The sequence below is a fragment of the Enterococcus sp. AZ091 genome (genome assembly GCF_051714805.1).
Taxonomy (GTDB): domain Bacteria; phylum Bacillota; class Bacilli; order Lactobacillales; family Enterococcaceae; genus Enterococcus_D; species Enterococcus_D gallinarum.
Map to the genome: position 1 here is coordinate 2,115,001 of NZ_JBIOSO010000001.1, position 57,671 is coordinate 2,172,671.

The window sequence follows — 57,671 nt, forward strand, 5'->3', positions numbered from 1 at the left end:
TCAAAGAGCGAACTGGAAATAATGGAAACAAATGAGTTGGCAACCGCCGCTGATGAACTAAAAACAGTTGAAATAGAATCGGATGAGCTTGAAGCAACGGCAATTGATCAGGAAGACTTGTACCAACAATCTGCTGAAGAAGGCCATAGCGAAAGGCTAATCATTGACTCTACAGAGTCTGCAGAGCTTGAAATACCTGAAGCACCTGAAGAACCTGGAGAACCTTATGATGAATACTATGAAACGAAAGAAAGCGATCACCAAAGAATTGAAAGCTTGATTGAACAAGCAGAAAATGAATTAGCAGATTTGCGCTTACGCAAAGCCATTATGGAAGCTGATTTTAATGAATTATGTCATCACTACCAAACATTGATCATTGGCAACCAGGATATTTCAATTATCGCTAAAAAGACGTTACTGGAATACTATGCTTATGAATTCTTGAAACCCTTGCGATCGATTGGATTGATGCCAACCGACAACTACGATGTTTGGAAAACAAAGCACTTCTTGGTGAAGTTTCAATTGAATGAGGAAAAAGCAATGGATTTATATTTTAAATTGAATCCGATCAATTCTCAATATGAATCACAGTACTTGCCGCTACTCACGATTTATTCTGACACACGAGAAGTGCGGGTCAACGACCATCAAATCTTATATCTATTGCGGCAATGGTATACAGATAAAATATTTACGGTCAATCAATTGTCACTGTTTAATTACGATATCAATTTACTCTTAACTCATTTTCGCGCATCTTCATTTATGGTTTCACCAAGTCTCATTGATAATACGCAAGAACTTGCAGTGGATTTAGAGACTGAGTTTCCGATCACAACAGACATTTTGGACCAAATCTTTATTACTACGATGGAAAATCAAGACTATGATTTTGTCAAAGCAGAGTATGAAGACTATGAGATCTTCTTAGATAAAAAACAACGCTTGACGATTCGGATGGCTGATGATCGGACCCATTTGTTTATTGATTCAGATCGAAGAAAACGTTCCTTGTTAGATTTCTTCACTTCTTACGAATTTTTAGTTCCATTAGTAGTACCTAGTTATTCGCATTAAACAAGCATAAGAGCTAAAATAATCATTAAGGTTATTTTAGCTTTTTTTAGGAGAGGAGAATGATGTAATGTTGAATCGTGCGATCGGATTTTATGAGGGAATGCCTTTAGATAACAGCAATGTTTTTCAAATGAAAGATTTGGACATGCCTTCAATAGGAGCAAATGATCTATTGATAAAAGTTGAAGCCGTATCGGTCAATCCCATTGATGCGAAGCGTCGCCAAACGACGACCAAATCTGGTCATTTCGTGATCCAAGGATATGATGCTTGCGGAATCATTGAAAAAGTTGGCGATCAGGTCACAAAATTTCAAGTGGGCGACCCAGTGATGTACAGTGGAACAACACAGCGAGACGGGGCGAACCAGAAATATCAAGCGGTGGATGCACGCTTAGTAGCGAAAGTCTCTTTAGAAAATTTAGCGGAATGGGCAGCATTGCCTTTAACAAGTATCACTGCCTGGGAACTTCTATTTGAGAAATTTGGGTTGATTCCTAAAGAAAAAGCCAATCAAGGAAAACTATTGATCATCAATGCAAGTGGTGGAGTGGGATCGATTGCCGCCCAGCTGGCACATTGGTCCGGGCTTGAAGTATATGGCACTGCCAGCCCCACAAATCATGAATGGCTAGATAAAAATGGGGTAGCGCACCCACTCGATTACCATTACCCGCTACAAGATCAGGTTGAAGCCACCTTTGACTATATTGCTGTCTTTTATGACATTTCCGATTACATCGATCAATTTGCTCAATTGATCCGCCCATTTGGTAAAATCGGAATGATCGTTAATACGCGCGGTCCATTAGATCTTAACCCATTTAAAAATATCGGAGTGGACTTTTACTGGGAATATATGTTTGCAAAAACCGATTATCAAGTGGATTTGGCTAGTCAAGGAGCGATCTTAAAAAAAATTGTTGATCTAGTCAATGAACAAAAAATCCATTCTACGATCACCACCTGTTTTGAAACAGGCCTGACGATCGAAAATTTGATTGAAGCAACCGCATTAGTAGAAAAAGGCAGTCCAGGGAAGGTAGTCATCTCCGGAGGATTCCATGAGTGAGGAACAAGAATTTTGGGATGATTTTGCGGCAGAATATGCAGAGATCCAGCAAGAATCACAATTAACGATTGCTGAGGATCTAGCAACATTTTTAAAGACAAACGGAATTTTGCCAATAAGCTCTTTTGTTGATTTAGCTGCGGGAAGTGGCCGCTATATTCCAGCGATTTTACCTGATACAAAGCGTTATCTGGCCATTGATTTTTCAGTGGAAATGTTGAAAGCAGCTAGACGTTATGTAAAAGATCCTCAACAAAAAGTAGACTTTCGACTGCAAACACAAGCAGAGTTTCTTGCTGATAAGACCACCTATCCCTTGATATTTACTGCAATGAATCCAGCGTTGACCGAGAAAGGTCAGCTGATTTCTCTGGTAGAAAAAAGTCGTCGCTTATTGATTTTGCGGATCGTTCGGACCAAAGAAAATATCTTTCAACCACTGGAACAGAACGATCACAAAGATGAAAAGCTACTTTCTGTCTATAAGAAATGGCTTCTGGAAGAACAAATCAGTTTTTCTACTCATCTTTTTTCTTATGCTTATGAAGAAATCATTGATCGGGAATTTTTTTACCGCTATTTTCAACAGGATATTCCACAGTCAGAATTGCTGCAGCTAAGCCGTTCCCTTTTTAGAGAAAAGAAAAAAGCAATTAGTAAGACGGAGATCGATTATGAACTCCTAATCGTTTGAAGGCAAGCAGTTGTCCTGTATATTCAGGGACAGCTGCTTGCCTACTAGTGTCTATTAGCCTATCCCTAAATAGAGATAGCCGATTGAACCGATTATGAATAAGTAAAGGATATTCACCATATAGAACTTGTGTTGGAATCTTTTTTGTTCTTGAGGGAGAGCTTGCTTGATCAATTTGTAACCAATCAAATTCGCTAACGAAGCAATCAATGTGCCCAAGCCACCCACATTTACCCCCAACAAAACAGCTTTCTTGTAGGTTGTAAAAGGAGCAATCAGAATCGCTGCTGGGACATTGGAAATCACCTGAGAAAGGGTGATGCTGCCTAAAAAGGCTTGTTGTTCTTTTTGGAAGAAGGGTTGGATCATTTCAATCAACTTGTCTTGTTCGTTGATATTTCCGATAATCACAAAGAAACAAACGAATGTGACTAAGAGACGGTAATCCACTGAACGAAAGAGCTCTTTTTGAAAAAAATAGACCACGAATGCTACGATCGATGCCGAGAGGACGAAAGGAACGACATGAAAGATTCCCAAAATCATCAGTGCCATTAAACCAAGATAAAGTACCGTGTATTTTTTCTCAAAAAAATGCGTGGTTTTTTTGATGATGAGAGGGGATGCTGGCAATAATTGAATGGATCCTACTAACAGAGTTAATGATAGGACAACCATCATACCTGTCGTTTGCAAAAAAGTAGTCAAAGGTAAATTATAAAAAGAAAACAAGAAGAGATTTTGCGGATTCCCAAAGGGAAATAAACTGCTGCCTAAATTAGCGGCTACAATCAGGTAAACTGCGCCGAGAAGAACGCTTTTTTGTTCCTGAATGCCTTTGGTGATCAGAAGATACATAGGTAGTAAAGTCAGGATCGCCACATCGTTCGTTAGTACCATCGAGCTGAAAAAACTTAATAAAACAATCGTTCGAATCAGTGCTCGGAGAGAATGACTCTTAGAGAGCAAACGTTGACCAATGAAATTCAACAAACCGGCTTTTTCAAGCCCATTAATAGTCAGCATGAGACCAAACAAGGTCAAAATCACTTGAAAATCAATAAAGTGGACATCAAAACGTCCAAATGAACTCGCAACAAGCGCCAAAAAGAAAGAAATCGTAAATAATAAATCGCTTTGGAAAAAGAAGAATATTTTTTTAACATGCGTGCTCCTTTCTTTCAAATTTTACCATGGACTCTTTTAGAGAAGCAAAGAAATATTCTCGGTTTTGACATATACTGTGAAATCCTATCGCTCAATATGGTTGACAAACGAAGCGTTTATTGGGAAATTAGAACTAGACTGAAAAAGGAGCAGAATCGATGAATTTGATGCAACTATTAGAAAAAAATCAGCAAGTCCATTTTCAGATACTGACCATCTTCTTTCAGCATGGTTCAGAAATTTCCTATAAAACTCTTGCAAATAAGTTATCCATTTCTTCACCGACGCTCCAAAAGGAGATTCAGCATTTGAGTGACAATCTTTCTGTTTTCCATGCAGAGGCATTGTTAGAAACAAAAGAGAATGATCGTTTGCATTTAACATTACCGCTTGATTTTTCTATTCAGCATTTTTTTTATGCGTATTTATCAGAAGCGGTGGATTTTCAAATTATTGAATATCTCTTTTTCCATCGCGAAGGATCGACAACGAAACTCATGTTGGATTTGACGCTTAGCGAGGCCTCGCTTTTTCGTCATTTCAAATCGATCAATCACTTGTTGGAGGAATTTAGTCTTCAATTGAAAAATAAGAAACTGATCGGCGATGAGTGCCAAATCCGCTTTTTCTTTTATTCGTTTTTTTCGCAGAGTTATCCGTTAGCAAAAATCAATGAAACCTTTAAGAGTCCAGCTATTCGAAACTTGATTCGGGTAATTGAACAGCAACTTGGCTTATCAATTGATCCACGGAATAATTGGAAATTAGTCTTATGGTTTGGTTTGATGGAAGCCCGTTTCGATTTTAGGAGTTCCCAGCAACATGAGTCATCGAAAGGCCTCTTAAAACAAGTAGAAAATGATCCTACTTTTCAAGTGCTACGAAATATTTTAGGACGTTATCTCAGCCGTTTTGCCATTTCGTGGAGTGACTACGAAGCAGTTTACCTCTATTTGTTTTTGATGATGGAAGGATTAGTAGTCATGAATCACCAGCAGGACACTGATTCGGAATTTATGCTTGATTTAGCCGCTGAGAGTCAAGTATTGATGAAAACTTTTGCGGATGAATCTCTTGATATACAAGTTCATTATCCAGAAATCAGTCGTTTTTTAGCAATCATCATTCTTAGAGCACGCTACTTGAAGGGCGCGTTGACTTCATTTGCCGATTTTCCTCCGCATTTTTTGCGGGGAACCATCACGGAAGTAGCGAATCAAGCAGTTGAAACATTGGCACAAGCCACTGGGCCTTTTTCTGAGGAGAAACAGAGAAAGCTCATCCATGATTTGTCGTTTGTTATTGAATGGTTGCAAGAGAAACAACAAAAAGAGCTGAAAATCGGTGTTCTGCTGTCTCAAAATCAATTACGTACGGATGTTTTGCGGCGGTTTTTGGCCAAACAGCTTTCTGGGTATCCTTACATGCAGGTGGAAACTGCACAAGCAACCGATTATGATCTACTGATTGTGGATCAACCGCAGATTGCCGAAAACTATCACTACAAAAAGCTCCTGGTCTTGACAGGTGTGATCGATCGTTTTGAAGAGCAACGGCTGCATCAAGTGATTGATGAAATTCGAAGGGAAAATCTTGAAAGTGAGTTGGAGAAGTTATGAGGATTGTCATTATTGGAGGCTCTCATGCTGGTATAGCAGCAGCCCGCCATTTAAAACAGATGGATGATAAAATTGAAGTGATCATCATTGAAAAATCCAATGTATTGGGCTATATCGCTAGCAGTTTGAACTTAGTATTAGAGGGATATATTGAGCGTCTAGAAGATTCCCGCACTGCTACTGCCAGTGAATTACTGTCAGAAGGGATCAATGTGATGCTCAATAGCCGCGTCGTAAAGATTGCAGCGGCAGAAAAAAACGTTTCTTTTGAAACATCAACGGCTAGTTGTGTCGAAAAAGACACGATCTCATATGATTATTTGATTTTAGCTATGGGGTCCAGTAATTTTCGGAATGCTTTTACGGAAGAAGTCAAAGAGCACATTACCACGTACAAAACGATTGCCCAGTCTCGAGCAGCTCTAAGCAAAGTACAGGAAGCCAAGAAAGTGGCCATTGTGGGTGCCGGTCTGATAGGTTTTGAATTAGCGGAATCATTAAGTGGACAGGATAAAGAGGTCTTCTTGATTGATCGGATGGATACTTTGCTTTTCCGCTACTTCGACCAAGAGATTTCTCAGATTTTGATCGAACGTTTTCCAGAAAATTTACAAATCTATCTGAACAGCAGCGTGGTCGCAGCAAAACAAACTGCGAACGGAGAGCTGGCGGGAATTGAACTTGCCAATGGCACTTTTTTGCCAGCGGATATCGTTGTCTATGCAGTCAATCCAAGACCGAATGTTGACTTGGTCGCTGACTTTCTGAAGTTGAACCCAGATGGGACGATCGACACCAATGAATTCTTGCAAACTTCCGATCCAAGCATTTATGCTGTCGGCGACTTAGTCTCGATCCCATTCAATCATTCAGACAGTTCAGTCTATGTACCGCTGGTGACCAATGCGTATAGAACCGGTATCGTCGCGGCAACAAATATTTTGTCTGCAAAAAAAATCCCTTTTCCCAAAATGCAGCGCACAGTGGTCAGCAAGCTCTTTGGATATTTTGTGAGCAGCTCTGGAATCAATGAAACGGAAGCACCTTATTATGGCTTTGACGTCGATTCTGTCACACGTACGTTCCATGCACGTACGTTTTTCGAAGTAGAAAATAATTTTGAAGTGACATTGAAACTGGTATTTGACAAGGAAACACGAGTAATCATGGGAGGGCAGATCATTACAAGCGATCGCGGCAGTTTGGAGATCATCAATACGGTCTCTACGTTGATCACATCTTACATGACTCTGGATCAATTGGCTACGATGGATTACTTTTTCAATCCAACGATATCTTTTCCGCTGCACTTTTTGAATCAATTGGCCATCGAAGGTCTCTTGAAATCTCATGTGAATTAAATGTGTTATATATTAAAAGTTTTTTTATTCGATAAACCTACGTTAAGAGTAGGTTTATCTTTTTTTTGCAAAAAGCCTTGTCATTAAAAGCGGAATCGCTTAAACTAACTAGAGAGAATGAGAATCGTTCTCATTAGAAAGGGTTAGTATATGAGAAAAATGAGTCTGGCCATTTTGCTTCTCTTGTTGATCACTGGGTCTTTATTTGTGGGCGCACATGACATGTCTCTAGCTGGTTTAATGGCAGGAGAAGAGAGTCATTGGATGATATTGCTGAAAGTACGCGTTCCTCGTACGATTAGTCTCTTGCTTGCAGGGGCTGTCATGAGCTTATGTGGAAAAATCATTCAGCATCTGATGCAAAATAAATTTGTTGCAGCAGACGTGATCGGTTTGACTGACAGTGCCCGCCTAGGGATCTTGATCGTCATGTTATGGCTGCCCAATGCATCTGGACTCCTGCGAACAACCGCTGCTTTCTTATTTTCTTATGCGGGGGTTTTGCTATTTTTATGGCTAAGTCGCTTGATCCCTAAGAAAGATCCGATGGTTTTGCCTTTAACGGGTGTGATGTTCGGGAATGTGATTGGCGCAGTCAGTTCCTTTCTTGCGTACCGCTTTCAACTTGTGCAAAATGTTTCTTCCTGGTTACAGGGGAACTTTGCTACCGTGATCGAGGGCAATTATGAATTGATTTATCTGACACTACCAGTTTTTGCTTTTTTGTATTTCCTTGCTTATGAAATAACGATTGCCGGGTTAGGAGAGACAGCTGCAAAAAATCTTGGCATCAACTACCACGTTTTACGCTTGCTCGTATTAGCACTGGTTGCTTTTGCCAGTAGTGTGGTCTTGCTTTTAGTAGGCAGTGTTCCATTCCTTGGTGTGATCATCCCTAATATCGTTGCTTTATTTGCAGGAGACCATGTTCGAAACAACCTTTTTCTGATCAGTTTTTCCGGCAGTGCCTTTTTGCTCTTGTGTGATTTGCTAGCAAGGATTTTAATAGCCCCATATGAATTGCCGGTCAGCGTTGTAGCAGGAACGATTGGCGGTATTAGCTTTCTAGTCTTATTGATGAGGAGAAAAATGGTATGAGAATTATCCGGCGTTATATGTTCTTGTTCATACTCATCGGGATAGCTGTTGGCGCATACCTTACCTACAATACATATGGCAATTGGTCCTTCGCACTGCAATTACGGGGAAAGCGAATAGTGGCCTTTGGCTTAGTAGCAATAGCTGTCTCGTTTAGCACGATCACTTTACAAACACTGACACAAAATCGGTATCTGACTCCCGGTATCTTAGGATTGGATCAATTATATGTGCTGATCCAGACGATACTATTTTTCTTCTTAGGAGGAATCCGCATGTTGAGTCAGGAAACACCTTTCGTTTTTTTGTTTTCGATTTTAGCTACCGGGACATTAAGCAGTGTCATCATTCAGACCTTTTATAAAAAAGCCAATAATCAATTGTTTCTATTACTGATGGCGGGAATGATCAGCGGTACTATGTTCACTAGTATCAGTTCATTTCTTCAAGTCATCATGGATCCCAATGAATATGATTTGTTGCAAGGGCGTCTATTTGCAAGTTTTAGCAATGTCAATAGTCAGCATTTATTACTGGCTGCTGGAATTATTTTAATTGGGCTGATTGGATTATCGCTATTGATTCCAGAATTGAATGTTATGGTCTTGGGTGTTCGAAATGCAAAAAGTTTAGGCCTATCGGTTTCAATGATCCAGAAGAGTTGTCTTTTCTTGCTGTCTTTATTATCGGGGACTGCTACTGCTTTAGTAGGACCATCCGTCTTTTTAGGATTTGTCGTGGCAACGATTGCCTATCAGTTATTTCCAACATATAAACATGGCACATTGTTTGTTGGATCAGCACTTTTAGGGTTTTTATTACTAGTCGGCGGCCAATTTTTTGTTGAGCAAGTCTTTCAATGGAACACAACGATCAATACAGTGATTCAATTTTTAGGCGGAATCTTCTTTTTAGGAAAACTAGTCAAAGAAAGGAAAGGACAATGATTGAAACAAAAGGAATCGAAAAGAGTTATCAAGACAAGCGCGTGTTGACTGATTTGTCCTTGCAGTTGCCGGAAAATCAATTGATTGCCTTTATTGGTCCAAATGGTGCCGGAAAAAGTACATTGCTTTCGATTATCAGCCGCATGTTGGAGCAGACTACTGGAGAAGTTTATTTCAAAGAAAAGGAGATTCGACAATGGCGTTCGAAAGAATTAGCTAAGAATCTCGCTTTTTTGCAACAGAGTAACGGTTTTACGGTTGATATGACCGTAGAAGAACTGGTGTCTTTTGGTCGGTTTCCCTATAATCGGGGACGACCAACGCCAGAAGATGAACAAATCATTTCAGAATCATTAGCACTTTTATCTTTAGAATCATTTCGGCAACGCTCGATCCATGCATTATCTGGTGGGCAGCTTCAACGGGTTTATTTGGCGATGATTCTTGCCCAAGATACCGAGTATATCCTTTTGGATGAACCGCTGAATAATTTGGATTTGAAACATGCCAATCAGTTGATGCACTTATTGGAGAAATTAGTCAAAGATCATGGGAAAACCGTATTGATCGTATTGCATGACATCAACTTTGCTGCCAGATATGCAGACCATATCGTAGCGATGAAAGAAGGAAGTCTGTTCAAAACAGGCACAGTTGCAGAAGTGATCCAAGAGCCTGTTTTAAAAGAACTTTATGACTTAGAAGTTAAGATAGTCGAAGTGGATGGACAGCGCTTTTGTTATTATTTTAATTAAGAGACCATAGGAGGAGTATATGAAAAAAATAGTATTTAGTTTGGCTGTATTGGTAATGATCACGGGGTTAGCAGGATGCGGCTCGCAAGAAAAAGGAGAGTCAACAAGTGCCTCAACGGCTGCAGCGGCGCCTGCCGAAATCGAAGTGACAGATAGTAATGGCAAAGTGACTGTACCATTTTCACCAAAAAAAGTCGTTGTTTTCGATAACAGTGCACTTGATACAATGGATGCTTTAGGCGTAGGAGATCGTGTTGTAGGAGCTGCTACGAGCAATATGCCTGACTATTTAAAGAGTTATGCTGCGGTTGATTCTGCAGGTGGTATCAAAGAACCTGACTTAGAAAAAATCAATCAGATCCAACCTGATTTGATCATTATCTCTGGCCGCCAAAGAGACTTTCAAAAAGATCTGGAAGCAATTGCACCAACGATTTTTCTAAGTGTAGACAACGAAAACACTTGGTCATCGATCGATAACAACATTCAAACTATTGCCCAAATCTTCGGAAAAGAAGAGGAAGCCAAGAAACAGTTGACTGCTCTGCAAACAAGAATCGCGAATCTTTCTGAAACTGCAGAAGCCAGCAAGGAAAAAGCATTAGTTGTCATGATGAATGAAGGTAGTCTTTCTGCCTTTGGTTTGGGATCAAGATATAGCATTGTTTATGATACATTTGGGTTTACGCCAGTCGATGATACATTAGAAGCATCGACTCATGGGCAGAATATTTCTTATGAATATTTACTGGAAAAAAATCCCGATATTATTTTTGTTATTGATCGTACAAAAGCAATCGGTGGGGATACAAGCCAGAGTACGTTGACTGAAAATGAATTGGTTCAGCAAACAACTGCTGGAAAAAACGGGAAAGTGATCGAATTAAATCCGCAAGTTTGGTATTTAGCAGGATCTGGGATCGAATCATTGGACATTATGTTGTCGGATGTTGAACCGGCTGCTGCAAAAGATTAAAGGCTTGTTATCGGATAAGGATGGCTTAAATGAGAAACAGTTGCGAATGTTGGATGTTCGCAACTGTTTTTGTATTGAAAACAATTTATTCAATTTAAACCAAATTTAGTTTTTTTCAGGTATGCTAGGTTCAAAGGGAAGGAGCGGATTCCGAAATGCACAAATATTTGCTGGCGGCTGCCTTAGGTTTAGTACTGTTAATAGGGGGATTGTTTCTTCGGGTAAACCTGATCCCGATCGCAGACTTTGAGCTATTGACTTTGGCAGAAAAAATTACATTACAAACAGAGGTGGGGCTCGCGCCAAAGTGGGGGACAGTCTTAATGGGCAGCGGATTAGCTATTTTGTTGCTGGTTTTCATTTCCTATTATTGGCCCTCCAAACCGGGGCACAAAAACTATTTGGTCGGTGCGGGTTTACTTGCGCTTTGGATAATCTGCGTAAAGATGATTTTTTTCCCGCCTCAAAAGGAATGGGTCGAAGGGACGGTCATGAAAGTCTATGAGGATGGGTATGCATGTTTTCAGACGAAGAAAAACGCGGAATCACGTTATTCATCAGATTTTGGTCTGTATTATTTCGAAAGCAGCGACAGTTGGCAGCTTCGAGAAGGACAGCAGATCAAAGTTTTAACAGAAGGTGGGAGTTTCATAAAATTTGATGAAGTGTTTTTACCGGTAATTGATGTTCAACCGTTAGCGGGTGTTTCTCGGTCTCAAGACTGATTTAAAAAAAGAATCACAGATTTACTTTACCTGTCGTAGTAATTGATTTATAATTATTACGACAGGTAAAGTAATTTTAAGGAGGGGATCGAGTGATATCCAGCGATGGAATTCGGGGATACAATGATGCAATCATCTTATCGATTCTTTCCAAAGATGATTCCTATGGATACGACATTTCAAAACAGATACGTGAAAAAACAGATTCGCTCTATATCATTAAGGAAACAACATTGTATTCTGCATTCACACGTTTGGAAAAACAGGGATTGATCCGCTCGTATCCTGGAGAAGTGACTCATGGAAAGAAACGCACCTATTATCAAATCAGTGAGGCAGGAAGAGAATTTTTAGAAGTAAAAAAACAAGAGTGGCAGCAAACAAAAATTGTTGTTGAGCGCTTTTTACAAGGAGGAGCAAAATGAAAACCATCCGGGATTATTTAGATAGTTTGTTTTTGAATGTACCCACCACGCCAGAAACAAAGAAAGCCAAAGAGGATTTGGCTGCGATCATGGAAGACCATTACCATGAATTGATTGAACAAGGAAAGAGCGAGCATGAAGCAATCGGGGCTGTGATCAGTGAATTTGGATCAATTGATGAGTTGCTTCAAGAACTGCAAGTAGCGCAGTCAGAAGATACTGCAGAAGAAGCCTGGTTAGATGCTATTACAATCGATGAAGCCTTTGATTTTTGGGGGAAGATTCGCCGTTTTGCCTTCTCACTTTCTTTAGGTATTGCGTTATGTATCGCTTCTCTTGGAATATTTCTCTTTTTTGCCAATGAAATCAATAGTGGCTTAGGACTATTAGTCATGTTCATGCTTGTTGCATTGGGCGTGGGCTTTATTATTACCTCCGGCTTGAACTATTCTGCATCAAAACGAAAATTAAACGATCGTCCATTTGATCAAGAAGTAAAACAAGAGGCGCGGAAGCAATTGGAAGATTATGAAAAGAGTTTTCGATTTGGTCTGGTGCTAGGGATTTCTGCATGTATTCTGTCGGTGACACCCTTTTTCTTGATGGAAGCTATTCTTTACATTCCCAGTGGTTTAGCTTTAGGACTGTTTTTTGCGGCAGTTGCATTAGGAGTATTCTTTATCGTCTATGTCAGTATCATCCGCACAGGATTTGCCAAAATGGCCGATGGCGTTTACTTTATTTCTAATGAAGATGAACCCGGACCACGGGCAGCGCAACACATTTATGGAGAATCCGCAGGAAAAGTTCGCTTTTTTAATACGGTTTATTGGCCAGTGATCGTGGTAGTTTACTTCCTCTGGTCATTTTCAACAGGAAGCTGGGCCTATTCATGGGTGATCTTCATCTTGGGTGGGGTTTTTCAAGATTTCTTTTTGCCTCATCAGAAAAATAAGCGCTAAGGAATTTCTTGAAATAGTTTTTGATAAACATCTGAAAGATCCGAGGTTCTGCTAGAGCAGAAGAGGAGTCCTTCAGGTGTTTTTCTTATCGTTTTGGACAAATAAAAACTTTTCACTTTGATGAACTTGACAAAGTGAAAAGTGACTTAAAGTTATTGAGAAAATATCCTTGTAAATGAGAATGAGTAACCTTGAGGATATAATTGTTAGAAAAGTGAATCTATTTATTTTCCCAGAAATCATTTTAAAATGAAAGTGAAACGCTCATTTATGAGGAGAAATTCATTTTGTTTAAAAAAATGCAAAGAGACTATTGCAATTTCACTGGCTTTAGACTAATAATTAAGAGAGATTATTCTCAAATAATAATTCTAATTGGAGGAATCGCTATGTCATTAATTGGAAAAGAAATTGAGTCATTTGAAGCACAAGCTTATCACAACGGAAAATTTATCGACGTTTCATCTGAAGATTTCAAAGGAAAATGGAATGTGGTTTGCTTTTACCCAGCAGATTTTTCATTTGTATGTCCAACGGAATTAGAAGATCTACAAGGTCAATATGCAGCATTGAAAGAACTAGGAACTGAAGTTTATTCTGTTTCGACAGATACTCACTATACCCACAAAGCATGGCATGATCACTCTGATGCAATCAGCAAGATCGAATACATTATGGTTGCTGACCCTTCTCACACGATCTCTCGTATTTTTGATGTACTGGATGAAGAAAGTGGCCTTTCGCAACGAGGTACTTTTATTATCGATCCTGATGGCGTTGTTCAAACGGTTGAAATCAATGCGGATGGAATTGGACGCGATGCTAGTGGATTGATCGACAAAATTCGTGCTGCCCAATACGTGCGGACACATCCAGGTGAAGTTTGCCCAGCTAAATGGAAAGAAGGAGAAGACACCTTAACACCAAGTCTTGATCTAGTTGGAAAAATATAGGAGGTTGACATGGCTTTAGATAATGGAATTAAAGAACAACTGAAACAGTATCTGGCAATGCTGGAATCTGAAATTGTTTTCGCAGCTAGTCTTGGTACTGATGACGCCTCACAAAAAGTTCGTGATTTCTTAGAAGAAATCGCAGAAATGTCCGAACGTATTACGATCGAAGAAGTAACTGCAGATCGGACACCCAGCTTTACAATTATGCAACCAGGTATCGACAGTGGCATTGCTTTTGCAGGTCTTCCACTCGGGCATGAATTTACTTCATTTATTTTAGCTTTATTGCAAGTTAGTGGCCGGGCGCCAAAGGTCGAACAAGCGATTCAAGACCGTATCAAACAAATCTCTCAGCCTTTGCATTTTGAGACATATGTTAGTCTGACGTGCCATAATTGTCCGGATGTCGTACAGGCGTTGAATATCATGGCTGTCTTGAATCCGAATATCAGTCATACGATGATCGAAGGTGGTATGTTCAAAGCGGAAGTAGATGCCAAAAAAATTATGGCCGTACCAACCGTCTTTTTGAACGGGGAAGAATTCGCTAGCGGTCGTCAGACGATCGAACAATTACTTGAACAAGCTGCTGGTCCGACTAGCAAAGACTCGTTTGCAGATAAAGACCTGTTTGACGTGTTGGTCGTAGGGGGCGGTCCAGCGGGTGCAAGTGCTGCTGTCTACGCTGCCCGTAAAGGGATCAATACAGGCATGGTGGTGGAAACTTTCGGTGGTCAAGTGATGGAAACATTAGGAATCGAAAACATGATCGGTACACCTTACACAGAAGGACCAAAATTAATGCGTCAAGTGGAAGAACATGTCAATGAGTATAATGTAGATGTCATGAAAGGACAACGTGCCAAAGATATCCGCAAAAATGAATTCGTGGAAGTGGAATTAGAGAATGGTGCTGTTTTGAAAACAAAGACAGCGATCCTTGCCACTGGTGCACGGTGGCGGAACATTAACGTTCCGGGAGAGCAAGAGTTTAAAAATAAAGGGGTCGCTTATTGCCCTCACTGCGATGGTCCGTTGTTTGCTGGTAAAGAAGTGGCAGTTATTGGTGGCGGTAATTCTGGTATTGAAGCAGCGATTGATTTGGCAGGTATGGCAAAACATGTCTATGTATTGGAGTTCTTGCCGGAATTAAAAGCAGACCTTGTTTTACAAAAACGACTAGCAACATTGGAAAACGTGACGGTCATCACCAATGCTGCAACCAAAGAAATTGCGGGTTCCGATCATGTGGAGCAGCTGACTTATGTGGATCGGCAGACAAATCGTGAAGCCACTTTAGCTGTGGAAGGCGTCTTTATTTTGATTGGCTTGATGCCGAATACAGAATGGCTGAAAGATCGAGTGGCTTTGAATGAACGCAATGAAATCATTGTCGACAAACATGGAACTACAGATCTTGCTGGAGTTTTTGCTGCCGGAGATTGTACAGACAGTGCCTACAAGCAAATTATTATTTCGATGGGTTCAGGAGCAACAGCAGCGTTAGGCGCATTTGATTATTTGATTCGCCAATAATCAAATGCGGACTGATCCTTTAAATAGGTACAAGGAATGACTGCAACGCCGTTTACCAATTTGATTCATTTTTGATCCATGATCATTGCAGCTGATGGCTGAACTTCAGTCAAATAGTTGCCAGTTGATTGGGTCTCGATGGATCGATGGCAAATGGCTGTTGCAGTTTTTTTGTCCTGAAAATAACGAGAAATCTCTAACTAAAAAAGGCAGCGATTCAATGAGCTGTGAGAAAACAGGGGAATTAGTCAATTGCTTAAAGATGTTTAAGAATAATTAAAGAAAAACACAAAATTGCGGAATTCAGTTGTCATCATGAGGAACAAAAGGTAACATTCAGGATGAATAAAAATAACGGATAACCTTGTTAGGTGAGGCTCCTATACAAACATAAGCTATTGCGCAGAAACGTCGAAAGACGCCAATGTGTAAAACAGGAATTGTCGGATTAAGGCTCTTCATAAAATAGCTAAGAAGAAATAAATACTACTAATTTGCTTCTTCTTTACGTTGTATAGTGCCAAAACTCGGACGATGAGATTGCTTGCGAAGTCGAACGTCTTGAGAGAAGTTTGGCTTTTTTTTCTTTTCTTGAGTATGTTTCAAAACGTAAATGGATAAAATAAATAACGTCTGAAATCACCTGCTCCAAGGGAAGGAGTGGACGATATGAGTAAAAAGAGAAAGATCGATTGGTTACTTATCACAGCTTATTTGCTGTTGAGTATCATCGGTCTTTTAATGATTTATAGTGCAAGTTCTTACCGGTTGATGACTGCTGGGGGTGCACCGGCCGCGTTGTTCCAGCGACAACTGATTTTTCTGCTGTTGAGTTGGGGAATGATTCTTTTGATTCAAAAAACCCGCGTCGAAATTTTGTTAAGCAAAAAGTTAGCGGTGGGACTATTGGCCTTTGGCATTGTCATGTTACTGTTGGCCTACCTGCCATTTTTCGGGGTATCAGTTAACGGTGCTCAGCGCTGGATTTCGATTTTTGGCATTCAGTTTCAGCCTTCAGAAATAACAAATGTCGGTATGATTCTTTATTTGGCAAACTATTTTAAGGACAAACGATCTTTCAATGAATTAAAAAAGCCGCTCTTTCTCTTATTTCTATGTTGTGGGCTGGTTCTAATGCAGCCTAAAGTTGCAGGAGTAATGATTTTACTATTTTTGGCTTTTGTTATGATCACGACTGTTCAAGTGCCAGTCAAAGTCACATTCCTGCTATTTACTGCACTGATTTCCAGTTTATTTCTTTTAGGAGGTGTCGTCCTCTTTTTAGGACAACACGGCTGGTTACCACAATTCTTCATGCATGTATACAACCGGATCCAACTTGTTGGAGATCCATTTTCTGACCCATATGGACAAGGTTTCCAAATGATTCATTCCTATTATGCATTATTCAATGGCGGATTAAGCGGGTTGGGTTTAGGCAATAGCATCACGAAAAAAGGGTTCTTACCCGTTGCGGAGACAGACTTCATTTTTTCGGTATTGGTAGAGGAGCTTGGCCTTTTGGTAGGGATTTTTGTAATTGGATTATTATTTCTAATTGTGTTGCGCCTGTTTATTCGTTCGGCAACAGCTATTGATTCACAAATAGGCTTGATTCTATTAGGAACTGCCACATTGTTGTTATTGCAAACAAGTATCAACATCGCAAGTATCTTAGGGTTAATGCCTATGACAGGGGTTCCTTTACCATTTATTAGTTATGGTGGCTCCAGTTACTTTATTCTTTCGTTTGCTTTTGGTATTTGCCTCAAATTGGAAAGAGGGAGGGAAGCAAATGAAGTACTTCAAACGACATGAAGTGAATTATGCACTGATTCTGCCGGTTTTCTTACTTTTTTTATTGAGTATTGCGGTTCAATATGGTGCCAGTGTGCTGGATGGCATTGATCCGGGACCGGTTGTTGTGCGGCAACTCTTTTTTTGCATCATTGCCGCAATCGCATTGTTTGCGGGCAGTTTACTTTCGACGACTTTTTTATTGCGGTTCTCTGGCATCTTTTATGTTCTTTCTCTAGGATTGATGACATTATTGTACTGGTTTTATGATCCCGTCATGTTTGAGTTGACCCATACAAAACGTTGGATCCGGATCGGCAGTTTCACATTGCAGCCTTCTGAGATTATGAAATTGGCTTTTGTATTGTTTATGGTGTATCTCACACTCTTATATGAAAAAAGACAGATTCAGCGAACAATCAAATCTGACTGTTTCTACATTCTAAAAATAGTGCTTTATAGTTTGCCGACTTTTCTATTGATGTATATGCAACGGGACTTTGGTACTAGTTTGGTTTTCATCGTAATGCTCGGCGCACTATTTGTTATTTCCGGTGTCCATTGGAAACTGTTGACAGTAATTTTTACGGTATTGGCTGTGGTTGGCGGACTGTTATTGCTATTAGTCTTTACTGATTGGGGGAATACGATGTTGTTTCGATTGCATTTTAAACCCTATCAATTGGATCGAGTCAAAGCTTGGGCAGATCCTTTTGCTTATCAAGACTCGATTGCTTACCAACAAGTACAAAGTATGTGGGCAATTGGTTCAGGTGGTCTCCTCGGGGCAAGTGACACGCACATTCCTGTCTACGTTCCTGTGCGTGAATCCGATATGATCTTTACAGTCATCGGAGAATCATTTGGATTTTTAGGCAGTTCATTAGTGATTTTTCTCTATTTTTATTTGATTTATCAGATCATTTTTGCAGCATTGCGGACAAATAATAAAGCCTCGGTCTATCTATCGATCACGTTTGTTTTTGGTTTGGTTTTTCAAATTTTTGAAAATATCGGGGCGGCGATTGGATTACTGCCTTTGACGGGTATTCCACTACCATTTCTGAGTCAAGGTGGGACCTCGCTGATTGCAGTTGGTCTCTCTTTAGGCATTATTTTTGGGCTGGAGAAGGCGTATGCCCCGAAAAAAACTTTCCCAATAAATTAAAGGAGTTTACTAAAATGTTCAATCGAACTCGTCGGATGACGGTCAGTCTTAGCTTTATTGCATTGTTTTTTTTATTGACGATCCTAGTCTTGCATCAGCCACACTGGTTTCAAAGGATGGACCGACTCTTTTGGAATTTGCCTCAGATGCGCACTGCTTTAGGAGACCAAATCATGTTGGGCATCGCTTCGACTGCTACGATCCTACCAATAACTGGTTTATTTCTGCTTTTGGGCATCTATTTATGGAAAAAGCAGCAACGAGTTTGGGCAATCTGGGGAATAGGAAATCTGATTGTGGTGAGTGGTATCGGTCAAGTGATGAAATGGCTGATTCAGCGGCCACGCCCAGTCCTAGAAGCTGGGATGGTTCGCGATTCATACAGCTTTCCCAGTGGCCATACCCTGCTAGCTGTTACACTGGTGACTACCTGTTTGCTTTTCACTCGATTTTTGTTTAAGAAAAAAGGTCTGTTGGCTATCCTCGGCGGCTCTTTCATTCTTTTAGTAATATTTTCCCGCTTTTATTTAGGCGTTCATTACCCAAGCGATACCCTCGCAAGTATCTGTTTAGCAAGTGGGATCACATTGATGACTTATGAATGGACTGAAAGGATTCTTACGAGTAAAAGTAACAATTTATCCGATAAATTCAAGCAAAGGAGAAGACCATGACGAATGGAAAGAAAGTGTGGCTGACGCTTTTGGTTAGTTTAACACTGCTTGTGACCGTTGGAACAGTCTATGCGCTGCGCATCGTTCTTCGTGCAGAACAAACGGTTCAAACCATGCACGCACCGATTAAAGGGCGAGAAGCAACAGTAATTGAAGAGGTAGAACCCCTAAGTCTGCTCCTTTTGGGTATCGCAAATGATTCAAAGCGAAAAACAGACTATCGTGCGAACACGATCATGATCGTGACATTGAATCCAAAAAATAAGCGGACATCCATTACAAGTATTCCTCGTGATGCTTATGTAGAGATTGTTGGTAAAGGTTTCAAAGATAAAATCAATCATGCCCACTCATTTGGGGGCGCCGAAATGATGATCGCTTCGATCGAAAAATTTTTACAGATCCCAATTCATCATTATTTCTCGATCAATATGGATGGCATGGCAGATCTTGTAGATGCGATTGGCGGAATCACAGTTTACAACGATTTTGAGTTTACGGCTGAGAAAATTCATTACCCAGAGGGGGAGCTTCAATTAGATGGTTGGGCAGCACTTCAGTATACTCGGATGCGTAAAGATGATCCAGAAGGGGATTATGGCCGGCAGAGACGACAACGACAAGTGACTGAGCTCCTTGCTAAAGAATTGCTGTCTCTGTCAAGTTTGTTCCAGTACCAAGAGCTCATGTCGATCGTTGGAGAAAACGGCCAAACGGATCTCACTTTTCAGCAGATCTCACGATTAATAACGAGTTACCAGACTGCCCTAACAACAGTTGATCTCTATCAAATACAGGGGACAGGATTTACGGGAGATGGCTTGCAAGGAGAAGCAGGGATTTCTTACCAAGCAATCTCTGATGAGGAACGACAGCTAGCGATCCAGCGATTACATTCTGAATTGGATATGCAAACACATAATGAACCGGCAGAATAGATGATGTTGACAATTCGATCATAGATATACTAAAATAAAGAAAATCGTTCAAAAAAAGAAAGAGGTCTCTTGATGAGTGTCTTAGGTATCTAACTAGCAAATTTAAACAAATAAACAATACTAAGTTTATTTGTTGTGCCTGCAGATACCGATCAAAATCGTTATTGATAAAAACAGGTGATGGGGAACTGTCACCTTTTTTGTACACTTTTTTTGAACGTGGAGGAGAGACGTTTCACGGGCACAAGAAAGGACCTCATATGAATATCCCACAAGAAACTGAATTTGACACAATTAAAACAACTGTTAGTCAACGAATCCTTAGTGATTATGGCAAGCAACGATTTGCCGAACAACAACCGGCCTCTTCTATTCATTCCGCTAGAAAAAGACTAGCGGAAACACAAGAAGCAATGGCCCTCTTAGGCTCTGGGCAACAAGTGCCATTCATGGGCCTGTCTGATATTTTGCATCATACGACAAAAATCGAAAAAGGCTTGATTTTAGAGCCGAGAGAATTGATCGATTATGGAGACTTTTTACGGTCTTTTCGATTGATCCGTCAGATGTTTGAAAAAAACCAGTGGCAGACACCGCGGCTTACTGGCTATGCGCAAGGATTAACGGACTTTTCAGACACCGCACAAACAATTTTTGACAAAATCCGAAATGGCCGGATTGACACCGATGCCAGTCGTGAACTTAGGAAAATCCGGGGACAAATGGCCAAGCATGAAGCAGAATTGAAAAAAGTCTTTTCAAAGTTTTTGCAAGATCCACGACTATTACAAGATGCACGAATCATTCAAAAAAATGATCGCTACACACTACCTGTGCGCTCCGAATTTCAACATCAGATCAAAGGGCAGATTATTGAACGCTCCAATAAACGGGCAACAGTTTTCATTGAACCAGAAGCAGCGATTCGCTTGAACGATCGCTTGATAATGGCCAAAGCAGAGGAGACTGCCGAGGAGTATCAAATTTTAGCTGGATTGACTGGACTGCTTGCAGAAAACTTAACAGAGATTTTTACCTGTCTGGATGTATTGGTTGAATTGGACATCATCTTTGCTCGAGCAAAATACTGTCGTGAAATTCATGGTGTTCCGCTAGAAATCAATGAAGCAGAAGTAATCGACTTACAGGAAGTTCGACACCCATTGTTAGGAGCAGCAGCAGTTCCTCTGTCATTACAACTTGGTTACGATGCTCGCTGTCTGGTGATCACAGGTCCCAATGCCGGTGGGAAGACAGTGGTGTTAAAAACTGTGGCACTGGTTTGTGTGATGGCGCACTATGGTCTCTTTCCTTCACATGCTGGGGGAAGTCAGGTTCCATTTTTGAAAAATCTGTGGATGGATATTGGGGATCAACAAAGTTTAGCGAACGCATTAAGTACCTTTTCGGGACATATGAACAACATTGCCCAAATCGTCAAGCATGCTTCACGGCAAAGCATTGTATTGCTGGATGAGATCGGCAGCGGAACAGAGCCAAATGAAGGAGCTGCTTTAGCGATTGCGATCATGGAAGCCATCTATCATTCAGGTGCGCTTTTGATCGCTACTACCCACTATGGGGAAATCAAACAGTTTGCTATTGATCATCAAGATTTCCATACGGCTGCAATGGCTTTTGATCCAGAAACATTGACACCTAAATATCGGCTGCTTTCTGATGCTGTGGGTACCAGTAATGCCTTTTGGATCGCAGAAAAGATGTCAGTCTCTAAAGAAATCGTTGCTAAAGCACAACGATACTTAGAAACGAAACAGTATCCAACGGAAAAAGCAGTATTTAAAGGCATCCAGAAAGAACGACAGCAAGTATCCGTGGCTACTTTAAAAAAAGGCGATCGCATCTCTTACACAGAGACAAATCAAACGGGCTTGTTTTATGCTTATTTAGAAAGCAATCAAGCACAGATTTTGCTGGATGAATCATTGGTTATCGTTCCCACTAGAAGAGTCAAGCTTCTGATGTCTAGAGAAGAATTATATCCAGCAGGGTATGACCTGGAGAGTCTGTTCCATTCATTTGCAGAACGGAAATTTAACCGAGATATCGACCGTGGATCGAAGAAAGCGCAAAAGAAATTAAGAAAACAAGCGAAGGAAAGGCAAGCATTTGCGAAAGGCGACGGCGCGCAAACGTAATTGATCGCAGGAAATAAGCTAGCGAAGATAACTTTCAGTAAAAATCAAGCTATTTTGCAACAATACACAAGTGTTTCCAATAATGGTAGAAATAGCGCTAGAATTGCAATAAATATATAGGATGCTCACAGCAAAGGTCCGAAAGAGGGGAAAGAGATGATAGAAACAACGCGTTTAATTTTAAGACATTGGCAGAATTCTGATGCCAAAGAGTTGTTTGAGTTGGCAAAAGATCCTGCTATCGGCCCAAGAGCCGGCTGGTCGCCGCATCAATCTGTGGCAGAAAGCGAAACAATTATTACGGATGTTTTTAACACGAATGAAACGACTTATGCTATTTGTCTGAAAGATGGCACGCCGATTGGCAGTATTGGTATTATGCCAATCAGCAAAGAATTTATGCTCCCGCCTGCAGTTGAAGTAGGCTACTGGATCGGGAAAGCTTACTGGGGACAAGGCTATACAGTGGAGGCGTTGACTGCAATCCTTGCTGATCAGTTTGCCAGGGAACCGAAGCTAACGGTTTGGGCAGGCTATTATGATGGTAATGAACAATCTTGGCGCGTCCAACAGAAATGCGGTTTTGTCTATCAGTTAACTCAAACAGTCGAGGTTCCTCTGTTAAATGAACAAAGAAAAGAACACTTTACTAGCCTCACGTATAACCAATGGCTAGCTGTCTCAGAGAACGGCCAAGGAACAGCAATTCAAAAGAAAGAAAACAATTCATCAACGATTCACTATAGCAAACACCTTCCAGAGGACCCACAACAAGTCCTTTCGTTGTATCAAGATGCTGGCTGGTCCTTGTATATTCGCGAACCAGAAGTCTTGTGGGCAGCACTTCAGCAATCCCACGTGATCACTGCTTGGCAGCAAGAGCGCTTAGTTGGTTTGGTGCGAGGAATAACGGATCAGCAAACGATTTTGTATATCCAAGATTTACTCGTATTGAAAGAATTCCAGCGGCAGGGAATCGGGCAAACGTTACTAAAAAAAATAGTAGGAGACTACCCGAAAATTCGTCAAAAAATTTTATTAACTGACGATACGAAAAAAACGCGGGCTTTCTACGAAGCTTGCGGGTTCCAAACAGTGGAGAAAAGTCATGCGGTCGCCTTTTTATATGCCGCTAACAAAGTTAGTGAAGGTCTATCTTCCTAACAAATAATAGGAAAAGAAGTAGGAAAGTAAACAGGGAAGTAAGTTGGTAAATAAGTAAGAAAAGAAGTAGGAAAAACTAGTGGCATAAGTCTTAACCAAGAAGACACACTCGATCACTAAAGAAGCCGTCCTCTGGATGTCGTCTTATAATGGCTGATCTTGACTGTTGTGATCGAAGGTTTATCAGACTGATGCCACTAGTTTTTTTGATCGTAGCAAGGACTTGTCTATAGCAAACCTCTTGTTTCATTTTTCTAGCGGGAACTTAGAAAACGTCAAATTTAATAACATTAATGAAATAATTTTATTGAAATTTTGTTTTTGTGACAAAAAAATCGGTTAAGACATAGTGAATATGCTAAACTAGTAATGATTGTTTAACAAAAAAACAGGAGGTTTTTCTTTGGAGCTATTAAAAAAGTCGAAATTATTTGCAGTACTTGTGTTTATTTGTTTGGTGGGACTAGGCATATGGATCTATTCAAATATTCTGTTTGTCTTCCGCCCACTAGAAGCCATTTTTGCTAGTGTCTTTTTACCCGTTTTGATTTCTGTATTTATTTTTTATATCTTTTTGCCTTTTTTCAATTTGATCAAAAAAAGGAGCAGCAATCAACATCTCGCTCTTTATGTCACATTGCTTCTGATCCTCTTTGCTGCTTATTTAATCATTCAGGTGATCGGTCCGGCACTGATTAACGAAATGGCACGTTTTATCAATCAGATTCCTTACATCATCAACAGAATCATTGACAATATCGATCATTCTTCTTTTGAGGAATTATTTGGTCCACTGTTAGATTCATTGGATATCAACCAAATCAGTAATCTCGCTGCTCAGTTTATCACTGGGGCTACGAATAGTCTGACAAGTTTGGTAGCAATCGTCTCTCATTCAGCGATTGTTTTGTTCACGATTCCGTTGCTATTGGTTTATATGTTTAAAGATGGACATAAGGTTCCTGATCTTTTGGTCTCGAAAGCACCAAAAAAATTTCGCTCTCTTATTCTACAGTTGTGTCAAGATTTTCATCAAGCTGCTTCAGCATATATTAGCGGAAAGCTACTTGTCTGTTTGTATGTTGGCGTCTTCAGCTATCTAATCTTTACATTTTTAGGCTTGCAAAATGCCTTGTTACTAGGATTAATCTGTGGTGTTCTAGATATCATTCCGTATTTTGGTCCTTTTATCGGCGCGGCACCAGCATTCTTGTTTGCTCTGAGTCAAGATATGAAAACAGCAGTCTTGTTAGTTATTGGCATTACGATCATTCAATTTGGCGAGTCGTATGTTGTTTCACCAATCGTCATGAATAAAGTGCTGCATATCCATCCTATCATTGCCGTCTTCTTATTATTGATCGCCGGGAATTTATTAGGATTTGTAGGAATGATCGTTGCGCTGCCGGTCTATTCGATCGTGATGGCCATGGCAGGAACTTTGACCCGCTATTATCAACAGCAAAAACATGTAAAGCAAGAAGGAAAAGAAAATGAAAATCGTTGAATATGCAGGGGACAAAGAAGATTTTGTACTAGCAAAAATAATACGGGCCTCTTTTGATGCAGATACCGCATGCCATTTGGGGGCAGACAAACGAGACGGTCCATCTGGCTATCATAATGGAGAATTATTGAAACGAGTGAAGCAAGATCCAGATCTCAGTCTTTACCTGCTGCAAGAAAATGGCATTATTGGTTTGATTGTGGCAAATCCTTGTAAACACCAGATTTGCTACTTTTGTCTCGACCCTGATTTTATTGGTAAAGGGGTTGGGACTCTTGCTTGGCAATTATTTGAAAAACGATTTCCCGTCGATTACTGGATACTAGAAACACCAGCATATTCCCTTAGAAACCAGCGCTTTTACGAAAAAAATGGCTTTAAAAAAATTGGTGAAAAATGGTATAGTAAAGACCTATCCTATATCTACCAAAAAAAATTTTGATAAAATCGCAAAGTGAGGGAAGGCTATCATGAAAGTCTTATGGAATGAAGAGATCGTTGATCGACAAGAGGTTCAAATCGATATCGAAGACCGCGGCTACCAGTATGGAGACGGAATCTACGAAGTTATTCGCATTTATCAAGGAAAAATGTTCATGGCCGAAGAGCACTTGCAGCGACTAGAGAACAGTGCCGCTAAAATAAAAATGACATTGCCTTATGAAACCACCATTCTCAAAGACAGATTACGTTCATTGATCGACATTGAGGGAATCACTGACGGAGAAGTGTATTTGCAAGTGACAAGAGGGGTTTTAAGTCCGCGAAATCATGTTTTTCCTCCTCAAGGGACGATAAAAAGTGTCCTTACTGCAAATGTTATTCCATTCCATCGTCCAGTGGACATGCAGCGTAATGGTCTTCAAGCCACATTAATCCCTGACCAGCGTTGGCTTCATTGTGACATCAAATCATTAAGCCTTTTGGGGAATCTGCTCTCTTTAGAGGAGGCTCGGTCCAATGGTTATGATGAAGCACTACTGCATCGAGAGGGCTTTTTTACGGAAGCCTCCGCTTCAAATTTATGGTTTGTTTCCAAAGGAACGGTGTATACGCATCCGGATGGCAATCTGGTTTTACCTGGGATCACAAAAATGAAAGTTTTAAGCTTGTGTCAGGAATTGAAACTACCAATTAAGGAAGAAGCCGTTGCGATTGATCGATTAGCAGAATTTGATGAGTGTTTTATTACCAATTCTGTCTGGGAAATCGTGCCAATTGTTGGTATCGATGGTCATCCGGTGGGAACTGGACAGCAAGGGGCTGTGACTGCTAAACTACAACAAGCGTATATTGAAGCAACCAAAAAGAACTGACTCCAAACAATACACCCACCTGAGATAGAAATCCCCCAAAGAGTTAGCTGACTAGCGACCTCTTTGGGGGATTTCACCATTTAGTAGATGTTAGTTGAAATAGGAATCAGAGACGTGCTAGCAGAACACTTAGATTTTTCAAGTTTCTGTTTCATTCAGCCACGTCGTTTACTGGGCTTAGCAATCAATTGTTGGGCGTTTCATGTTGTCAAAAATGGTCTTACCAGTCTTGGGGATTCCATAATTTACTGTCCAACTCGCCTTGCTTCAGTTGAATTCGTGTTTGTTGTTGTGTCAAAAGCGCTTCTAATTCTTGCAAGAAGGCTTTCTCATGATAATTGAGTGTCTCCGCGGTTTGTTCTTCAATCAAGGAGTGGATCCATGCCTCATTCATTCGTAAGCCTCCATTTCAGCAAGAGCTTCATCTAATTCAAGTAAGGTTTCCTGATTTTGGATAAGTTGATCGAGAAGAGGAGCGAGTTTTGGATTTTCAGCTGTCAATGCTTCTAGTCTTTGAATAAACCACTGTTGTTTGGCAGCAAATGAAAAGGGGGCTTCCATTGTCAGCAGCTGCTGGTAGTCGATCACAAATCGCCGTTTCTCTTTTTCTGTTTTATACATCAACTGATCGAGAACGAGAACCGGTAAGATGGTCATTTGGTATTTTTGTGCCATTAAAGTTAGAGGTCGCAAAATTTCAGAAAAACTGGCTCCTTCTTTTCCACCTAGTTGAAATTCTTTGGCTGCAACGCCTGTAGAAAGCGCAAAGCCGATTTCTTTATTTAATAAGTAGGGTTTGGCTGCCTCCCAAACCGTATCGATCCAACATTTCATTTTTGCAGGAACTTGGTACCAATAAAGGGGGAACTGGAAAATCAGACGATCGATCGTTTGCAATCGTTCTAACTCAATCTCTAAATCAAAATCCCCCGCAACTTTGTCAAGCATATGAACACTGACATTAGGCATCTTGGCACTTTCGCTAAAAAAACGTTGAGATAAAGAGTCGTCATAGGACGGGTGACTGGCAATAACTAATGTTCTAATCATAAAGAAAATCAATCCTTTCCCTATAGATGTAACATAATTCTGGCAAAAACGGAACTACTCTGCTTTTAAATTAGAAGGATAAATGTGAGAGAGGCTAAAGTCATTATTGGTTCAGTGAAATCTTTACTGACTTGAATCGTCCGTCTTTTTTTGCTATACTGTTTAGTGAATTGAATAGAAGACAGACAAAGGTTGAGCATTTCGATGCTTCAAGGATCACGTTCTCCAAGGGGTGAGGAGAACATTCTTGAAGGCGTGCCGATCTTTTTTTTGAAGGCATACTTCTTTACGAGGTATGCCTTTTTTGTGTCTATTTTTCAATTGTCTTGTTTACTTTGACAATAGGAGGGATATTTTGATGGAAGAGGCACTGAAACGCCTGCAAGAGGCAGAAGCCTATAATCAACAGCAGATGCAGCAATTGCAACGAGCGCTGTCTGATTACGAAGAAGAGAAGCAGGAGGAACTACAACAGCGTGTACTTGAATTGAGAGCAGCATGTCTGCGTGAACAGTCCGCACTTGAACAACAATTACAACAAACGTTGCAAAAAACGACGGAACAGATCGAAGCAGAGAAACAACAGTTTATTGCAGATCTCCAAGAAAATGTTCGTCGCTGTCAAGAACAAGTGGTCGATCAGATCGTTGAAGGAGTGATCCAAACTTATGGCAGTCACGAAACTAAGTAAGCTGACCTTGATCGCCCCCGAAAACCATCAAGAGCGGTTATTGAAAAAACTGCAAAGCTTACAGATGGTTGAGATTGAAGATGTCTTTGAAAATGCAGAAAATCAACCATGGCTCAAAGAATTTTTTGCTGATTATCAACAAGAGACAGCGACTAGCTACGCAGAGACGCTTCGCAGGATCCAAGAAGCAATCTTGTTCATTCGGCGACAAGGCGGAAGCGGCAAAATACGAGAGTGGCAACGCCAATCTTTACAACTGCCTGCATTTGAAGACTCCTTTCAAGAGCAAACTGTCTTGACGCTTGTCGAACAAATTGAAGAGTTGCAGTTGCAATGGCAAAAAAATCATGAAGCGATGCAAGCCGCTTCTCAATCAGAAACCTGGGGAATGGAATGGCAAAACCTGGATGTTTCTCTCGAAGAAAAAGAGTTGGCATTTGCCACTTTCTTTTGTGGCAGTGTTGAAAGTTCTCATTGGGAAGCCATATCAGCGACCCTCAAACAACTTGATGCTGTTTACCTGGAAATGATTTATTCGGATACAAAAAAGACAAATTTCAGTTGTCTTTACCCGAAGAAGCTTTCTGCAGAAGTTGAGAATGTTTTTCAGCGATATAGTGTAAAAAAAGAAAATACGGACAGTCTGAAAAAACCAAAAGTGCTGTTGCACGAGGCCCAGGCAAAACTGCGAGAGCTAGCGGATCAGCGAAAACAGCTGGCAAATCAGATTGGCACGTATAAAACTAAGATTGCTTGTTTGCAGCAAGCAGAAGAATATTTTTTGACAAAAGAACAACGAAAAATGGTACGAAAACGATTGGTCACTGGCAAACATCATACTGTTTTGAGAGGCTGGGTCGCGCAACAAGATCAACAGACTCTTGAAAAAGAGCTGGCAGATTCTTTTAACGGCGAAGTCTATTGCTCATTCAATGAACCTACCTTAGAAGAATTGACTGCGAATCAAGTTCCAGTCAAATTGCAAAACGCTTCGTTTATCAAACCATTTGAAATGTTGACGGAAATGTATAGTTTGCCTAAATATGATGAGATCGACCCAACGCCTTGGATGACACCTTTTTATTATGTCTTCTTTGGGATGATGGTTGCTGATTTGGGCTATGGCGGATTGATGGCACTGGTGACCACTATCGGCCTGCACTTTTTCCGTTTACCTAAAGGGACGAAACGGTTTATGAAGCTGTTTCAAACATTATCCGTTCCTACGATGATTTGGGGATTGATCTATGGCTCGTTTTTCGGAGCGACTTTGCCATTTCATTTGTTATCGCCAGCGAAAGACTTTATGGCTATTTTTGGATTATCCATGATTTTTGGAGGAATCCAATTGTTTACAGGTCTTTATTTGGCCGCGAAGGAAAATATTCGCAAGAAAGATTTTTTAGCAGCTGTCAATCAAGGCTTTTCTTGGCAAGGCTTGCTGGCGGGACTTTTGGTTGCTGCTGCCGGAAATTGGCTCTTTACCGCCCCAGCACTCGTCACATTAGGATTGATTATAGCAGGACTTAGCGGGCTGCTGATCGTGATTGTGCCGATCATTAAAGGAAAGTCCAAAGTTGGCGGTTTTTTCATGGGGATCTATGATCTCTATGGGGTAACAAGCTATATTGGCGATTTTGTCAGCTATAGTCGTTTGATGGCGTTAGGGATCTCTGGCGGCAGTATCGCCGCTGCCTTTAATTTATTAGTGGGCTATATGCCGCCGGTAGCACGATTTTCTGTTGGGATCATCCTGTTAGTGATCTTACAGGCGCTAAATATCTTTTTGTCATTACTAAGTGCTTACGTGCATGCAGCGCGTTTACAATATGTAGAATTTTTTGGCAAATTCTTTACAGGTGGCGGCCGGGCGTTCGACACCTTTAAGCCGAGTGAAAAATATGTCGATTTTGAAAAAGAAAATGGAGGAAAGAAAGATGATTGATTACTTGATTAATAACAACGGTGGAATGGTATTTGCGATTATAGGAATGGGAATCGCAACGATTTTTTCTGGAATTGGTTCAGCAAAGGGTGTTGGAATGACAGGGGAAGCAGCTGCGGCGTTGACAACGAATCAACCTGAGAAATTTGGGCAGGCACTGATTCTACAGTTACTGCCAGGAACCCAAGGTTTGTATGGTTTTGTGATTGCCTTTATGATCTACGGCAGTTTGGCAGCAGAGATGTCGACGGTGACCGGAATGGCCTATTTGATGGCTTCATTGCCGGTAGCTTTTACCGGATTGTTCTCTGGGATCGCACAAGGAAGAGTGGCCGCATCAGGGATTCAAATTTTAGCTAAAAAACCGGAACACTTTTTCAAAGGAGTTATGTTCTCAGTCATGGTGGAAATGTACGCGATCTTAGGCTTCGTTATTTCTTTCCTACTGTTAGGGTCCATTTAAAGGAGGCGACAAGCAATGGAGGCAATGGATGCCATCGACAAAATGATTGCTGAACTAGATCGGGAAGCAAAAGAAAAACGGCAAGCAATCGAAACGGACACTAAAACAAGGATCGATGCCGATTTTGCAGCTGCCTGGTCCCAAAAAGAACTAGAAATCAAGCGCCATTCAGCAGAAGCAAAAAAACAAATCGAAAAAAACTATCAGCAAGACATGAATCGGCGAATGAAAGCAGCTAAACAAGAAGGGATTAAACAAGCTCATAAAGAACTGGAGACATTATTCGCGGCAGCTTATCAAAAAATGAATGGATTGGCGCCTGATACAGTCCAACATCTGGCGGAAAATACATTAATGCAATTACCCGTTTCGGGAGAAGTAATCTTTCGTTGTGGACAGCAACAGTCAGCAAGTTTGACAAAAGATTGGTTGACTGCTGTCAATCAAAGGTTGCCTTATCTTGCAAGGATGGGCAAACCATTGGAGCAAGCAGGGTTTATAGTAGAAGACAATGGCGTTTTCTACAATTTCACCTACCAAGCTTTACTAGAAGAATACAAAAATGAAACGAGAGAACATTGGCTGAAAGTGATCCAAAAAGGAGGGTAAGCTATGGCGAGCTATCATCAATTGAATCCACTGATTCGGATCAAAGAGACAACCTTGCTTCAAATGCAAGATTGGCAGCAGCTGATTGCAGCAGAGTCTATGGATCAAGTAATGGCAATCTTGCAGCAAACGAATTATCAACGTTATCTGGGCGCTGATTTTTCCGAAAAATTTGAGGGGTATCTGGATCAAGAAATGCTGACAACCATACAAGAATTAGCAGAAAACGTTCCAGATCCTGATGTGCTTCGTTTGATCATGCTGCCGTATACCTTTCATAATTTGAAGGTATTGACCAAAGAAGATGTAACAGGGAGAGATTATAGCAATTTACTGATCGAAGATGGATTCTATACGATCGATGAACTAAGAAATGCCATCCAAACAGGATCTTCGGAAAGTATACCGTCTAAAGTCATTGAAACGATCCAAGCGGTAAGGGAATACTTAGAAGGTTCTGCTGTTTTGCAAGGGATCGATATTATTTACGATCGCCGCTTTTTACATGAGCAACGACGCCTAGCCGAAAAAATAAATATTCCAGCACTGACACATGCGGTGATCACAGGAATCGACCTTACGAATATCACGATTGCTGCACGTTGTTTGCTGCAAAAAAGATCAAAAAGTTTTATGGCGGCTGTTTTAGTCAGTGTGGGAAGTATTCCCAAAGAAGATTATCTCGCTTTTGCGGAAACCTCCTTCACTGACTATCTCGCCTTTTTGAAACAAACTGGCTATCAAGAAGCGCTACTGCCGCTATTACAAGAGACCACGATCGATTTTGCTGCATTGGCACTGGTGAAAGATGACTTAGTTACTCAGCAGTTCGTAGCTGCTGAAGCGTTGGGACCAATGCCATTACTCGCGTTTTTAAATGCCAAAACATTGGAGATTCAGAACTTGCGGCTGATTTTGGTAGGAAAGCGCAGTGGCTTCACAGAAGAAGAGCTGAGAGAGAGGATGAGGTACTATGGCAGCTAAGATTGGTGTGATCGGCAGCAAAGAATCCGTGTTACCTTTTCAGCTGTTTGGCTTTCAAGTGTGTTACGCAACCGCAAAAGCGGAAGTGACTCGTGCCTTTCAGTGCTTAGTGAAAGAAGAGTATGCGGTGATTTACGTAACAGAAAAATGTGCGGCATTGATTCCAGAAGAAATTGCCAAATACCAACAGCAAGTTTCACCAGCGATCATCTTGATCCCAGATTACGATGGATCCCAAGGGGTAGGGCTGAAAATGATCCAGGAAAATGTCGAAAAAGCCGTTGGGCAAAACATACTATAGAATGGAGCTGATGTTGTGGAAACAGGAACAATAATTAAAGTGTCAGGTCCGTTAGTTTTAGCAAAAGATATGGGCCATGCAAGTTTAGAAGATATTTGTTATGTCGGTGATCTGGGGGTTGTTGGAGAAATCATCGAGATGAGAGGAACGATCGCTTCGATCCAAGTTTATGAAGAAACGTCAGGTATCGGACCAGGAGAACCCGTCCGAACAACAGGAGAACCGCTGTCTGTTGAGTTAGCACCGGGAATTATGTCTCAAATGTTCGACGGGATTCAACGGCCATTAGAAACATTTATGGAGCTGACCCAAAGTAACTTTTTGAAACGAGGGGTCCAGCTGCCTGCATTGGATCATGAGAAAAAATGGACCTTTGAACCGACCATTGCGGTGGGAACGGAAGTTACTCCAGGAATGGTTATCGGGGTCGTCCAAGAGACGCCATTGCTCCTCCACAAAATTATGGTGCCTAATGGCGTTACAGGACGGGTCAAAGAAGTTTTTGCTGGTGATTTTACGATTGATGAAACGGTTTATATTCTTGAGACACCAAAAGGAGAACGCTCCTTTTCGATGTTGCAAAAGTGGCCCGTACGGCACAGTCGTCCAGTCAAACAGAAATTAAATCCGGTAGAGCCAATGATCACTGGGCAGCGAGTGATCGACACTTTCTTTCCAATCGCAAAAGGGGGAGCCTCTGCGGTCCCTGGCCCCTTCGGTGCGGGAAAAACAGTGGTCCAACATCAAATTGCTAAATGGGCAGATGTGGACTTAGTGGTCTATGTAGGCTGCGGAGAACGGGGCAATGAAATGACGGATGTCATGAATGAATTTCCGGAACTGATTGATCCACGAAGTGGCGAATCCTTGATGGCTCGTACTGTACTGATCGCGAACACTTCCAATATGCCGGTTGCCGCTCGGGAAGCTTCTATCTATACCGGAATCACGATTGCGGAGTATTTCAGAGACATGGGGTATTCTGTAGCGATTATGGCCGATTCCACATCTCGTTGGGCGGAAGCGTTGCGAGAAATGTCCGGTCGCTTGGAAGAGATGCCAGGTGATGAAGGCTATCCTGCCTATTTGGGCAGTCGCTTAGCCGAGTATTACGAACGATCCGGTAAAGTGATTTGTTTAGGCTCGGAACAAGAAGGGAGCATAACTGCCATTAGTGCAGTATCTCCATCTGGAGGGGACATCTCCGAACCTGTCACGCAAAACACCCTGCGAGTGGTGAAAGTTTTCTGGGGGCTGGATGCCACGTTAGCTCAAAAAAGGCACTTTCCCTCTATCGATTGGCTAAAAAGCTATTCCCTGTATGAGAATGAAATGGGCGCTTATCTGGATCGTCAGTTGCAAGTGGATTGGTCGAAAAATGTGACTACGGCTATGCGGATGCTGCAAAAAGAAGCTGAACTTTCTGAAATTGTGCGTCTAGTTGGGATTGATGCCTTATCGGATAAAGATCAACTACTGTTAGAGATCACGAAGTCATTGCGAGAAGATTTTTTACAACAAAATGCCTTTGATGCTGTTGATACTTTCACTTCTCGAGAAAAACAATTTGAAATGCTGCAGACCATTTTACTGTTTCATGACGAAGGTCAAAAAGCTTTAGAATTAGGCGCCTATTTGACAGAAATCTATCAGGGAACAGAACGTCTGCGAGATAAAATCGCTCGCATGAAATATCTTCCGGAAGATGATTTAGAAGGAATCCGCAAATTGGAAAGCGAGATAAAAGATACGATGAAAGAAATCTTGCAGAAAGGAGATCGTACGGATGATCAAAGAATATAAAACGATCGGGGAAGTTGTCGGTCCTTTGATGGCGGTCGATCGTGTCTCAGGAGTGAAATATGAAGAGCTGATCGAAGTACGTCTGCAAAATGGTGAAATTCGTCAAGGTCAAGTCTTAGAAATTCAAGAAGATAAAGCACTGGTGCAAATCTTTGAAGGTACTGGCGGAATCAATTTACGAGAATCCAGTGTGCGCTTCCTCGGACATCCGTTAGAGCTAGGTGTTTCTGAAGAAATGATTGGCCGGGTTTTTGATGGGTTAGGACGAGTCAAAGATGGTGGTTCAGAAATCATTGCTGAGAAACGAATGGACATCAATGGGGAAGTAATCAACCCGATGGCTCGAGATTACCCAGATGAATTTATTCAAACTGGCATCTCTTCTATCGATCACTTGAATACGCTTGTTCGCGGTCAAAAATTACCGATTTTTTCTGGTTCTGGTCTGCCGCATAAAGAATTAGCTTCTCAAATCGCTCGTCAAGCGCAAGTGCTCGACACAGAGGACGACTTTGCGGTTGTTTTTGCAGGTATCGGGATTACGTTTGAAGAAGCAGAATATTTCATGGAAGATTTTCGCCAAACCGGAGCGATTGATCGGTCTGTTGTCTTTATGAATTTGGCAAATGATCCGGCAATTGAGCGAATTGCTACGCCGCGAATGGCTCTCACAGCTGCCGAATATTTAGCTTATGAAAAAGGGATGCATGTCTTAGTTATCATGACGGATATGACCAACTACTGTGAAGCGTTGCGGGAAATATCAGCTGCCCGTCGTGAGGTACCTGGGCGCCGAGGCTATCCTGGTTACCTCTATACGAATCTTTCCACATTATACGAGCGAGCTGGCCGCTTACGGGGAGTGAAAGGGTCGGTGACCCAAATCCCTATATTGACGATGCCAGAAGATGACAAGACCCATCCTATTCCTGACTTGACTGGTTATATCACAGAAGGTCAAATCATTCTTTCAAGAGAGTTATACAAAAACGGCATCCAGCCGCCGATTGATGTCTTGCCTTCTCTTTCTCGGCTGAAGGACAAGGGAACAGGTGAAGGCAAAACTCGTAAAGATCATGCATCAACGATGAATCAACTCTTCTCTGCTTATGCGCAAGGGAAGCAAGCCAAAGAACTCGCAGTCGTTTTAGGGGAGTCAGCACTATCTGATGTCGATAAAATCTATGCCAAGTTTGCGGAACGCTTTGAGAATGAATACCTGGATCAAGGTTATCAAACAAATCGGTCCATTGAAGAAACGTTGGATCTTGGGTGGGAACTGTTGGCGATGCTGCCGAAAGTAGAATTGAAACGGATCAGCGATGCGTTACTAGAGGCGTTTTTACCACAAGGAGAGGATGCAGATGAGCAGACAAACCGTTAATCCAACTCGCATGGAACTAAGCCGCCTCAGCAAACAGTTGACGACTGCCAAAAGAGGTCATAAACTGTTAAAAGACAAACAAGATGAGTTGATGCGTCAGTTCATCGAACTGATCAAACAAAACAACCTTTTGCGTAAAGAAGTAGAAACACAATTACATCGTGCCATGAAGGCTTTTCGCCTAGCCAATGCCACGATCAATGAAAAGTACATTGAAGAAATGTTCATCTTGCCAGCAACAGAAGTTTCTCTTGATGTCTCAACCAAGAATATCATGAGTGTGGAAGTGCCTGTGATGCAATTCGACTATGATGATGTGGTGATGCAGGCACCGATCGAGTATGGGTTTGTGAACTCGAATGTTCCTTTGGATCTGGCAATGGGACGTTTCACCGATGTCTTGCCTAAACTATTGTCTTTGACAGAGATCGAAAAGACCTGTCAATTGCTGGCGGATGAGATAGAACGAACACGCCGCCGGGTCAATGCGCTAGAATATTTGACGATACCAGAATTGGAAGAGACGATCTATGGGATCAAAATGCGTCTTGAGGAAAATGAACGCGCCAATGTTACTCGGATGATCAAGGTAAAAAATAAAACAAAGTGAATGCCACGTCAGTCGAAAATCTGCTTGGCACAAAGGTAGGAAAGAAAGATGAAAAAAAGAATGTCCAAAAAAATCAGTGCACCGCAGCTGGTTACACTGGTCTTTATGATGTTGATCTTGATGGGAACTGGGTTGCTTATGTTACCAGTTGTAACAAATGATGGGCAAGGTGTGCCTTTCTTAGATGCATTGTTTACCGCAACTTCCGCGATTTGTGTGACAGGACTTTCGACTTTTTCCATTTCTGAACAGTATAATATGGGCGGACAAGCGATTCTTTTGATCTTGATCGAAATTGGGGGGATCGGTTTTATGTCGATCCCAGTTTTCTTTTATATCTTAGCAAAAAAAAGGGTCAATTTAAGCACTCGGATGATTCTAAGAGAATCCCTCAATCTTGACCGAATGTCTGGCGAATTTCAATTGGCTTGGTACATTATCCGCATCGCATTTTTGATTCAATTTTTAGGGATCTGCCTGTTGGCTCTGTCTTTTGTGCCACGCTTTGGTTGGCAGCAAGGCCTATGGTTTAGTATTTTTCACGCCATTTCTTCCTTTTGTAATGCTGGATTTGATCTTTTTGGGAATAGTCTGGTCTCTTTTCAGTCGGATCCTTTTGTTTTAGGGGTCATTAGTCTTTTGATCATTGCCGGCGGCTTAGGGTTTCTGGTCTGGTTTGACTTGTTAGCTACTTCAAAAAGACGCTCGTTGCACAGCCGTATTGCCTTGTTGGCAATGATTGTTTTGCTGATTTTAGGGACGGTTGGTTTTTATGTGACCGAATATCACTCCAGTATCGTATCAGGCGATTCCATTGTTAGTCGCTTTTTCCAGTTATTTTTTCTTGCTGTGACCCCTCGAACGGCTGGATTTTATAGTATCGATTATGGCCAGATGAGTCAGGCTGGGTTAATGTTGACGATGATTCTCATGTATATCGGCGGTACTTCTGGATCGACTGCCGGAGGGCTGAAAACCACGACGGTCTCAGTGTTGATCATTAAGATTCGTAGTTTGTTGAAAGGGCGCAAACGAGCTGAAGTTTTTGGCAGAACGATCAAAGAGGCGGCTGTTTCGCGGGCGTTTACGCTCTTTTTCTTAACACTGAGTCTTTGCTTTATTGCCATCTTCTTATTATCCATCACAGAATCGATGCCGGGGAATTCTCAGTTTGGACTGGAATACATTGCTTTTGAAGTTTTTTCGGCTTTTGGAACAGTTGGATTAACAATGGGATTGACTCCGTATCTTTCTGTATTTGGTAAATTATTGATCATCTTATTGATGTTTATTGGTCGTGTAGGCATCATGACGGTTGCTTTTTCATTGATGACAAAAGCCAACCGCCGAGAAGCCGGATACAAATTCCCGGATGAAACGGTCATGATTGGCTAAGATCTGTTATTAATAGTTGTTTTGGATCAATGGAAATCATCCCCGAAAAATATTGCCGACTTTTAGGTTAGTTTAAGGTTTCTCGTCTAAGATCTTCCTAAGAACTAAATGAGTCAGTTGCAGCATTTCGTTAGAGCTGCTAGGACAATCCAAAGGTGGGAAGACCATGAGCTTGTGGGAATTGTGGTTTGTAGGAAAAACTTTTGTGACCGTGTTGCTAGTCGTTTTTTTACTAGAATGGCTGTACTTGTTACGGAAACTTTCAAGAAAATCGCAGCAGTTGATCTATTTACTGCTGATTTTGGTTGAATGGCTCAGCAACGGCTGGATCGGGCTCCTAACAAGTTTAGTATGCGGAACGTATTTTTTCGGGCATTGGAAAGAGCATGCTGATACGACTGCATCGATTCAATCGACAGTGTATGGTGATGGGCAAGAGGGTACTGAAAACTTGATGCAAAAATACTAGCATGGCTTGGGTCAATGGGAACTATTGCCGCTGATCTGCTTCTTCATAGAAAAGACACTGCTAGTTAAAAAGAACCTGTGGTAAACGAAAAGATAACTTTTCGCAGAACGGGTTCTTTTTGATAGGATTCAGTGAGTGATTTACGCCGTTTTGCTTACTACGTGGAAATAGCCTTCTTTGTCTTGAATGATCCAGACATTTTGATTGTCATTCTTGACGATGACGATTCCTTGTACGACCTCATTGGTGACTGTGCGAAATTCTTCTTTATTCATTTCGATACCTCCAAGGTAGATTCCAATTATTTTCAGAAGGGGGCAGCACGACAGTAGAGAAAAAGCCGTGCTGCAAAGCAAAAAGAAAATTAATTGGTAGCTATAGTATACAGGCAAGATATTGAGTTCTAGTCAATTTCATGTAAATAATCGGTTAAAGGAGAATCAATCTGTCAAAGAAAAACGCAGTTTCATTTTGGTATTGCCTCTTTCCACCATTTCTCCTAGTAATTGAGTGGCATGTGATAAGTAAAGCCGGGCCATTTCACGGTTGGCTTCTTCCAATAACTGATTTGTTAATGGGATTGTCTGATCGATCTTCTGTTGAATCGCTAAACAATTTGCCATGATTGTTTGTTCAAACCGTTCTGCTAGATCGCTGTATAGATCATAGTCTTGATCCCCGATCAGTGCTAATGTTTTAGTCAACCAATAGCTATTTCCCGGATCGTAAGTAGTGGTGGTATCACAATAACCTTTCGGGGTCTCATTCACATTGCTGTAAAAAGGGACCACTCCATTGAAGGTATTGGGACCAAAAGCTAGCCAGTGAACGCCTGCAATTTCATCAGGTACGTGACTGCGCACTTGGAGAATATGCACTTGCTGATTGCGATTGAGAGCAATCGAACGAAAGCGAGTTCTCTCACTAGCCGTTCCATTCCCGTACGGATCATAAGGGGTATTTTGAAAATGACTGCTCAACGCCCACTTTACATCCATCACGCTGATTTTCTTTTTCGGAAGACAAATGAAAGGTAGATCTTGGTCAAGCGGATCCGACGCGGTTTCGCTGAACTGTTTTTGGATATACCAAGCTCTAGGGTTGTTATAACGAGTATCTTTTTCTGTTGCACTGCCGAAAATATGACGTAAATTGATTCCTTCAAAGTCTGGATTTAAGTGATTGCTGACAATCATATCAGGTAAATCGTCGGAAAATAAAGTATCTTGAGAATCAAAATCGAAGGTAGCGATATTCATTCGATTCGGGGCGATCACATAAGCATCATCAGGAATTCGGATCGCTGCCCAATGATGTCCGCCAATCGTTTCCATATACCAGATTTCTTCTCGATCGGCAAAAGCCAAACCATTAGACTCATAGGTACCATAAGTTTCTAGTAACTCGCCTAAGCGTAAGACTCCTTCTCGAGCAGAACGGATAAAGGGAAGCACGATACTGACAAAATCTGCTTCTCCAATGCCTTCTGTTACCAAAGGATCGATAGCTAAAACTCTCGCATTGGTAGTGATCGTTTCTGTGGCGGTCATGGCGACATTGGCGCTGTTGATTCCTGAAGCAGCCCAGACTCCTTGAGATTCATCTGCCTCAGGCGTAGAAGTATACCTTAGGGGATCTTTCGGTAAAGGAATACTGCACCCGCTTAAAACAGCATGGAACGTAGCAGGCTGTTGTTCAGGTTGGATTACGACAAATTTTTGTGGTAGGGACACTGCCCCGGCATCTTCATTGCGAGCAATGAGGGTCGAGCCATCGAGTGATGCGTTTTTGCCTACCAGCATGGTTGTACAAGAAGCTGATTTGCGTGTCATTGACAAAACTCCGATCTTCAGATTATTTTGTTGATAATTGAACATAGTATAGCGAGTAAAAGACAAATTGACAATCAACTTTCGACTAAAAATTAGTTCGCTTTCTGTGTGACTTTTAGTAAAATAGGAAAGAAGGAGTGAAGAAAATGAAACGAATCGTTATTTTTAGTTTGCTGTGGCTGGCAGGGATTGGGTTGAGCGGCTGTTCTGAAGCTACTACCCAGACAACAACGACTGGCAGCAATCAAGCTACAGCTAGCTCGGTGGTTAAGCAACAGACGGCTGAGATCTCATTTGTGAACAAGACAGATGCGCAGCCTGAACAAATACCAGCCAAAACGGTGTCATTCAAAGAAGGAACCTCTTTAATGGAGATAATGAAGGAAAATTTTGATTTAGTGGAAGACAAAGGCATGATCACCAGTATTGAAGGATTAGCGCAAGATGAAGCGGCTGGTTATTATTGGACCTATACGATCAATGACGAGATGGTCAATACCGGCGCAAAAGATACATCTCTTACCGAAAAGGATCGAGTCGTTTTTACCTATGAGAAATTTTAAACCGACAAAAATGTCTTTTTCCGTGCAAGAGATTGCTTATCTTGCTTTGCTAGTAGCAGCATCAGTGGTGGGGCGTACATTGTTTCAACCACTGCCAAATGTACAACCAATGACCGCTATTTTCTTATTGGTGGCTCTTTATTTAGGCTGTGTCAGAGGACTGATCGTCGCATTGTTATCCCTTTTGATTACGAATTTTTACATGGGGATGGGGATTTGGACGATTGCTCAGGCAGTAAGTTATACAGTCGTGATCCTCATGATGAGCGGATTAAGACATGTTCCCATCGTTAAACGTTCCTTGATCTTGCAAGTGATTTTTAGTATTTTAGCAGGGTTCCTTTATGGATTTGTGGTCTCCTTACTCAGCGTGTATCTGCTAGGCTTACCAAGCTTTTGGGGCTATTATCTGCAAGGAATAAGTTTTGATACGCTGCATGCTGTTGGAAATGGCTTCTTTTATGGACTACTTGCGCCAATATTTCGACGACTTTTTCACCGTTATTATCCAGCTAAAAAGCTCATCCATTAGTGCAATCTGCTGATTCAGCGCTTTATTGCATTCATTGCTAGTGTCATTGATCTGTCTCAAAGAATGATCAATGACACTGGTTTTTATATCGATATCTGGCAAGATCCTCCTTGTAGATGCTGCTACAAGCATAATTGTGTTGTTCTCTTACAAAATCGGGTATTCTTAACCTATACTGGAAAGGGAGCGGTTTCAATGAAGTGGATCGTAAAAAAAGAAGATCTAGAAGCATATCGGACGAGATTCAATGGGAAACTGGCTGGCTATGCTGAAGAAGCTAAAGTAATGGCGATTCCTTTGCCAAAGTATTATATCGTAATCGTTGATGAAGAAAAAATTAGTTTGATTCAATTGGATTTGAACTTTGAACAAAAAGCCATGGAAACCGTGCTGATCCATGAGATCACCACATTGAAAATTACTGGTGTCATGAACAAAAAAGTGTTGATCCAGACGCCTTCTAAAACTATCAAGGTTTTGATTAAACCGATGGCGATCGGAATCAAAGAAGAGCAGCAACAGTTGATCGATACGTTTACCCGGATGGCGAGCTGACTACTTATTTTATAGGAAAAATCAAAAACGGATCAAACGCCAAGCTGGCGGATTGATCCGTTCGTTTATTCTGGGGTTCCCACAATTTTGATGTATTCATCGATATTTTTGATTTTCATATGTTTGATCACTAACTGTTCACGTTTGTTCCATTTGCCTTCGACTTCTAGCTGGTACTTGTTGAGAGGTAAGCGTAAAACGTAACTAGAAAGGTAACGGTCTTTAATAATACAGTTGATGATTTTATGGTCTTCTAATAATTGGATTCCAGTCAGCATCATCGGAGTTTCTTGAAAAACACGACTGTTGACTAACAATCCTACATGTGTTTCATTCATTATTCGATCCTTTCTGAGAAAAATAAATTCTCGAATATTCTTCTTTTCTATGTTACCCGATTTATCTAGGAAAGGCAATTCTGGAAAAACACCTAGCAACGCAAATCACGGAATAAAACAACTGGTGAAGAGGAATCACTACACGATTGAATGGCAGAAAGTTTTTACAGAAAAAAGACACAGAAAAAAAGATACAGAAAAAAAGACAGAATAAAGAGATCTGAAACGGCGAGACAAAAGGAATGAACACAAAGAATGAATAAATAAGAAGCACACGAATAAACAAGGATTTTTGATGGCGCTTAAAGAGAAAGCGTGTGAAAACATATCATTTCTTAACGTTTAAAAAAGGCAACTTTTTGTTTGAAGTAGCTTAGAGAAAGGGAGTTAAGCAGAAATACGTTCTTCTAGAGGAAATGGCACCTGTAAAAGAACGAGGACTGCAAGCTTGAAAACAGGCATTTCAGCAGATTTCTGTTAAAATAATAACTATAAAAGAATTGGAGGAGACACATATGAAAAAATCTGGATTCGTAGTAGGTTTGATTGGCGCGGCTTTTGGTCTGGCAGTTTATAATAAAATGCAGAAGATGACTGTCAACAAAGATTCTGTTAAAGGCAAAGCAAAAGAAGTTGCGGGAAATGTCGTTGGCAACGAAAAAATGCAAGCAGAAGGAACATTGGATCAGGTTGTCGGTGCTTCTAAAGAAGTACTAATGGACTTGAAAAATTCTGTGTCCTCTGCCATTGGGGTTGGAACTCCAGACAAGGTGGCTGGTAAAGCCAAAGAGGCAGCAGGCGATATCACGGATGATCCGACAAAAAAAGCAGAAGGCTTTGTTGATCAAGCAGCAGGGCATTCTAAAGAAATCATTGCAGATCTTAAAGACAAATCTGAGTCAATGGCACAAGATGTCAAAGATAAATTCGACCAAAAATAGGATGTAGTGAGAGACAGGCACAGAGGGCCTGTCTTTTTTTTGTGGCTTTTTTTGCAAACAAAAACAATGATCCTGTCACCTGAAGAGCGACAAGAACGAAGGATCGTTGTGCAATGATGGGATCGCTGACAAAAGTAGTAATTGATGCTTGACACATGAATGTACGTTCATATATAATAAAAATGTAGATATGAACATATATTCATTTGTAAGCAAATGATGCACTAACTTTGAAGGAGGCTTTTCTTATGTCTACCCACTCTTGCAATCATTCAACACCACACACCCATGCAGCAGAGGCAAGCCATTCCCATGGCAACGCCCCGTTACGCAATTATTTAGTAGGAGTTATTCTTTTTATTGCTGCTTTATTGGTACCGCAATTGGTCGTTAAAGATTTATTATACAGTGCCGCTATTCTTTTAGCAGGGTATCATATTATTTGGGAAGGGATCGAAGACACCATCAAAGATACCCGCAAAAGCAGACACTTTAAACCGAATGTTCATTTATTAATGACATTGGCTGCCTTTGGTTCAGTATTGATCGGCAACTTCAATGAAGCTGCCTTGCTGATTCTGATTTTTGCCGGGGCTCACTTTTTGGAAGAGTATGCAGAGGGCCAAAGCCGCAAAGAAATCACGAACCTCTTGAAGTTGAATCCGACAGAAGCCCGTCTGGTTAAGGCAGATGGCAGCATTGAGAAAATTGCAGCAGAGCAAATCAAAAAAGGGGATAGGCTGCAAGTTTTACCAGGGGACCAAATCGCAACAGACGGTAAAATTCTCTCGGGAATCAGCAGCATCAACGAAGCCTCCATCAACGGTGAAAGTGTTCCCCGTGAAAAAACTGTAGGGGATGAAGTTTTCGGAAGTACGATCAACGGTAACGGCACTTTTATGATGGAAGTGACAAAAGACAGCAGTGAGACAGTTTTTGCTAAAATACTCTCTGTTGTGGAATCGGCACAAAACAATCAATCAAAAACAGAAACCCGCATCAAAAAAATCGAGCCGCTTTATGTGACAACGGTCTTGATTTTGGTACCCTTATTTATTTTGACAGCACCCTTTCTTTTTGGTTGGGATTGGTCAACCAGTTTTTACCGGGGACTAGTGATGATGATCTCTGCTTCGCCCTGTGCATTAGCCGCTAGTGCAGTACCTGCTAGCTTGTCTGCTATCTCAAACTTAGCAAAACGGGGCATCTTATTTAAAGGCAGTTCTTATCTTGCAAATATGGGACAAACAAAAGTAGCCGCCTTTGACAAAACTGGCACATTAACGATTGGTCAACCACAAGTGACCGATGTTTTCTTTGCTGAAGAAACAACTGAAGCGCACCGTCAAGAGTGGGTATCGCTGATCTTGGCCATGGAAAAGCAAGCAAATCACCCATTAGCGGCTGCCATCGTAGAGCATTTTGAGAAACAAGAAAAGGCACAACCATTAGAACTTTCCGTTAACAACCAAATTGGTTCCGGTCTGACGGCTGTAGTTGAGGGAAAAACCTATCGAATTGGCAAGCCAGCGGCGACGTTTGCGCATTCATCATTTGCTGAGCAACGAGAAACCCTGGAACAATCAGGCAAAACGGTGGTTGTTTTTTCGGTGGATGATCAGCCAGTTGGACTGATCGCATTGATGGACTTACCGAATCCTCAATCTAAAGCGGTCATAGATGAACTGCAGCAATCTGGTATTCGAACAGTCATGATCACAGGAGACAGTCAAGCAGCTGGACAAGCGATTGGTGATCAGCTTGGAGTAGATCAAGTTGCTGCAAATGTTCTGCCAGAAAATAAGGCTCAGATTATCCAGCAGTTGCAAAATGAATACGGTCAGACAGTCATGGTTGGAGATGGTATCAATGATGCGCCTGCATTGGTACAGGCCGATATCGGTTTTGCTATGGGGGAAGGATCGGATGTTGCAATTGAAGTGGGGGATGCGGTGATCATGAAAAATGATCTAACACGCTTTACCTACGCACTAAAGACCGCAAAAAAACTAGATCGGATTATTTGGCAAAATATTTTCTTCTCCATGTTTATTGTGGCATTACTGATCGTATTGAATTTGCTAGGAAAAATGAATATTGGGTTAGGCGTCTTTGCTCATGAAGGCAGTACATTACTCGTCTTATTCAACAGCTTGCGCATGCTTGCACCAATGAGTGAGACAGTCGCCCATACATCAAAAAAATAATCAAAAAAACGCTTATGCTGATTTAATGGCCATCCAGCATAAGCGTTCGCTTTTTTATTAAACAATGTCATTGATTGTACGCTGCAGAAGAGCGAGGAAATTGGTCGATTTTTGCTAAGCGCTGATCGATTCGTTTGATGATGCCTTCTGAAAACTCGAGATTCCGGATAGAAGAGCGAGCCGCAAGCAATAATTGTTTTTCTTGCATCAAATCTTCTTGGATTCGATAGATATTGGCTAAGCGTTCCACATATTCATAATGGGTGTAGTCCGTCTGGCTGATCAAAAACTTCAATAGATCTGCTGCCTGCATATACGCTTCTTGCGTATAATAAGTGATGGCTTCCCGGTATAACTTGATTTCAAATTCTTCGATTTTTTGGGAATTTGCTTTTAAATCCCGCCATTCGTTGATTGAAATTTTTTTTTGGATATTTCCCAAATCATCATACAAAAAAATCACAGGGACGTCATTGGGATGTTTTGTTTCTTGTTTGATTTTTTTCATGTCGTACCTCCTGCGTTTTTTGCTCCGTTTTTACTGATCATTTCTCGTTGATACAGTCTATTGTAAAAGCAAAGCAACAAAAAGTCTACATGAAGATGTCAAAAGAATTGTTCTTTTAGCGCATTCTCATCTTAATAACTACGTTTTCTTTGAAAATGATTGATTAAATCCGAGATCCCCATAAAAATCAAGACTCCGCCAAAAATTTGGAAGAACAAAAGCCACGTTTGAAACGGATTGAAAACAAGAATGATACCTGCCACAATCACGAATAAACTGAAAAGCAAACCAGTGATAAATGGTAAGCCATTGCGTTTTTGATTAAAGCTTGCCATCAAACGCGTACAGCCACTGATCGTGATCATGATTCCCAAAAAGAATGGTACGATCGATAATAGTCCCTTTGCAAAAACGAGAATAGCTGCGGCGGCAATCAAAAGCAGGATCCCCGTTGTCATCTGCATATTCACATAGCCGGTTTGCCGTTTTTCTTTGTAACTGGAATAGAGATTGATCAACCCAAGGCAGGCAACATATCCGGCAACTAAATAGACAATCGTATTAAAGACACTGCGAGGAGCAATCAAAATAATCAATCCAGCAATCAAAAATAAAATCGCTCGTAATAAATCGTATCGTTGGATTTTCTCGAAAAAAGTATTCATAAGTTCAGTTCCTCCTTTTTTTTTTCTATTGTAGCGGATTTCTTTCAAAATAGAAAATAGAAACGCGTTGAAGGATAATTCTGCTTTTGAAGCAGCAAATTATTTGGTAAGATAGATGAAACAACAAAGAATGGAGAAAACTATGAGTGTATTAACGCTTTTAATGTGTCTGTTCACGGTCGTCTTGTATTTGTTTCTCGCTGTCGTCCGCAAAGACATTCAAATTGTTGCAGCCAGCCGTAAAGGCGGAAAAGCAGCAATTGCTTTCTTTTCATTGGTGGTCATTATAGCAATGTTTTTTACGGAAGAAACCTTTGAGAACCGCTTGCGAGGGGTCGTATCTGGATTGCTTTTCTTAAGTTTTGTTTTTGATAGCAGAGGGTTAGCTGAAGATCGATTCATTATTCATCCACTAAATATTCGCGGGATCTTGTATCAGGAAGTGGATCGGGTGGTACTGTATCAGGAGAGCAAGGACCAATGGATCAAAATGAATTTCTTTCGAAGAGGGATGCGAGGACCACTGTTGAAATTCGAGCGTCCAATGGAAGAATTGGTCCTGTTTTTGACGGAGCATCTAAATGAAGGAACACCGATCGATATTCTAGTTGATCAAGAGCCAAAAGGTCATTAAATTTCTTTAAGCGATCATATAAATTGAGAGAATCAATTGGCCGGGCCCCTTTGACTGCAAAAGCAAAGAGACCCGGTCAATTTTTTAATTTAAGGGACTATCCAGTTGATTTTTTTGGCAAAATTCGAGTACGCCGAATACAGGAAGCAAGCTAGGTTTCTGACCGAACGTTTTGCTATTTTTTGTTTAAGAAGAACAGGGTCTTACCCTTAAATAAAGGGAGTATGGTAGAATTGAGTATCAACTTTATTGTTTTAATTGAATAGGTTTACATACAAAGGAGGACGATGCTGTTGGTACAAATAAAAGAGGTCCTCAAAACCGTTTTGTTCGTTGCTCTGTTTGGGCTGTTACTGTTTTCGTTGCGACAATACGTCTTCACCCCTGTGATCGTTAAAGGAGATTCTATGGATCCAACATTGCATGATGGGGAGCGTGTGATCGCTATGAAAAACACCCAAATCAGCCGGTTTGATATCATCACATTTGAAGCCCCTGATGAGGTGGGAAAAAACTACATTAAGCGTGTGATCGGATTACCTGGTGATGTGGTGGAATACCGTGAAGACACTTTATTCATCAATGGGGCAGCATATGAAGAGCCTTATCTTTCTGCTTTTCGTTCAAAATTAACCGATGGTTATCCACTGACTTCTGACTTTACGATGGCTGATTTTGGTGTTGAACAAATTCCAGAAGGAAAATTGTTGGTGTTAGGGGACAATCGCCGAATCTCTAAAGACAGCCGGACCATTGGTTTGATTGATCAGTCAGCCGTATTAGGAGATGTCAAATTTATTTTTTGGCCCCTTAAAGATTTCGGAAGCATTCCGAATCAACACTCTGAGTAAGCGGAAGTCCGACTCGCTCAGAGCTTTTTTTTAAAAGAAAATTTGTTATACTATTTGTTATGAAGACAATGAAAGAAAAATTGTCAACGGATCAATAGAGAGCATCAAAACTGTTATTTTTCATGAGCAGGTTTGGTAGATGCAGGAGTTGATCTTTACTTACGATAGAAGCGACGATAAAAGTAAAGGAGTCTTCGTATGAGTTTACGATTTATACTAGGCGATGGACGCTGCGATCACGAACAAGCGATTTTGGATGCAGCTAACGCTTGGTTGGAAAAGCCACAAACAGAAGTCTTTTTTCTTGTCCCTAACTACAATAAGTTTGAACGAGAAAGAGAGATTCTGCAGGCGCTAAAACAAGGCACTGGAGATTTTGCCTCGATTCGAGCTCAAGTCTATAGTTTTCACCGTCTGGCCTGGTTCTATCTTCAACAAACTGGCTGGTTGTCAAAAACGGCCATCACAGATACCGGTGCAACCATGATCCTTCGCAAAATACTTCTCGATTTGGAAGAGGAGTTGATTCTTTTTCGAGGAGAAATCAATAAACCTGGGTTTATTCAACAACTGTTGTCTCTTTATCAAGAAATGCAGACAAGTAATATCGCAACCGAAGATCTGCATCTCGGTGGAACGATGAATAGGAGCAACGGAGAGGATGCGTTAAAGTTTTCCGAACTCGCATTGATCTTTCAGCGTTTCGAATTAGAAATGGTGACCCGGGAACTGCAAGTGGAACAACCGCTGGCACTACTAACACGTTTTCTGCAGCAAGGGTCTAAACCCAATGAATTAATGAACGATCGGCCTGATCTTTCGGAATCATTATTTATCATCAGTGGTTTTTCAGCATTTTCAACTCAAGAACAGAGTGTATTAAAAGAATTGATGAAACAAGGGCACGTCGTTGTCGATTTGCTTTTAGATCATGGATATCCCCAAGAATTACCTTCACCATTAGATTTGTTCTATGAATCGGGCCGCAGTTACCATCAATTATTTCTTGACGCTAGAACGGAAAATGTCGCCATTTATATGGATCAAAAGCTTTCACCTTCTGAAGCACAGCAAGTGACACTAGAGAAAGCTGCCGCATACAATGAAGTGGAATCCTTTTGGCGTAAAACCCAGAATCAGCTCCATTATCAGCAGCAGCAACCAGTTTCACCGTATCTAGAAATGTGGAAAGTTGGCAATCCTGAAGAAGAAGTCCGGCAGATGGCTGCGAAAATCCGCGCATTGATCAGCGAGCAAAAAGGAGCAAAACTGCGTTATCGAGACATTCAAGTCTTGACACTGCAACCAGAGATCTACCATCAATATATTCCAACGATTTTTAAAGAATATGAAATTCCGTTTTATATTGACGAAGAGCAACTCATGGCTCAGCATCCGCTCGTTGAATTCTTGAATGCCTTCTTTGCTTGTGCAGATTATGGCTTTCGTTTAAATGACATTTTTCGACTGTTGCGTACGGAACTTTATTTGCCACCAGCATTCCAACAACAAGAAGACTGGCTGGCTGCCCGGGATGCATTTCGACAATTAGTAGACATTACAGAAAACCAAGCACTGGCTCATAACTTCCAAGGAAAAGATTGGACCCGTGAGAGAGACTGGCTCTTAGTGGACTATACATTGACAGGAGAAAACGCATCTGGCATCGCTGAATTGACAGATTATACGAATCAATTGCGCCGCTATTTCCGTCAAGATATTTTTGGCTCCTTGAAAAACATTCAAGAGACAAAGACGAACCGGGAAGCTGCAGGTGCTTTATACCAATTTTTACTTTCAGCAGGTGTTGAACAGCAATTGATTCATTGGCGAGATCAAGCAATCTCACAAGGGAAACTAGAGCAAGCTCGCAACCATGAACAAACATGGCAAGCTTTGATCGATCTTTTAGATGAATTTGTGGCTATTTATGGCGATGATCCTTTCGAACAGTCACTCTTTGAAGAAGTATTGATGACGGGTTTGGAGAATCTGACTTTCGGGAAAATTCCGACAGCAATCGATCAAGTCAATATTAATCGTTTTGATCTAGTACGACCTCGGCAAGCAAAAATCACTTTCGTACCAGGATTGAATGAGACGGTGTTGCCAAGAAGGATCGAAAATAAAACATTGTTGACTAACGAAGAAAGACAACATCTCAATCAATTGTTTGCGGGAGAAAAATATCTACGCGATACGATTATCGAAAGTAGCGCCAAAGAGCCGTTTCTTTTTTATGCGATCTTATTGTCTTCCACGGATAAACTCTATTTGTCTTATGCATGCAATTTTGATACCCAGCAAAATATCAAATTGTCCCCATATCTGGCTCGTCTGCTTGAATGGTTAGATGTTTCTTTACAAGACCGGGGCATCTTATCTTTAACCAGTGATCCAGAAGCCTACGTCGGCACGTATCGGGGATTAATCTATCAGTTGAATAATCTAAGTCAGCAGGCAAGAAAAGAACGACAGAATTTGCCGGCACAGTGGCAACGGTTCAAACAGGCTTTATTGCATTCGCCTGAAAAGCAATTAGCCCTTAGAGTATTTGAAAGCCAGACCCATCAAAACATTCCAGTCCCGTTGTCTCAAGATAAAGCCGTTGCTTTATATGGGCCATCCATCTACAGTTCGATCTCGCAACTGGAGACATTCTACCAGTGTGAATACAAATATTTTGTCAGTTATGGACTACGCTTGAAAGAGCGGGAAATCTATGGACTTAACTCAGCGATGACTGGTGAATTTTTCCATGATGCACTCGATCGCTTTGTCAAAGTATTGATCAGTGAGAACATCTCATTGACGCAGTTGACCATGGATCAACGGCTCCAATTTGTTGAAAAAGTGTTGCAAGAGATTTTTGGAGAAGTCCGCTATACATTATTGTCCAGTTCGGCCAGAATGAATTTTATTCGTTATCAACTAGGTAAGACGATTCAGCGAGTAGCTTGGGCATTAACGAAGCAAGGACAAAAAATGCACTTCTCACCGCAAAAAACCGAAGTACTGTTTGGACAGATCGCTGGCGCTCAAGGGATCAATGGCATCGAGCTGCCTTTAAGCAGTGGGGGCAAACTGCATGTGCGAGGAAAAATCGATCGGGTAGATGCAGCAAAAACCGAAGAAGAGCAGTGGCTTTCAGTCGTAGATTACAAATCAAGCAGTCGTGAATTTGATTTGACAGAAGCTTACTATGGCTTAGCAATGCAGTTGATCACTTATTTAGACGTTGCGCTGAATGATGCTGTGCAGCTAGTTGGTACAGAAAATGTGCGCCCGGCTGGGGCTTATTATTTACATGTCCATGATCCAGTCTTAGATGGTCAAAAATCCTCTGAAGAGGAACGGTTGAAGCAATTCAAATATGATGGGTTGTTTCTGGATGAACCCTCATTGTTTCCACTTTTGGATCATGAATTGTCAGACAGCAGCAATTCGGCAGTTTTTCCGATTCGCAAAGACAAAAGCGGGACGTACCAAAAGACACCACAAGCCAAAAACAAGTTTTACACTGAAGAAGAGATTCGCTTGTTGAGGCAGCACAACCGCAAAAATATGCAGCAAGGTGCGGAGAAACTTCTCAGTGGCGAAATTGCCTTGAATCCGTCTTATAAGCTGAAAGACAAAAAGCGCGCCTGTGAGTTTTGCCCATTTCGCAGTATTTGCGATTTCGATGTGATGCTGCAAGAAAATAATTATCATCGTCTAGAGAATTTATCGAAAGAAGAGGTTTTACAGCGATTAAAGGAGGAAGAGAATGACTAAGATCCCTCTAAAACCACAAAATGAAACATTTACTGATACTCAGTGGCAAGCGATCTTTGATAAAGGAGACAATCTCCTTGTTTCTGCCTCAGCTGGATCAGGAAAGACCACCGTCCTTGTGCGACGTGTGATCGAGAAATTAAAAGCAGGAAGTCAGATCGACGAATTGCTGATCGTGACCTTTACCGAAGCAGCAGCAAGAGAAATGAAAGAACGGATCCAAGTAGCTCTGCAAACGGCCATTAATCAAGAAAGCCAAGAGCAAAAAAGACAACATTTCGTTCGGCAGTTGCAATTATTACCTACCGCAAATATCTCAACACTACATGCCTTTTGTTTAACGGTCATTCGGCGTTTTTATTATCTGATCGATTTGGATCCTGGATTTCGGATGCTGACAGATGAAACGGAGATTTTGCTGCTGAAAGAGGAAATCTGGACACAATTACGAGATGCACACTACGAAGCAAATGATGAAGCCTTCTTTCGATTAACCGAAAACTTCGCCAGTGATCGTTCCGATGAGACGGTTGGTGATTTGATTTTGTCACTCTATGATTTTGCCCGCGCCAACCCTGATCCAGAAAAGTGGCTGGACGGTTTAGCGGTAAATTATGAAGCCGCGGACAATTTAGGGGAGAATCACCTCTATCAGGCTCAAATCAAACCGACGTTGGTAGAAATTGCCGCAACGGCAGAGCATTTGCTGGCAGCGGCCAAACAATTTGCAGATCAGTCACCATTAATGGAAAAAGCAGCAGCACTCGTTCATGCAGAGATTTCTCAAGTCCAAGAAATTCAACGAGTTCTGGCAACAGACGATCTATCCGTCTTATATGATCGCTTGACTCATTTGACCTTTGATCGCTACCCAAGCTATCGGAAAGAAGAACAAAAAGAACTTTCACAGGAAATCAAACCGTTGCGGGATGATGCCAAAAAACTATTAGAACAACTCAAGGGATATTTTCCTTATCCACCAGCAGACATGCTGCAAATGCTGCAACTATCTGAACCGATCGTTGCGACTATGGCAGAGATGACCAAAGAGTTTTTGACTGCTTTTCAAGCCCGCAAGCTAGCAAAAGGGTTGTTGGATTTCAATGATTTAGAACATTTCACGTTGAAAATCTTATTGGGTGATGGAACAGGCAGCGATGCTTCTGTTTATTACCGCGATAAATTTGAAGAAGTGCTCGTGGATGAGTATCAGGATATCAATCGACTGCAAGAAGCGATTCTGTATTGGGTTCGGCAAGTTTCAGGAGACCATGGAAACATGTTCATGGTAGGGGATGTCAAACAATCGATCTATTCATTTCGCTTAGCAGACCCCACTTTGTTTATAGAAAAATATTTGGCATTTGAACATCAAAACGGGGGACGAAGAATCGTTTTAGCAGAAAATTTCCGTTCGCGCCGCGAAGTGCTTGATTTTACGAACTTGGTTTTTCAACAATTGATGGACGAACAAGTTGGACAGATCCCTTATGATGACGCAGCGGCTTTAGTTCCGGGATTTCCGAGTTTTCCTGAAAGCGACGCATTCATTCCGGAACTTTTGCTCTATGAAAAAGAAGCTGAAAGTACTACGAATTTGATTGAAGACAAAACGGAAGGAGAACTTCACGTCACCGCAATCAAAATTCAAGAACTAATCCAATCCCAATTTATGATCTATGATAAAAAAAGACGGGAAGAACGTCCAGTCACTTATCAGGATATCGTTTTACTGACTCCTACCCGCAAAAATAATTTGGTCATCTTAGATGTTTTCAAAAAATTCGGGATTCCTCTTGAAGTCAATGATGCACAGAACTATTTTCAAGCAACAGAGATCCAAACAATGATCGCATTGTTGCAAATCATTGATAATCCTTATCAGGACATTCCATTAGTGGCTGTTCTCCGTTCACCCATGGTAGGGCTAACGGAAGACGAACTAGCAGAGATTCGGCTAGCGGATCGTACCAGTGAGTTTTACAAAGCGGTCTTGACTTATCAAGACAACCAAAAGGGGACTGTTTCCGCTTCAAGCAAACGAGTGGATGATTTTTTAAGCGAATTGAATCGTTGGCGGGAAGCAGCTCGCAGACTGCCGATCCCAGATTTATTATGGGATATTTATGATACAACGGCTTACTTGGATTACGTGGTTGGCTTGCCAGCAGGGCAACAGCGCTATGCCAATTTGATTGCATTGATCCACCGAGCAGAGAAATATGAGAAAAGCAGTTTCCGAGGATTGTATCAATTCATCCGGTTTATTGAAAAAATGCAAGAAAAAGATAAAGATTTGGCAGAACCGTTGGCGACGCCAGCTGAAAATGCTGTGCGGGTCATGACTGTCCATGCTAGTAAAGGGTTGGAGTTTCCCGTTGTTTTCTTATTGGATACAACGAAATTTTTCAATTACCAAGACTTTCAACAGCGTTATATTTTTGAAGAACAACTTGGCGCAGGTATCCAATATATCGATGCTTCGGAAAATATCAAATATGAAACGATTCCTTTTCAAGCCATCAAACAAGTTCGTTTGAAAAAAGCCCTCTCTGAAGAAATGCGTAAACTATACGTAGCATTGACACGGGCCGAGCAGAAACTGTATTTAGTTGGTTCTTATAAGGATCGGCAGGCAGCCTTTAAAGCTTGGCAAGCGGGGTTGACACAAAGTCAGACAGTCCTTGACCCGGCTTTACGTTTAGTTGCAAGAGGCAGTCTAATGGATTGGGTCGGTTTGACATTGATTCGTCATCCAGAGATGGAGCAGGTTTTTACTGATGCCAGTGAACGAAAAATGACGATCCATCATCCTGCAAGATTCCAGATCCATTGGTGGAATCAGGATCAGATTGATCAGCAATTGCAGGTGCAGCCGCCAACAGAGGCAGTTGTGGCTCCGACACCAAGTACTACAGCCCCAGAAAGATTGCTGAACCGTTTAGACTATCAGTATCCTTACAGCAAAGCGACTCAAACCACCAGCTATCAGTCGGTCTCAGAGTTAAAACGTCTATATAATGATCCGGACGATCAAGATATTACTTTACTGGAATGGCATTCCGCGGATCAAAAATTGGCACCTCAGCGCTTTCGTTATGTTGAGACTGAATTAGCTAAACCGCGTTTTTTACAAGAACAAAAACCGCAAGCTGCTTCGATCGGGAGTGCTACGCATCTAGTTATGCAAATGTTGCCGCTGACTGAAGTACCGACGGAAGCATCCTTAGCAGCTTTTATCGATGAATTGGTTGAACGTCAGCTCTTTACGAAAGATGTTGCCGACAAAATTGATCAAGCGAGCATCGTGTGGTTCTATCAAACAGCCGTGGGGCAAACTTTGATCAAGTATGCAACACAGGTAAAACGGGAGCAGCCATTTTCAATGCTAAAAGAAGCTGCCACTATTTTTGAAGGATTTGATGAACCAGATGCCGAATTATTGATCCACGGGATTATTGATGGCTATGTGGAGTTGCCAGATCGAATCATTTTGTATGATTTTAAGACGGATGCTGTATTTGGCAGTGAAGCACAGATTGAAAAGCGCATGCGGGATCGGTATTATGGACAGCTAAAACTGTATTGCCAAGCGTTAGAACAAGCTTTGCAGAAACCTGTGACTGAGACATATCTGGTTTTACTAGCCGCTAAGAAAATAATCGAATGGTAGGCCCTCGAACGGGATTCCTTACAATTCGTAAGCGATGTGCTATAATGATGCAAAGAGGTGATAGAAAATGATAAAAGTGGAAACAGATTACGCCCTTTGTCCTAAATTTGAAAAAGCTTTTTCGATTCTAGGGAAAAAGTGGAATGGCTTGATCATTGATGTGCTTCTTGAAGATGGCAAACAACGGTTTGTGGATCTTGCCAAAAAAATCCCCCAAGTGAGCGATCGGGTATTGGTGGAGCGCTTGAAAGAATTAGAACGTGAAGAAATCGTCTGCAAAGAAGACAATCTTTACTGTTTAACACCAAGAGGGGTCGCACTTGAAAAAAGTATGATGAGTGTGAAGCGCTGGGCAGAAACTTGGGTCAGAGAAGAAGAATGCAGTTGATTTCTGGCAAATAATTAGGTACACTAAGGTCAATCGAATAGTTAAAAAGCGTTGATGGAAACTAGTAGTTTGGCTGAAACAGGAAAGGGAGACTTGTCATAGACTGAAAGCAAGTTCTGTATTCGAAAAATGAATTTCATTTCTGGAGCTTACTGAACAAGAATCAGTCGGCAGTCCTACTGTCGTTAGTAGAAGTGAGTGCGTGGACTTTGTCCACGAATGAGGATGGTAACACGAGACGTCGTTCCTTTTTTAGGAACGGGGTCTTTTTTTCGTCTTGACTTATCAGCTATTCACAAAGAATAAGGAGGAAAAACATGTCTTTACAAGAGAAACTAGAGTCATTGAAAGAAGTAACGCTTTCAAAGATCAAAGAAAGCCGTTCAATCAATGAATTGAATCAAATTCGTGTGGATGTCCTTGGTAAAAAGGGACCCATCACGGAAGTTTTGCGGGGAATGAAAGAGTTGTCAGCAGAAGAGCGTCCAAAAGTCGGCAGCTATGCCAATGAGATCCGGGATGCGATTACACAAGCGATTGAGGAAGCAAAAACTTCATTAGAAGCAGCCGCACTAGAAAAGGCATTGGCTGAAGAATCGATTGATGTGACGTTGCCTGGCAAGCAGATGCCACAAGGGACCCGTCATGTCTTGACGCAAATCATGGAAGAAATCGAAGATATTTTTGTGGGGATGGGCTATCAAGTGGTTGAAGGATTCGAAGTCGAAAAAGATCACTACAATTTTGAACGAATGAACTTGCCAAAAGACCATCCAGCAAGAGACATGCAAGATACTTTTTATATTTCAGATGAAGTCTTGATTCGGACACACACCTCACCGGTGCAAGCTCGTACCATGGAAAAACATGATTTCAGCAAAGGGCCATTGCGAATGATTTCACCAGGAAAAGTATTCCGGAGAGACACCGACGACGCGACTCACAGTCACCAGTTCCATCAGATCGAAGGACTGGTAATCGATAAGAATGTGACGATGGGTGATCTTAAAGGGACACTAGAAGTCATGATGCAAAAAATGTTCGGGGCTGATCGCAGCATTCGTTTGCGTCCAAGCTACTTCCCATTTACAGAGCCTTCAGTAGAAGTAGATGTCAGCTGTTTCAAATGTGGGGGAGCCGGCTGTAATGTCTGCAAACACACCGGTTGGATCGAGATTTTAGGCGCTGGAATGGTACATCCGAATGTATTGGAAATGTCCGGGATCGATCCCAAAGAATACTCAGGTTTTGCATTTGGTTTAGGACCTGACCGGGTTGCGATGTTGCGCTATGGCGTCAACGACATTCGGAATTTCTATCAAAATGATGTACGTTTCATCAGTCAGTTCAAGGGGGAATAAATATGTTAGTATCTTACAAATGGTTAAATGACTATCTTGACCTTTCTGAGATCTCACCAAACGAGCTGGCAGATAAAATGTCAGTCACAGGGATCGAAGTCGAAGGAATCGAAGTGCCAGCAGCGGGATTGAAGAAAATCGTTGTTGGGGAAGTCAAAGAATGTGTGCCACATCCAGATTCAGATCACTTATCGATCTGCCAAGTAGATATCGGTGAATCTGAATTATCACAAATCGTTTGCGGTGCGCCGAATATCAAAAGCGGCATCAAAGTGATTGTGGCACTCCCAGGTTCACGGATCGCGGGCAATGTCAAAATCAAGAAAGGCAAGATGCGCGGACAACAATCCAATGGGATGATCTGTTCGCTGCAGGAATTAGGCTATTCTGATAGTGTGATCCCTAAAGAATATGCGGAGGGTATTTATTACTTGCCTACCGATGCCGAAGTGGGGAAGGAAGTCTTTCCCTATCTCGATATGGATGATGCCATCATCGAGTTGTCGATCACTCCAAACCGGGCCGATGCCTTAAGTATGCGGGGGGTCGCTTACGAGGTAGGAGCTATTTATCGACAAACACCAAAATTTGAGACCATTCAACTGAATGAAAGTGCTGTGAAAGCCGCAGACAAGATCAAAGTCAGCGTAGAAAATCAAAACGATGCGCCAGCCTATCAAATTCGGATCATTGAAAACGTAACGATTGCACCAAGTCCGCAATGGTTGCAAAACCGTTTGATGAATGAAGGCATTCGACCAATCAACAATGTCGTTGATATTACCAACTATATTTTGCTGCTGTTTGGACAACCCCTTCATGCATTCGATTATCAAAAATTGGGCAGCCAAGAAATCGTCGTTCGCCGTGGCAAACCGCAAGAAACGTTGGTCACTTTGGACGGAGAGACACGAACGCTAGATGATAAGAACATTGTGATCACTAATGGAAAAGAACCAGTCGCTTTAGCTGGTGTCATGGGTGGGTTAGATTCAGAAATCACACAAGATACCACAACTGTTGCTTTAGAAGCCGCCTTGTTTGAC

The 57,671-nt window shown here is 41.4% G+C and carries 54 protein-coding genes, 1 pseudogene, 1 riboswitch and 1 other annotated feature (2 of these 57 only partly in view); of the genes and pseudogenes, 47 read left to right on the forward strand and 8 right to left on the reverse strand.

From position 1 onward, the window contains the following. The 3 genes from IGJ28_RS10480 to IGJ28_RS10490 all read left to right on the forward strand — a co-directional run. On the forward strand, nucleotides 1-1,083 hold the 3' portion of the coding sequence (locus IGJ28_RS10480) for a hypothetical protein (protein WP_252712028.1). 72 nt of this gene lie to the left of the window's left edge; 1,083 of the gene's 1,155 nt are visible here — the last part of the coding sequence; its start codon lies off the left edge, out of view; its stop codon occupies nucleotides 1,081-1,083. 67 nt (nucleotides 1,084-1,150) lie between these two features. Beyond that, nucleotides 1,151-2,155, forward strand: coding sequence for a zinc-binding alcohol dehydrogenase family protein (locus IGJ28_RS10485; RefSeq protein ID WP_438845387.1), 1,005 nt, complete (start codon nucleotides 1,151-1,153; stop codon nucleotides 2,153-2,155). Then, nucleotides 2,148-2,849: a class I SAM-dependent methyltransferase gene (locus IGJ28_RS10490; protein WP_252712026.1), complete on the forward strand. Its 702-nt coding sequence runs from the start codon at nucleotides 2,148-2,150 to the stop codon at nucleotides 2,847-2,849. The genes IGJ28_RS10485 and IGJ28_RS10490 overlap by 8 nt, the downstream gene beginning before the upstream one ends. 54 nt (nucleotides 2,850-2,903) lie before the next feature. Here IGJ28_RS10490 and IGJ28_RS10495 read toward each other — a convergent pair whose 3' ends face one another. Then, nucleotides 2,904-3,956, reverse strand: a complete 1,053-nt coding sequence (locus IGJ28_RS10495) for an SLC13 family permease (RefSeq protein WP_438845388.1) — start codon at nucleotides 3,954-3,956, stop codon at nucleotides 2,904-2,906. A gap of 218 nt (nucleotides 3,957-4,174) precedes the next feature. Here IGJ28_RS10495 and IGJ28_RS10500 point away from each other — a divergent pair, with 218 nt between their 5' ends. The 21 genes and pseudogenes from IGJ28_RS10500 (at nucleotide 4,175) to dat (ending at nucleotide 26,099) form a co-directional block, all read left to right on the forward strand. After that, nucleotides 4,175-5,635: a helix-turn-helix domain-containing protein gene (locus IGJ28_RS10500; RefSeq protein WP_252712024.1), complete on the forward strand. Its 1,461-nt coding sequence runs from the start codon at nucleotides 4,175-4,177 to the stop codon at nucleotides 5,633-5,635. Then, nucleotides 5,632-6,996, forward strand: a complete 1,365-nt coding sequence (locus tag IGJ28_RS10505; protein ID WP_252712023.1) for an FAD-dependent oxidoreductase — start codon at nucleotides 5,632-5,634, stop codon at nucleotides 6,994-6,996. Before IGJ28_RS10500 ends, IGJ28_RS10505 begins: the two co-directional genes overlap by 4 nt. Nucleotides 6,997-7,146: 150 nt before the next feature. Further along, entirely contained in the window at nucleotides 7,147-8,094 is a 948-nt protein-coding gene (locus IGJ28_RS10510; protein WP_438845389.1) for an ABC transporter permease, read from the forward strand. Next, the gene (locus IGJ28_RS10515; protein WP_003126739.1) at nucleotides 8,091-9,041 is read left to right on the forward strand and encodes an iron chelate uptake ABC transporter family permease subunit; all 951 of its coding nucleotides are present in this window, start codon (nucleotides 8,091-8,093) and stop codon (nucleotides 9,039-9,041) included. The genes IGJ28_RS10510 and IGJ28_RS10515 overlap by 4 nt, the downstream gene beginning before the upstream one ends. Next, nucleotides 9,038-9,796 carry an iron ABC transporter ATP-binding protein gene (locus tag IGJ28_RS10520; RefSeq protein ID WP_156248314.1) on the forward strand — a complete coding sequence of 253 codons (759 nt, stop codon included), beginning with the start codon at nucleotides 9,038-9,040 and terminating at the stop codon, nucleotides 9,794-9,796. Before IGJ28_RS10515 ends, IGJ28_RS10520 begins: the two co-directional genes overlap by 4 nt. A 19-nt stretch (nucleotides 9,797-9,815) precedes the next feature. Then, nucleotides 9,816-10,772 (forward strand): siderophore ABC transporter substrate-binding protein, encoded by a 957-nt coding sequence (locus IGJ28_RS10525; protein WP_156234012.1) that lies wholly within the window; start codon nucleotides 9,816-9,818, stop codon nucleotides 10,770-10,772. Between the two features lie 155 nt (nucleotides 10,773-10,927). Continuing rightward, nucleotides 10,928-11,497 carry a hypothetical protein gene (locus tag IGJ28_RS10530; protein WP_113849741.1) on the forward strand — a complete coding sequence of 190 codons (570 nt, stop codon included), beginning with the start codon at nucleotides 10,928-10,930 and terminating at the stop codon, nucleotides 11,495-11,497. 92 nt (nucleotides 11,498-11,589) lie between these two features. Beyond that, nucleotides 11,590-11,922, forward strand: coding sequence for a PadR family transcriptional regulator (locus tag IGJ28_RS10535; protein WP_003126735.1), 333 nt, complete (start codon nucleotides 11,590-11,592; stop codon nucleotides 11,920-11,922). Next, the gene (locus tag IGJ28_RS10540; RefSeq protein WP_252712022.1) at nucleotides 11,919-12,884 is read left to right on the forward strand and encodes a permease prefix domain 1-containing protein; all 966 of its coding nucleotides are present in this window, start codon (nucleotides 11,919-11,921) and stop codon (nucleotides 12,882-12,884) included. Before IGJ28_RS10535 ends, IGJ28_RS10540 begins: the two co-directional genes overlap by 4 nt. A gap of 389 nt (nucleotides 12,885-13,273) precedes the next feature. Next, nucleotides 13,274-13,837, forward strand: coding sequence for an alkyl hydroperoxide reductase subunit C (gene ahpC / locus IGJ28_RS10545; RefSeq protein ID WP_003126733.1), 564 nt, complete (start codon nucleotides 13,274-13,276; stop codon nucleotides 13,835-13,837). A gap of 9 nt (nucleotides 13,838-13,846) precedes the next feature. After that, on the forward strand, nucleotides 13,847-15,376 hold the full coding sequence (gene ahpF / locus IGJ28_RS10550; RefSeq protein WP_021149608.1) for an alkyl hydroperoxide reductase subunit F: 1,530 nt from the start codon (nucleotides 13,847-13,849) through the stop codon (nucleotides 15,374-15,376). 356 nt (nucleotides 15,377-15,732) lie between these two features. Continuing rightward, nucleotides 15,733-15,922: riboswitch (M-box (ykoK) riboswitch) on the forward strand. A gap of 123 nt (nucleotides 15,923-16,045) precedes the next feature. Continuing rightward, complete coding sequence (locus IGJ28_RS10555; protein WP_195971395.1) at nucleotides 16,046-17,194, forward strand: FtsW/RodA/SpoVE family cell cycle protein; 1,149 nt, start codon at nucleotides 16,046-16,048, stop codon at nucleotides 17,192-17,194. Beyond that, nucleotides 17,172-18,341 carry an FtsW/RodA/SpoVE family cell cycle protein gene (locus IGJ28_RS10560; RefSeq protein WP_195971397.1) on the forward strand — a complete coding sequence of 390 codons (1,170 nt, stop codon included), beginning with the start codon at nucleotides 17,172-17,174 and terminating at the stop codon, nucleotides 18,339-18,341. Before IGJ28_RS10555 ends, IGJ28_RS10560 begins: the two co-directional genes overlap by 23 nt. A 14-nt stretch (nucleotides 18,342-18,355) precedes the next feature. Beyond that, the gene (locus IGJ28_RS10565) at nucleotides 18,356-19,015 is read left to right on the forward strand and encodes a phosphatase PAP2 family protein (protein WP_003126728.1); all 660 of its coding nucleotides are present in this window, start codon (nucleotides 18,356-18,358) and stop codon (nucleotides 19,013-19,015) included. Further along, a complete protein-coding gene (locus tag IGJ28_RS10570) occupies nucleotides 19,012-19,953 on the forward strand; it encodes an LCP family glycopolymer transferase (protein WP_195971399.1) in 942 nt (313 codons plus the stop codon). The genes IGJ28_RS10565 and IGJ28_RS10570 overlap by 4 nt, the downstream gene beginning before the upstream one ends. A 260-nt stretch (nucleotides 19,954-20,213) precedes the next feature. Beyond that, nucleotides 20,214-22,112: an endonuclease MutS2 gene (locus tag IGJ28_RS10575; protein WP_252712020.1), complete on the forward strand. Its 1,899-nt coding sequence runs from the start codon at nucleotides 20,214-20,216 to the stop codon at nucleotides 22,110-22,112. Between the two features lie 156 nt (nucleotides 22,113-22,268). Then, nucleotides 22,269-22,688, forward strand: a pseudogene (locus IGJ28_RS10580) (GNAT family N-acetyltransferase); the annotation flags it as partial. A gap of 159 nt (nucleotides 22,689-22,847) precedes the next feature. Continuing rightward, nucleotides 22,848-23,276: a GNAT family N-acetyltransferase gene (locus IGJ28_RS10585; protein ID WP_060814369.1), complete on the forward strand. Its 429-nt coding sequence runs from the start codon at nucleotides 22,848-22,850 to the stop codon at nucleotides 23,274-23,276. Nucleotides 23,277-23,679: 403 nt separating this feature from the next. Continuing rightward, nucleotides 23,680-24,783, forward strand: coding sequence for an AI-2E family transporter (locus tag IGJ28_RS10590; RefSeq protein ID WP_003126723.1), 1,104 nt, complete (start codon nucleotides 23,680-23,682; stop codon nucleotides 24,781-24,783). Next, the gene (locus IGJ28_RS10595) at nucleotides 24,770-25,225 is read left to right on the forward strand and encodes a GNAT family N-acetyltransferase (protein WP_156248306.1); all 456 of its coding nucleotides are present in this window, start codon (nucleotides 24,770-24,772) and stop codon (nucleotides 25,223-25,225) included. Before IGJ28_RS10590 ends, IGJ28_RS10595 begins: the two co-directional genes overlap by 14 nt. Nucleotides 25,226-25,253: 28 nt before the next feature. Then, a complete protein-coding gene (gene dat / locus IGJ28_RS10600) occupies nucleotides 25,254-26,099 on the forward strand; it encodes a D-amino-acid transaminase (protein ID WP_103301101.1) in 846 nt (281 codons plus the stop codon). Between the two features lie 220 nt (nucleotides 26,100-26,319). On the opposite strand, the gene IGJ28_RS10605 is transcribed toward dat, so the two are convergent. Together IGJ28_RS10605 and IGJ28_RS10610 are read right to left on the reverse strand one after the other, a co-directional pair. Next, nucleotides 26,320-26,493, reverse strand: coding sequence for a hypothetical protein (locus tag IGJ28_RS10605; RefSeq protein ID WP_167757188.1), 174 nt, complete (start codon nucleotides 26,491-26,493; stop codon nucleotides 26,320-26,322). Further along, a complete protein-coding gene (locus IGJ28_RS10610; protein WP_034706861.1) occupies nucleotides 26,490-27,161 on the reverse strand; it encodes an NAD(P)H-dependent oxidoreductase in 672 nt (223 codons plus the stop codon). Before IGJ28_RS10610 ends, IGJ28_RS10605 begins: the two co-directional genes overlap by 4 nt. A 178-nt stretch (nucleotides 27,162-27,339) precedes the next feature. Continuing rightward, nucleotides 27,340-27,391: a sequence feature (sodium ion sensor (DUF1646 type); this cis-regulatory element may regulate processes involved in with the transportation of sodium ions), on the forward strand. A 116-nt stretch (nucleotides 27,392-27,507) separates the two neighbouring features. Between IGJ28_RS10610 and IGJ28_RS10615 the strand changes: the two genes are divergently transcribed. From IGJ28_RS10615 to IGJ28_RS10665, 11 genes are all read left to right on the forward strand, one after another. Next, the gene (locus tag IGJ28_RS10615; protein ID WP_029486849.1) at nucleotides 27,508-27,840 is read left to right on the forward strand and encodes a hypothetical protein; all 333 of its coding nucleotides are present in this window, start codon (nucleotides 27,508-27,510) and stop codon (nucleotides 27,838-27,840) included. Then, entirely contained in the window at nucleotides 27,818-29,785 is a 1,968-nt protein-coding gene (locus IGJ28_RS10620) for a V-type ATP synthase subunit I (protein WP_103301102.1), read from the forward strand. The genes IGJ28_RS10615 and IGJ28_RS10620 overlap by 23 nt, the downstream gene beginning before the upstream one ends. Further along, nucleotides 29,778-30,248, forward strand: coding sequence for a V-type ATP synthase subunit K (locus tag IGJ28_RS10625; RefSeq protein ID WP_003126713.1), 471 nt, complete (start codon nucleotides 29,778-29,780; stop codon nucleotides 30,246-30,248). Before IGJ28_RS10620 ends, IGJ28_RS10625 begins: the two co-directional genes overlap by 8 nt. A gap of 15 nt (nucleotides 30,249-30,263) precedes the next feature. Further along, a complete protein-coding gene (locus tag IGJ28_RS10630; protein ID WP_252712019.1) occupies nucleotides 30,264-30,857 on the forward strand; it encodes a V-type ATP synthase subunit E family protein in 594 nt (197 codons plus the stop codon). A 3-nt stretch (nucleotides 30,858-30,860) separates the two neighbouring features. Then, on the forward strand, nucleotides 30,861-31,841 hold the full coding sequence (locus IGJ28_RS10635; RefSeq protein WP_003126711.1) for a V-type ATPase subunit: 981 nt from the start codon (nucleotides 30,861-30,863) through the stop codon (nucleotides 31,839-31,841). Beyond that, a complete protein-coding gene (locus tag IGJ28_RS10640; RefSeq protein WP_003126710.1) occupies nucleotides 31,831-32,142 on the forward strand; it encodes a V-type ATP synthase subunit F in 312 nt (103 codons plus the stop codon). Before IGJ28_RS10635 ends, IGJ28_RS10640 begins: the two co-directional genes overlap by 11 nt. 15 nt (nucleotides 32,143-32,157) lie before the next feature. Then, nucleotides 32,158-33,945 carry a V-type ATP synthase subunit A gene (locus IGJ28_RS10645; RefSeq protein WP_060814343.1) on the forward strand — a complete coding sequence of 596 codons (1,788 nt, stop codon included), beginning with the start codon at nucleotides 32,158-32,160 and terminating at the stop codon, nucleotides 33,943-33,945. After that, the gene (locus IGJ28_RS10650; protein ID WP_005473263.1) at nucleotides 33,929-35,329 is read left to right on the forward strand and encodes a V-type ATP synthase subunit B; all 1,401 of its coding nucleotides are present in this window, start codon (nucleotides 33,929-33,931) and stop codon (nucleotides 35,327-35,329) included. The genes IGJ28_RS10645 and IGJ28_RS10650 overlap by 17 nt, the downstream gene beginning before the upstream one ends. Continuing rightward, nucleotides 35,310-35,939 carry a V-type ATP synthase subunit D gene (locus IGJ28_RS10655; RefSeq protein WP_005473260.1) on the forward strand — a complete coding sequence of 210 codons (630 nt, stop codon included), beginning with the start codon at nucleotides 35,310-35,312 and terminating at the stop codon, nucleotides 35,937-35,939. Before IGJ28_RS10650 ends, IGJ28_RS10655 begins: the two co-directional genes overlap by 20 nt. A gap of 48 nt (nucleotides 35,940-35,987) precedes the next feature. Then, nucleotides 35,988-37,334 carry a TrkH family potassium uptake protein gene (locus tag IGJ28_RS10660; protein WP_003126705.1) on the forward strand — a complete coding sequence of 449 codons (1,347 nt, stop codon included), beginning with the start codon at nucleotides 35,988-35,990 and terminating at the stop codon, nucleotides 37,332-37,334. Nucleotides 37,335-37,500: 166 nt separating this feature from the next. Continuing rightward, nucleotides 37,501-37,803: a hypothetical protein gene (locus IGJ28_RS10665; RefSeq protein ID WP_003126704.1), complete on the forward strand. Its 303-nt coding sequence runs from the start codon at nucleotides 37,501-37,503 to the stop codon at nucleotides 37,801-37,803. A gap of 140 nt (nucleotides 37,804-37,943) precedes the next feature. Here the strand turns inward: IGJ28_RS10665 and IGJ28_RS10670 are convergent, their stop codons facing one another. Both IGJ28_RS10670 and IGJ28_RS10675 read right to left on the reverse strand, forming a co-directional pair. After that, nucleotides 37,944-38,078 (reverse strand): hypothetical protein, encoded by a 135-nt coding sequence (locus IGJ28_RS10670; RefSeq protein WP_005473255.1) that lies wholly within the window; start codon nucleotides 38,076-38,078, stop codon nucleotides 37,944-37,946. 165 nt (nucleotides 38,079-38,243) lie between these two features. Next, nucleotides 38,244-39,635: a C69 family dipeptidase gene (locus tag IGJ28_RS10675; RefSeq protein ID WP_438845390.1), complete on the reverse strand. Its 1,392-nt coding sequence runs from the start codon at nucleotides 39,633-39,635 to the stop codon at nucleotides 38,244-38,246. Nucleotides 39,636-39,781: 146 nt separating this feature from the next. On the opposite strand from IGJ28_RS10675, the gene IGJ28_RS10680 reads away from it, so the two are divergent. The 3 genes from IGJ28_RS10680 (at nucleotide 39,782) to IGJ28_RS10690 (ending at nucleotide 41,285) form a co-directional block, all read left to right on the forward strand. After that, a complete protein-coding gene (locus IGJ28_RS10680; protein ID WP_005473251.1) occupies nucleotides 39,782-40,198 on the forward strand; it encodes a DUF4430 domain-containing protein in 417 nt (138 codons plus the stop codon). Then, nucleotides 40,185-40,730 (forward strand): ECF transporter S component, encoded by a 546-nt coding sequence (locus tag IGJ28_RS10685; RefSeq protein WP_003126700.1) that lies wholly within the window; start codon nucleotides 40,185-40,187, stop codon nucleotides 40,728-40,730. Before IGJ28_RS10680 ends, IGJ28_RS10685 begins: the two co-directional genes overlap by 14 nt. A 195-nt stretch (nucleotides 40,731-40,925) precedes the next feature. Then, the gene (locus IGJ28_RS10690) at nucleotides 40,926-41,285 is read left to right on the forward strand and encodes a hypothetical protein (protein ID WP_005473249.1); all 360 of its coding nucleotides are present in this window, start codon (nucleotides 40,926-40,928) and stop codon (nucleotides 41,283-41,285) included. Between the two features lie 65 nt (nucleotides 41,286-41,350). Here the strand turns inward: IGJ28_RS10690 and IGJ28_RS10695 are convergent, their stop codons facing one another. Then, on the reverse strand, nucleotides 41,351-41,623 hold the full coding sequence (locus tag IGJ28_RS10695; RefSeq protein ID WP_003126697.1) for a hypothetical protein: 273 nt from the start codon (nucleotides 41,621-41,623) through the stop codon (nucleotides 41,351-41,353). Nucleotides 41,624-42,138: 515 nt separating this feature from the next. Here IGJ28_RS10695 and IGJ28_RS10700 point away from each other — a divergent pair. Both IGJ28_RS10700 and IGJ28_RS10705 read left to right on the forward strand, forming a co-directional pair. Next, nucleotides 42,139-42,564: a CsbD family protein gene (locus IGJ28_RS10700; protein ID WP_135172244.1), complete on the forward strand. Its 426-nt coding sequence runs from the start codon at nucleotides 42,139-42,141 to the stop codon at nucleotides 42,562-42,564. Between the two features lie 248 nt (nucleotides 42,565-42,812). Beyond that, nucleotides 42,813-44,771, forward strand: coding sequence for a heavy metal translocating P-type ATPase (locus tag IGJ28_RS10705; RefSeq protein ID WP_252712015.1), 1,959 nt, complete (start codon nucleotides 42,813-42,815; stop codon nucleotides 44,769-44,771). A 67-nt stretch (nucleotides 44,772-44,838) separates the two neighbouring features. Here the strand turns inward: IGJ28_RS10705 and IGJ28_RS10710 are convergent, their stop codons facing one another. Beyond that, nucleotides 44,839-45,279, reverse strand: a complete 441-nt coding sequence (locus IGJ28_RS10710) for a hypothetical protein (RefSeq protein ID WP_005473243.1) — start codon at nucleotides 45,277-45,279, stop codon at nucleotides 44,839-44,841. Nucleotides 45,280-45,410: 131 nt separating this feature from the next. After that, complete coding sequence (locus IGJ28_RS10715; protein ID WP_060814337.1) at nucleotides 45,411-45,944, reverse strand: HdeD family acid-resistance protein; 534 nt, start codon at nucleotides 45,942-45,944, stop codon at nucleotides 45,411-45,413. Between the two features lie 142 nt (nucleotides 45,945-46,086). Between IGJ28_RS10715 and IGJ28_RS10720 the strand changes: the two genes are divergently transcribed. From IGJ28_RS10720 to pheT, 7 genes are all read left to right on the forward strand, one after another. After that, on the forward strand, nucleotides 46,087-46,578 hold the full coding sequence (locus IGJ28_RS10720) for a hypothetical protein (RefSeq protein WP_060814336.1): 492 nt from the start codon (nucleotides 46,087-46,089) through the stop codon (nucleotides 46,576-46,578). A 293-nt stretch (nucleotides 46,579-46,871) separates the two neighbouring features. After that, the gene (lepB, locus tag IGJ28_RS10725) at nucleotides 46,872-47,429 is read left to right on the forward strand and encodes a signal peptidase I (protein ID WP_003126688.1); all 558 of its coding nucleotides are present in this window, start codon (nucleotides 46,872-46,874) and stop codon (nucleotides 47,427-47,429) included. Nucleotides 47,430-47,627: 198 nt separating this feature from the next. After that, nucleotides 47,628-51,203 (forward strand): PD-(D/E)XK nuclease family protein, encoded by a 3,576-nt coding sequence (locus IGJ28_RS10730; protein ID WP_252712014.1) that lies wholly within the window; start codon nucleotides 47,628-47,630, stop codon nucleotides 51,201-51,203. Then, on the forward strand, nucleotides 51,196-54,876 hold the full coding sequence (addA, locus tag IGJ28_RS10735) for a helicase-exonuclease AddAB subunit AddA (RefSeq protein WP_252712013.1): 3,681 nt from the start codon (nucleotides 51,196-51,198) through the stop codon (nucleotides 54,874-54,876). Before IGJ28_RS10730 ends, addA begins: the two co-directional genes overlap by 8 nt. Before the next feature lie 67 nt (nucleotides 54,877-54,943). Beyond that, nucleotides 54,944-55,264 carry a winged helix-turn-helix transcriptional regulator gene (locus tag IGJ28_RS10740; RefSeq protein WP_003126685.1) on the forward strand — a complete coding sequence of 107 codons (321 nt, stop codon included), beginning with the start codon at nucleotides 54,944-54,946 and terminating at the stop codon, nucleotides 55,262-55,264. A gap of 317 nt (nucleotides 55,265-55,581) precedes the next feature. Beyond that, on the forward strand, nucleotides 55,582-56,625 hold the full coding sequence (pheS, locus tag IGJ28_RS10745) for a phenylalanine--tRNA ligase subunit alpha (RefSeq protein WP_005473233.1): 1,044 nt from the start codon (nucleotides 55,582-55,584) through the stop codon (nucleotides 56,623-56,625). Nucleotides 56,626-56,627: 2 nt separating this feature from the next. Next, nucleotides 56,628-57,671: the beginning of a phenylalanine--tRNA ligase subunit beta gene (gene pheT, locus IGJ28_RS10750; RefSeq protein ID WP_252712012.1), read on the forward strand. Its footprint extends 1,377 nt past the window's final position; only the first 1,044 of its 2,421 coding nucleotides appear in the window; its start codon is at nucleotides 56,628-56,630; its stop codon lies off the right edge, out of view.

Excerpts from the sequence above, each read along its gene's own strand:
- IGJ28_RS10660 (WP_003126705.1), top strand. The coding sequence starts at position 35,988 with ATGAAAAAAAGAATGTCCAAAAAAATCAGTGCACCGCAGCTGGTTACA.
- IGJ28_RS10510 (WP_438845389.1), top strand. The coding sequence starts at position 7,147 with ATGAGAAAAATGAGTCTGGCCATTTTGCTTCTCTTGTTGATCACTGGG.
- IGJ28_RS10500 (WP_252712024.1), top strand. The coding sequence starts at position 4,175 with ATGAATTTGATGCAACTATTAGAAAAAAATCAGCAAGTCCATTTTCAG.
- IGJ28_RS10595 (WP_156248306.1), top strand. The coding sequence starts at position 24,770 with ATGAAAATCGTTGAATATGCAGGGGACAAAGAAGATTTTGTACTAGCA.
- IGJ28_RS10665 (WP_003126704.1), top strand. The coding sequence starts at position 37,501 with ATGAGCTTGTGGGAATTGTGGTTTGTAGGAAAAACTTTTGTGACCGTG.
- IGJ28_RS10740 (WP_003126685.1), top strand. The coding sequence starts at position 54,944 with ATGATAAAAGTGGAAACAGATTACGCCCTTTGTCCTAAATTTGAAAAA.
- IGJ28_RS10625 (WP_003126713.1), top strand. The coding sequence starts at position 29,778 with ATGATTGATTACTTGATTAATAACAACGGTGGAATGGTATTTGCGATT.
- IGJ28_RS10730 (WP_252712014.1), top strand. The coding sequence starts at position 47,628 with ATGAGTTTACGATTTATACTAGGCGATGGACGCTGCGATCACGAACAA.
- IGJ28_RS10605 (WP_167757188.1), bottom strand. The coding sequence starts at position 26,493 with ATGAATGAGGCATGGATCCACTCCTTGATTGAAGAACAAACCGCGGAG.
- IGJ28_RS10675 (WP_438845390.1), bottom strand. The coding sequence starts at position 39,635 with ATGACACGCAAATCAGCTTCTTGTACAACCATGCTGGTAGGCAAAAAC.
- ahpF (WP_021149608.1), top strand. The coding sequence starts at position 13,847 with ATGGCTTTAGATAATGGAATTAAAGAACAACTGAAACAGTATCTGGCA.
- IGJ28_RS10505 (WP_252712023.1), top strand. The coding sequence starts at position 5,632 with ATGAGGATTGTCATTATTGGAGGCTCTCATGCTGGTATAGCAGCAGCC.
- IGJ28_RS10680 (WP_005473251.1), top strand. The coding sequence starts at position 39,782 with ATGAAACGAATCGTTATTTTTAGTTTGCTGTGGCTGGCAGGGATTGGG.
- IGJ28_RS10635 (WP_003126711.1), top strand. The coding sequence starts at position 30,861 with ATGGCGAGCTATCATCAATTGAATCCACTGATTCGGATCAAAGAGACA.
- IGJ28_RS10650 (WP_005473263.1), top strand. The coding sequence starts at position 33,929 with ATGATCAAAGAATATAAAACGATCGGGGAAGTTGTCGGTCCTTTGATG.
- IGJ28_RS10575 (WP_252712020.1), top strand. The coding sequence starts at position 20,214 with ATGAATATCCCACAAGAAACTGAATTTGACACAATTAAAACAACTGTT.
- IGJ28_RS10525 (WP_156234012.1), top strand. The coding sequence starts at position 9,816 with ATGAAAAAAATAGTATTTAGTTTGGCTGTATTGGTAATGATCACGGGG.
- IGJ28_RS10705 (WP_252712015.1), top strand. The coding sequence starts at position 42,813 with ATGTCTACCCACTCTTGCAATCATTCAACACCACACACCCATGCAGCA.
- IGJ28_RS10700 (WP_135172244.1), top strand. The coding sequence starts at position 42,139 with ATGAAAAAATCTGGATTCGTAGTAGGTTTGATTGGCGCGGCTTTTGGT.
- IGJ28_RS10530 (WP_113849741.1), top strand. The coding sequence starts at position 10,928 with ATGCACAAATATTTGCTGGCGGCTGCCTTAGGTTTAGTACTGTTAATA.
- IGJ28_RS10555 (WP_195971395.1), top strand. The coding sequence starts at position 16,046 with ATGAGTAAAAAGAGAAAGATCGATTGGTTACTTATCACAGCTTATTTG.
- IGJ28_RS10685 (WP_003126700.1), top strand. The coding sequence starts at position 40,185 with ATGAGAAATTTTAAACCGACAAAAATGTCTTTTTCCGTGCAAGAGATT.
- addA (WP_252712013.1), top strand. The coding sequence starts at position 51,196 with ATGACTAAGATCCCTCTAAAACCACAAAATGAAACATTTACTGATACT.
- IGJ28_RS10720 (WP_060814336.1), top strand. The coding sequence starts at position 46,087 with ATGAGTGTATTAACGCTTTTAATGTGTCTGTTCACGGTCGTCTTGTAT.
- pheS (WP_005473233.1), top strand. The coding sequence starts at position 55,582 with ATGTCTTTACAAGAGAAACTAGAGTCATTGAAAGAAGTAACGCTTTCA.
- IGJ28_RS10695 (WP_003126697.1), bottom strand. The coding sequence starts at position 41,623 with ATGAATGAAACACATGTAGGATTGTTAGTCAACAGTCGTGTTTTTCAA.
- dat (WP_103301101.1), top strand. The coding sequence starts at position 25,254 with ATGAAAGTCTTATGGAATGAAGAGATCGTTGATCGACAAGAGGTTCAA.
- IGJ28_RS10630 (WP_252712019.1), top strand. The coding sequence starts at position 30,264 with ATGGAGGCAATGGATGCCATCGACAAAATGATTGCTGAACTAGATCGG.
- IGJ28_RS10655 (WP_005473260.1), top strand. The coding sequence starts at position 35,310 with ATGAGCAGACAAACCGTTAATCCAACTCGCATGGAACTAAGCCGCCTC.
- IGJ28_RS10670 (WP_005473255.1), bottom strand. The coding sequence starts at position 38,078 with ATGAATAAAGAAGAATTTCGCACAGTCACCAATGAGGTCGTACAAGGA.
- IGJ28_RS10540 (WP_252712022.1), top strand. The coding sequence starts at position 11,919 with ATGAAAACCATCCGGGATTATTTAGATAGTTTGTTTTTGAATGTACCC.
- IGJ28_RS10715 (WP_060814337.1), bottom strand. The coding sequence starts at position 45,944 with ATGAATACTTTTTTCGAGAAAATCCAACGATACGATTTATTACGAGCG.
- IGJ28_RS10620 (WP_103301102.1), top strand. The coding sequence starts at position 27,818 with ATGGCAGTCACGAAACTAAGTAAGCTGACCTTGATCGCCCCCGAAAAC.
- IGJ28_RS10560 (WP_195971397.1), top strand. The coding sequence starts at position 17,172 with ATGAAGTACTTCAAACGACATGAAGTGAATTATGCACTGATTCTGCCG.
- IGJ28_RS10570 (WP_195971399.1), top strand. The coding sequence starts at position 19,012 with ATGACGAATGGAAAGAAAGTGTGGCTGACGCTTTTGGTTAGTTTAACA.
- IGJ28_RS10520 (WP_156248314.1), top strand. The coding sequence starts at position 9,038 with ATGATTGAAACAAAAGGAATCGAAAAGAGTTATCAAGACAAGCGCGTG.
- ahpC (WP_003126733.1), top strand. The coding sequence starts at position 13,274 with ATGTCATTAATTGGAAAAGAAATTGAGTCATTTGAAGCACAAGCTTAT.
- IGJ28_RS10565 (WP_003126728.1), top strand. The coding sequence starts at position 18,356 with ATGTTCAATCGAACTCGTCGGATGACGGTCAGTCTTAGCTTTATTGCA.
- IGJ28_RS10515 (WP_003126739.1), top strand. The coding sequence starts at position 8,091 with ATGAGAATTATCCGGCGTTATATGTTCTTGTTCATACTCATCGGGATA.
- IGJ28_RS10485 (WP_438845387.1), top strand. The coding sequence starts at position 1,151 with ATGTTGAATCGTGCGATCGGATTTTATGAGGGAATGCCTTTAGATAAC.
- IGJ28_RS10640 (WP_003126710.1), top strand. The coding sequence starts at position 31,831 with ATGGCAGCTAAGATTGGTGTGATCGGCAGCAAAGAATCCGTGTTACCT.
- IGJ28_RS10690 (WP_005473249.1), top strand. The coding sequence starts at position 40,926 with ATGAAGTGGATCGTAAAAAAAGAAGATCTAGAAGCATATCGGACGAGA.
- IGJ28_RS10490 (WP_252712026.1), top strand. The coding sequence starts at position 2,148 with ATGAGTGAGGAACAAGAATTTTGGGATGATTTTGCGGCAGAATATGCA.
- IGJ28_RS10710 (WP_005473243.1), bottom strand. The coding sequence starts at position 45,279 with ATGAAAAAAATCAAACAAGAAACAAAACATCCCAATGACGTCCCTGTG.
- IGJ28_RS10615 (WP_029486849.1), top strand. The coding sequence starts at position 27,508 with ATGGAAGAGGCACTGAAACGCCTGCAAGAGGCAGAAGCCTATAATCAA.